This is a genomic window from Aureimonas sp. AU40, from assembly GCF_001463785.1.
Lineage (GTDB): Bacteria > Pseudomonadota > Alphaproteobacteria > Rhizobiales > Rhizobiaceae > Aureimonas.
Window position 1 is genome coordinate 1 of the sequence record NZ_BBWL01000011.1, and the last position, 42,533, is coordinate 42,533.

Annotated in this window: 35 protein-coding genes, 1 tRNA gene and 4 pseudogenes; 23 read left to right on the plus strand and 17 right to left on the minus strand. The window is 66.4% G+C overall.

The annotated features are described in order from the left end of the window. The first annotated feature begins 360 nt into the window (after positions 1–360). From AUL32_RS04565 to AUL32_RS25885, 6 genes and pseudogenes are all read left to right on the plus strand, one after another. On the plus strand, positions 361–1,122 hold the full coding sequence (locus AUL32_RS04565; RefSeq protein WP_062112136.1) for an amino acid ABC transporter substrate-binding protein: 762 nt from the start codon (positions 361–363) through the stop codon (positions 1,120–1,122). Positions 1,123–1,190: 68 nt separating this feature from the next. Then, on the plus strand, positions 1,191–1,871 hold the full coding sequence (locus tag AUL32_RS04570; RefSeq protein WP_061975329.1) for an ABC transporter permease subunit: 681 nt from the start codon (positions 1,191–1,193) through the stop codon (positions 1,869–1,871). Then, positions 1,868–2,611, plus strand: coding sequence for an amino acid ABC transporter ATP-binding protein (locus AUL32_RS04575; protein WP_062112138.1), 744 nt, complete (start codon positions 1,868–1,870; stop codon positions 2,609–2,611). Before AUL32_RS04570 ends, AUL32_RS04575 begins: the two co-directional genes overlap by 4 nt. 247 nt (positions 2,612–2,858) lie before the next feature. Next, entirely contained in the window at positions 2,859–4,034 is a 1,176-nt protein-coding gene (locus AUL32_RS04580) for a GGDEF domain-containing protein (RefSeq protein ID WP_062112140.1), read from the plus strand. A gap of 100 nt (positions 4,035–4,134) precedes the next feature. Further along, positions 4,135–4,246: pseudogene (locus tag AUL32_RS25880) on the plus strand (IS630 family transposase); the annotation flags it as partial. A gap of 220 nt (positions 4,247–4,466) precedes the next feature. Next, positions 4,467–4,839 (plus strand): annotated as a pseudogene (locus tag AUL32_RS25885) (transposase); the annotation flags it as partial. Here AUL32_RS25885 and AUL32_RS04590 read toward each other — a convergent pair. Beyond that, the gene (locus AUL32_RS04590; protein WP_062112144.1) at positions 4,785–5,027 is read right to left on the minus strand and encodes a hypothetical protein; all 243 of its coding nucleotides are present in this window, start codon (positions 5,025–5,027) and stop codon (positions 4,785–4,787) included. The pseudogene AUL32_RS25885 and the gene AUL32_RS04590 sit on opposite strands and share 55 nt — an antisense overlap. Positions 5,028–5,492: 465 nt before the next feature. Between AUL32_RS04590 and AUL32_RS25890 the strand changes: the two genes are divergently transcribed. Then, the gene (locus tag AUL32_RS25890; protein ID WP_062112146.1) at positions 5,493–8,711 is read left to right on the plus strand and encodes a PAS domain S-box protein; all 3,219 of its coding nucleotides are present in this window, start codon (positions 5,493–5,495) and stop codon (positions 8,709–8,711) included. Positions 8,712–8,726: 15 nt separating this feature from the next. Next, a complete protein-coding gene (locus AUL32_RS04600) occupies positions 8,727–9,116 on the plus strand; it encodes a response regulator (protein WP_061975339.1) in 390 nt (129 codons plus the stop codon). A 690-nt stretch (positions 9,117–9,806) separates the two neighbouring features. Here AUL32_RS04600 and AUL32_RS04610 read toward each other — a convergent pair. Further along, positions 9,807–9,882 (minus strand) — tRNA-Ile (locus tag AUL32_RS04610). A 126-nt stretch (positions 9,883–10,008) separates the two neighbouring features. Between AUL32_RS04610 and AUL32_RS04615 the strand changes: the two genes are divergently transcribed. Continuing rightward, positions 10,009–10,209, plus strand: coding sequence for a hypothetical protein (locus AUL32_RS04615; RefSeq protein WP_148640001.1), 201 nt, complete (start codon positions 10,009–10,011; stop codon positions 10,207–10,209). Positions 10,210–10,265: 56 nt separating this feature from the next. On the opposite strand, the gene AUL32_RS25020 is transcribed toward AUL32_RS04615, so the two are convergent. Continuing rightward, a complete protein-coding gene (locus tag AUL32_RS25020; RefSeq protein ID WP_156421323.1) occupies positions 10,266–10,436 on the minus strand; it encodes a hypothetical protein in 171 nt (56 codons plus the stop codon). A gap of 182 nt (positions 10,437–10,618) precedes the next feature. Between AUL32_RS25020 and greA the strand changes: the two genes are divergently transcribed. After that, positions 10,619–11,092 carry a transcription elongation factor GreA gene (gene greA, locus AUL32_RS04620; RefSeq protein WP_061975345.1) on the plus strand — a complete coding sequence of 158 codons (474 nt, stop codon included), beginning with the start codon at positions 10,619–10,621 and terminating at the stop codon, positions 11,090–11,092. A 175-nt stretch (positions 11,093–11,267) separates the two neighbouring features. On the opposite strand, the gene AUL32_RS04625 is transcribed toward greA, so the two are convergent. The 3 genes from AUL32_RS04625 to AUL32_RS04635 all read right to left on the minus strand — a co-directional run bounded on the left by AUL32_RS04625 (position 11,268) and on the right by AUL32_RS04635 (position 16,675). Beyond that, positions 11,268–12,011 (minus strand): pyridoxine 5'-phosphate synthase, encoded by a 744-nt coding sequence (locus AUL32_RS04625; RefSeq protein WP_062112150.1) that lies wholly within the window; start codon positions 12,009–12,011, stop codon positions 11,268–11,270. Positions 12,012–12,127: 116 nt separating this feature from the next. After that, positions 12,128–15,268 carry an efflux RND transporter permease subunit gene (locus AUL32_RS04630; RefSeq protein WP_061975349.1) on the minus strand — a complete coding sequence of 1,047 codons (3,141 nt, stop codon included), beginning with the start codon at positions 15,266–15,268 and terminating at the stop codon, positions 12,128–12,130. Positions 15,269–15,280: 12 nt separating this feature from the next. Next, positions 15,281–16,675, minus strand: a complete 1,395-nt coding sequence (locus tag AUL32_RS04635; RefSeq protein ID WP_062112152.1) for an efflux RND transporter periplasmic adaptor subunit — start codon at positions 16,673–16,675, stop codon at positions 15,281–15,283. A gap of 108 nt (positions 16,676–16,783) precedes the next feature. Here AUL32_RS04635 and AUL32_RS25550 point away from each other — a divergent pair, with 108 nt between their 5' ends. Next, positions 16,784–17,461, plus strand: a complete 678-nt coding sequence (locus tag AUL32_RS25550; protein WP_082659283.1) for a TetR family transcriptional regulator — start codon at positions 16,784–16,786, stop codon at positions 17,459–17,461. 82 nt (positions 17,462–17,543) lie between these two features. On the opposite strand, the gene AUL32_RS04645 is transcribed toward AUL32_RS25550, so the two are convergent. Together AUL32_RS04645 and AUL32_RS25555 are read right to left on the minus strand one after the other, a co-directional pair. Continuing rightward, positions 17,544–18,875, minus strand: a complete 1,332-nt coding sequence (locus AUL32_RS04645; RefSeq protein WP_061975355.1) for an MFS transporter — start codon at positions 18,873–18,875, stop codon at positions 17,544–17,546. Then, the gene (locus AUL32_RS25555; protein ID WP_192847427.1) at positions 18,872–19,012 is read right to left on the minus strand and encodes a hypothetical protein; all 141 of its coding nucleotides are present in this window, start codon (positions 19,010–19,012) and stop codon (positions 18,872–18,874) included. Before AUL32_RS25555 ends, AUL32_RS04645 begins: the two co-directional genes overlap by 4 nt. A gap of 35 nt (positions 19,013–19,047) precedes the next feature. Here AUL32_RS25555 and cyoA point away from each other — a divergent pair, with 35 nt between their 5' ends. The 6 genes from cyoA to AUL32_RS04675 all read left to right on the plus strand — a co-directional run bounded on the left by cyoA (position 19,048) and on the right by AUL32_RS04675 (position 25,529). Beyond that, positions 19,048–20,220 (plus strand): ubiquinol oxidase subunit II, encoded by a 1,173-nt coding sequence (cyoA, locus tag AUL32_RS04650; RefSeq protein ID WP_061975357.1) that lies wholly within the window; start codon positions 19,048–19,050, stop codon positions 20,218–20,220. A 64-nt stretch (positions 20,221–20,284) separates the two neighbouring features. Beyond that, a complete protein-coding gene (gene cyoB / locus AUL32_RS04655) occupies positions 20,285–22,294 on the plus strand; it encodes a cytochrome o ubiquinol oxidase subunit I (protein WP_062112155.1) in 2,010 nt (669 codons plus the stop codon). Continuing rightward, on the plus strand, positions 22,291–22,926 hold the full coding sequence (cyoC, locus tag AUL32_RS04660; RefSeq protein WP_061975361.1) for a cytochrome o ubiquinol oxidase subunit III: 636 nt from the start codon (positions 22,291–22,293) through the stop codon (positions 22,924–22,926). Before cyoB ends, cyoC begins: the two co-directional genes overlap by 4 nt. Next, entirely contained in the window at positions 22,923–23,345 is a 423-nt protein-coding gene (cyoD, locus tag AUL32_RS04665; RefSeq protein ID WP_062112158.1) for a cytochrome o ubiquinol oxidase subunit IV, read from the plus strand. Before cyoC ends, cyoD begins: the two co-directional genes overlap by 4 nt. A gap of 111 nt (positions 23,346–23,456) precedes the next feature. Continuing rightward, positions 23,457–24,170, plus strand: coding sequence for an SURF1 family protein (locus AUL32_RS04670; RefSeq protein WP_062112160.1), 714 nt, complete (start codon positions 23,457–23,459; stop codon positions 24,168–24,170). Positions 24,171–24,269: 99 nt separating this feature from the next. After that, entirely contained in the window at positions 24,270–25,529 is a 1,260-nt protein-coding gene (locus AUL32_RS04675; RefSeq protein WP_062112162.1) for an alpha/beta hydrolase, read from the plus strand. A gap of 52 nt (positions 25,530–25,581) precedes the next feature. Here AUL32_RS04675 and AUL32_RS04680 read toward each other — a convergent pair whose 3' ends face one another. The 3 genes from AUL32_RS04680 to oiaX all read right to left on the minus strand — a co-directional run bounded on the left by AUL32_RS04680 (position 25,582) and on the right by oiaX (position 29,649). Then, the gene (locus AUL32_RS04680; protein ID WP_062112164.1) at positions 25,582–26,928 is read right to left on the minus strand and encodes an MFS transporter; all 1,347 of its coding nucleotides are present in this window, start codon (positions 26,926–26,928) and stop codon (positions 25,582–25,584) included. A 100-nt stretch (positions 26,929–27,028) separates the two neighbouring features. After that, positions 27,029–28,357, minus strand: coding sequence for a four-carbon acid sugar kinase family protein (locus AUL32_RS04685; RefSeq protein ID WP_062112184.1), 1,329 nt, complete (start codon positions 28,355–28,357; stop codon positions 27,029–27,031). Between the two features lie 20 nt (positions 28,358–28,377). Next, positions 28,378–29,649: a 3-oxo-isoapionate-4-phosphate decarboxylase OiaX gene (gene oiaX, locus AUL32_RS04690; RefSeq protein WP_062112166.1), complete on the minus strand. Its 1,272-nt coding sequence runs from the start codon at positions 29,647–29,649 to the stop codon at positions 28,378–28,380. A 157-nt stretch (positions 29,650–29,806) separates the two neighbouring features. Here oiaX and AUL32_RS04695 point away from each other — a divergent pair, with 157 nt between their 5' ends. Beyond that, positions 29,807–30,520, plus strand: a complete 714-nt coding sequence (locus tag AUL32_RS04695) for a transcriptional regulator NanR (protein WP_062112168.1) — start codon at positions 29,807–29,809, stop codon at positions 30,518–30,520. On the opposite strand, the gene apnL is transcribed toward AUL32_RS04695, so the two are convergent. The 5 genes and pseudogenes from apnL to AUL32_RS04715 all read right to left on the minus strand — a co-directional run bounded on the left by apnL (position 30,508) and on the right by AUL32_RS04715 (position 35,551). Beyond that, the gene (apnL, locus tag AUL32_RS04700) at positions 30,508–32,433 is read right to left on the minus strand and encodes a D-apionate lactonase (RefSeq protein ID WP_062112170.1); all 1,926 of its coding nucleotides are present in this window, start codon (positions 32,431–32,433) and stop codon (positions 30,508–30,510) included. The two genes, AUL32_RS04695 and apnL, sit on opposite strands and share 13 nt — an antisense overlap. A gap of 5 nt (positions 32,434–32,438) precedes the next feature. Continuing rightward, on the minus strand, positions 32,439–33,467 hold the full coding sequence (locus AUL32_RS04705) for a Gfo/Idh/MocA family protein (RefSeq protein WP_062112172.1): 1,029 nt from the start codon (positions 33,465–33,467) through the stop codon (positions 32,439–32,441). 66 nt (positions 33,468–33,533) lie between these two features. Then, positions 33,534–34,361 carry a phosphogluconate dehydrogenase C-terminal domain-containing protein gene (locus tag AUL32_RS04710; RefSeq protein WP_062112174.1) on the minus strand — a complete coding sequence of 276 codons (828 nt, stop codon included), beginning with the start codon at positions 34,359–34,361 and terminating at the stop codon, positions 33,534–33,536. Positions 34,362–34,396: 35 nt separating this feature from the next. Continuing rightward, positions 34,397–34,586 (minus strand): annotated as a pseudogene (locus AUL32_RS26225) (ABC transporter permease); the annotation flags it as partial. Positions 34,587–34,786: 200 nt separating this feature from the next. Further along, positions 34,787–35,551: an SDR family NAD(P)-dependent oxidoreductase gene (locus AUL32_RS04715; RefSeq protein ID WP_062112176.1), complete on the minus strand. Its 765-nt coding sequence runs from the start codon at positions 35,549–35,551 to the stop codon at positions 34,787–34,789. A 212-nt stretch (positions 35,552–35,763) separates the two neighbouring features. Between AUL32_RS04715 and glpK the strand changes: the two are divergent. From glpK to AUL32_RS04740, 5 genes and pseudogenes are all read left to right on the plus strand, one after another. Further along, positions 35,764–37,269 (plus strand): annotated as a pseudogene (gene glpK, locus AUL32_RS04720) (glycerol kinase GlpK). Between the two features lie 121 nt (positions 37,270–37,390). Next, positions 37,391–38,905 carry an FAD-dependent oxidoreductase gene (locus AUL32_RS04725; RefSeq protein ID WP_062112178.1) on the plus strand — a complete coding sequence of 505 codons (1,515 nt, stop codon included), beginning with the start codon at positions 37,391–37,393 and terminating at the stop codon, positions 38,903–38,905. A gap of 10 nt (positions 38,906–38,915) precedes the next feature. Then, entirely contained in the window at positions 38,916–39,272 is a 357-nt protein-coding gene (locus AUL32_RS04730) for a hypothetical protein (protein WP_062112180.1), read from the plus strand. Positions 39,273–39,489: 217 nt separating this feature from the next. Continuing rightward, the gene (locus AUL32_RS04735; protein ID WP_244497648.1) at positions 39,490–40,203 is read left to right on the plus strand and encodes a FadR/GntR family transcriptional regulator; all 714 of its coding nucleotides are present in this window, start codon (positions 39,490–39,492) and stop codon (positions 40,201–40,203) included. A gap of 294 nt (positions 40,204–40,497) precedes the next feature. Next, on the plus strand, positions 40,498–41,760 hold the full coding sequence (locus AUL32_RS04740) for a porin (RefSeq protein WP_062112182.1): 1,263 nt from the start codon (positions 40,498–40,500) through the stop codon (positions 41,758–41,760). A 75-nt stretch (positions 41,761–41,835) separates the two neighbouring features. Here AUL32_RS04740 and AUL32_RS04745 read toward each other — a convergent pair. Beyond that, positions 41,836–42,533 (minus strand): methyl-accepting chemotaxis protein (locus AUL32_RS04745; protein WP_244497650.1); only part of this gene is annotated, 698 nt, incomplete at its 5' end.

Here is a 42,533-nt window from a genome sequence, read left to right on the forward strand (position 1 = left end):
GGGGCGGGGCGCCGGCCGGCTCCTGCGCGAGGGCCGGCGCGGAGGCCGAGACGGCAAGGGCCAGAGCGAGGGGAGCGAGCGAAAGACGGATCGGAACCAAGGCGACATCTCCATGCGAATCGGAGCCCAAACCCTTTCACGCGAATGCGGCGCAAAACCGTTGGATGGGGTTTAGCCTGCCGGAGGCGCCGCCGAGGAGAGGGGAGGCAAACCGGGCGACGCCGGAATTAAGGCGCGCGCATTCTCCAAAACCGCTTGGGATGGGGAGATTATTCCCTGAATTCCGGCGCTCGTCGGCCTATCTCGGGAACGAACGGTCGAGGCGCGGGCTTCGATGTGACGGATGATAGGAAGCTTCTCATGAAACGCATGCTCATTCTCGCGGCGCTCGCCGTCTCGCTCGCCAGCGGCGCCTCGGCCGGAAGCCTGAAGCAGATCGAGGCGGCGAAGACGCTGCGGATCGGCACCGAAGGCACCTACGCGCCCTTCACCTTCCACAACGCGTCCGGCGCGCTGGTCGGCTTCGATGTCGAGATCGGCCGCGAAGTCGCCAAGCGTCTCGGCGTCGAGCCGGTCTTCGTGGAAGGCAAGTGGGACGGGCTGATCGCGGGCCTTGCCGCCGACCGCTATGACGCGGTCATCAATCAGGTCGGCATCACGGAGGAGCGCAAGGCACGCTTCGATTTCTCCGACCCCTATATCGTTTCCAAGGCCGTGCTGATCGTCAAGCAGGATGACGACGCGATCAAGGGCTTCGCCGATCTCAAGGGCAAGCGGGCGGCGCAGTCCCTGACCTCGAACTACGGCAAGCTGGCGGAAGGCGCGGGCGCCACGCTGGTCGGCACGGACGGGTTCGACCAGTCCATCCAGCTCGTGCTGACCGGCCGTGCGGACGCCACGATCAACGACAATCTCTCCTTCCTCGACTTCAAGAAGCAGAAGCCCGACGCGCCGGTGAAGATCACTGCCACGCAGGACGAGGCCGCAGCGTCCGGCATCATCGTGCAGAAGAACAATCCCGAGCTCGTCGCGGCGGTGAACAAGGCGCTGGCCGGGATGAAGTCCGACGGCACCTATGAGAAGATCTCGCAGACCTATTTCGGCGCCGACGTTTCGCGCTGACCGGACGCGTCGGAACCAACGGGGAAGGCGGGTTCGTCCGGCTTCCCCCTCACGGGATTTGAGAGACCTTGCCCCCTTTCCTGCAGCTCATGCTCGACTCGCTCTGGCCGCTTCTCATCGGCGGGCTGCGGTTCACCCTGCCGCTGGCGATCCTGTCCTTCGCCTTCGGCCTTTCGCTCGGGTTCCTGACGGCGGTCGTACGTCTCTTCGCGCCGGCGCCGCTCGCGGCCCTCGCGCGCTTCTATGTCTGGTTCATCCGGGGCACGCCGCTTCTCGTCCAGCTTTTCGTCATCTTCTACGGCCTGCCGAGCGCCGGCATCCTGATCGACGCCTTTCCGGCGGCGCTGATCGGATTCTCCTTGAGCGTCGGTGCCTATACGTCGGAGATCATTCGCGCCGCCCTGTCCTCCATCCCTAAGGGGCAATGGGAGGCGGCCTATGCGATCGGCATGACGCGCGGCCAGGCTCTGCGGCGCACCGTGGTGCCTCAGGCGGTGCGCGTGGCGCTGCCGCCCTTGTCGAACTCCTTCATCTCGCTGGTGAAGGACACTTCGCTTGCCGCCGCGATCACGGTGCCCGAACTCTTCCAGCAGGCGCAGCGCATCGTCGCCGTCACCTACGAACCCCTGATCCTCTATATCGAGGCGGCCTTGATCTATCTCGCGTTCTCCTCGGTCCTCTCCGCCCTGCAAGGCCGCCTGGAGCAGCGCTACGGCCGGCATGGCGGCTTCGGGGAGGGACGGGCATGATACGCCTCAGCGAGATCGAGAAGAACTTTTCCGGCAATCCGGTGCTGAAGAAGGTCAGCCTCGATGTGGCGCCCGGCAAGGTCACGGCGTTGATCGGCCCCTCCGGCAGCGGCAAGAGCACGCTTCTGCGCTGCGTGAACCTTCTCGAAATTCCGGACGCCGGCCGGCTCGACCTAGACGGCCTGTCGTTGACCTTCGGCAAGGCCAAGCTCGGGCGAAAGGATGTGCTCGCCGTGCGCCGCCAAACCGGCATGGTGTTCCAGAGCTTCCAGCTCTTCCCGCACCGGACCGCGCTCGGCAATGTGATGGAAGGCCTGATCGTCGTTCTCAAATGGCCGGCGGAGCGGGCGCGCGCCCGAGCGTTGGAACTTCTCGAAAAGGTCGGTCTCGCCGATAAGGCCGACGCCTATCCCGCGACGCTTTCGGGCGGGCAACAGCAGCGCGTGGCGATCGCTCGCGCACTCGCCGCCTCGCCAAAGCTCCTGCTTTGCGACGAGCCGACCTCGGCGCTCGACCCGGAACTCGCCGCCGAAGTGGTGGATGCGCTGGGTGCCCTGGCACGCGAGGGTACGACCATGCTGATCGCCACGCATGATCTTCGCCTGGCAAACCGCATGGCGCATCACGTCGCCTTTCTGCAGGACGGCGTGGTGGTGGAGGAAGGAAATCCCGACCGCCTGTTCCGTCAGCCGACAGACCCCCGCACGATCCGCTTCGTGCGCACCTTGGCTGGCACCTGAAGCTCGGCGCTTCGCTTTGGCGACGAGATGGGTTAGGGGAGACTTCGCGTTGGGGTGGGTATCTGTTCGATCCCCGCCGACGCCCAGGCTTGAGAAGTTGGAAGACCTCAAGTTAGCTGGTCGGGTTTTCTTCTCGCCGAGCTGAAGGACGGACCCGATCGATTGGACCGTTCGACGTAACCCCAGCGTAATGGCCTTCTGATAGAGAGAGAACCGATGGGATAGCCCCGTCGGGATCTCACCCTTGATGAACTCGCCTCATACGCCCGCGCTGGAAGCCGAGTTCTCTCGGCTCAATCATCTGCGCTTTTCGCCGGCGATCGAGGCGCGCTTCGAGACCGACGAACAGGAACAGCGGTTGCGCTCGTCCAGGCTTACGGTCCTGGTGGCGGTGGCCGTTTACGACGCCTTTCTGGTCGCCGACTGGCAGATCATGTCGGACATGGTCGGATGGCTGGCCTTGATGCGCCTCGGCATCTTCACCCCGCTCGCCCTTCTCGTCTTCTGGATGCTGCCTCGCATGTCCAAAAGCTGGCAGATCGACGCGATGACGATCGGCTGCACCGTCCTCGCCGTTCTTTTTCCAACGACCGCGATGGTGTTCAGCCATTCCCCCTATGTGCTGATCTACCAGTTCGGGAGCATGGTCACGATCACCTACTTCACGCTCGTGCAGAGGGTGCGGTTCCGAATGGCCGTCATCGGCCTCGTTGCGTCGCTGACGGTCCAGTTCTGGTGCGTGGCACTCCGGCCGGAAATCGACGCAGCCTCCTATCAGTTCGTGGTCAGCTTCTACCTGTCCGGGGCGGCTCTCTTGCTGATGGGCTCCTTCGTTCTGGAGCGGACCGAGCGCCACGGGTTTCTGGAGCGCCTGCGCAGCGAATTGCTGATCGAGCATATCGAGCGAACGGCGCGGACGGACATGCTGACGGGCTTGTCGAATCGGCACCATCTCGCCGCCGTGGGGGAGGCGTTCGCGGACGGACACGAGAGCCAGCCCATTGCCGCGCTGATGATCGATATCGACCACTTCAAGCGGTTCAACGACACGCAGGGGCATCTCGCTGGCGACCGATGCATTCGCGCCGTTGCCGATCTGATCCGCCAGGAACTGGAGCGCGCGGGTGAGAGCGAGGCTGATCGGAGCTTCGCCTTCCGCTTCGGTGGCGAGGAGTTTCTAATTCTTCTTCCGGGATCGAATGAGCGACGCGCCGCCGTGCTCGGCGAGGCGATTCGCCGTCGCTTGGAGGCGGCTCGAATTCCCCATCCCGCCATGGGCGTCGGCGCGTGGGTCACGGCCTCGCTGGGCGTCGCCGCCTGCCAACAAGGCGACTTCTCGCTCGACGCCTTGGTCGGCGCGGCCGACGCCGCCCTCTATCACGCCAAGCGCGACGGACGAAACTGCCTCGCCATGACCGCCTGAGCCGATCTTCACGACTCCTGGGTGAGCTAGAGCATTTTCCGGCCGGGTAGAATCTTGGGGTCATTCTTGATTCCTTTCGTCGATCGGAAGGAAGGCAGCGATGGCGAAAGCTTTGTCGATCGATCTTCGGCACCGGGTTCTGAGGGCGATGCGCGAGGGCGCTTCGACCGATGAGGCGGCCGCGCGGTTCGGGATCGCGATCGCAACAGCGGTGCGCCGGCGCTCGAAGGATCGGGCGGGGCGCAGCGATCATCGCCGATGGGTGGGGATCGCTCAGGTCGCATCGAGGCTGAGGCTCAGCTCCTTCAAAGCCTGGTCGATGGAAAGGACGACATCACGCTGCACGAGATGCAGCGCCGCCTAGCCGGCGAGCGCGGGCTGAAGGTCGGAATGCGCACGCTCTGGCGCTTCTTCGACCGGCACGGGCTAATGTGGAAAGAAAGACCGCGCACGCGAGCGAGCAGGAGCGCCCGGACTTGCTGAAGCGTCGGCAGGCTTGGTTCGAAGCACAGCTCGATCTCCATCTCGCCAAGCTCGTCTTCATCGATGGTGAGAGAGACCCGTGGCTCTCGAACGGCTTGTCGACGAAAATGGCGCGACGCCACGGCCGAGCCCCACGAGGTGAGCGGTGCCGGTCCGGCGTGCCGTACGGTCATTGGACGACAACCACCTCCGTAGGCGCTCACGCCTGACGCGCATGACCGCGCCCATGGTGCTCGATGGTCCGATGAACGGCGTCGCGTTCCGGGCTTATGTCAGCCAAGTGCTGGTGCCCACACTCTCGCCCGGCGACATCGTCGCGATGGCCATCGCGTCGAGCCGGCGTTCCTTAGCGTCCAGCCGCGACAGCACCTCGGTGAGCATGGCCGACAGCGAGGGGCGCTCGAACTCCTCGATCGCGTCTGCCAGCCGCGCGGCGAAACCGGCCCGATCTCGCGGCACCCATGGCACTTCCAACAACGTGTCCGGCACCTCGCCGAACACTTTGACCATGATGCTTTCGAACGGAATGAGGGCCGCGGGCTTTCCGAGGTCGGCGCGTGCAAGCCTCGATGTTGCCGTCTCGGCGGCGCTGAACGGGGCGGCGGCGGGATCGGCGCACGACGACTACATGGACGAGCGAAGCGCTCCGATCGAGACCCCGGGATATCGACGTAACGGACTTGTCCACGACGAACTTGGGTGGAAAGCTTCCGGTCGCCTTTTGGGTCGATCGCGTAGGGAAACAGACGTTCGACGGACGATCTCTAGGGAGGTGGCAGACCCTGCGACGGACCAGCAAGCGCTGCGAGGATCGGTGGTCGACATGATGGGTCGCGCGCGATATTCATCCTGCAACCCGCGCGCGCCGGTTGATATCGGAGGCGTCAAGGCTCTACAGCACCTCAACGCCGGTTCCCCCAGCGAACCCAATGACCACGAACGAGACCGAATCCCATGGGCATCGGACCTGAGAGTATGTCCGCCTCGGATACCGATAGCACTGCCCCGCTGCCGATCCTCGTCGATCCGGCGCGACTTGCCGCGCTTGACGGACTGTCGATCCTCGACACGGCGCCCGAACAGGGCTTCGACGACGTGGTGCGCCTCGCCACCCGGCTCTGCGCGGCTCCCGTCGCGCTTGTCAGCCTCGTTGCCGTCGACAGGCAATGGTTCAAGGCACGTGTCGGCTTTCCCCATTGCGAGACCGACCTGAACTCCTCGGTCTGCCGGTTCGTGCTCGACGAGCCCGACGTGATCGTCATCGAGGACCTCGCCAATGATGCCCGCACCTCCGCCAACCCGCTGGTGACGGGCGAACCGCACATCCGCTTCTACGCGGGCGCGCCGCTGCGCCTGGCGAGCGGGGATGTCGTCGGCTCACTCTGCGTGATCGACACGGCACCGCGTCCCGGCGGGCTCGATGCGGACCAGGCCGACGACCTTCGCGCACTCGCACGCCAGGTATCCGGCCTCCTCGATATGAGACGGGCCGTAGCGCTGCGCGACGACGCCCTAGACAGCCAGCGCGTCGAGGTGCAGCAGGCACGACGCATCGACGTTCTTTCCAAGGCTTCGGAGGCCCTGCTCGTCGGCTTAAATCCGGCGGCGGTGCTCGACCCCATCCTGTCCGCCAATGCCGAGACGCTCGGCTTTGATCGCAGCTACATCTACGATGTCTGGCCCGAGGGCGGCCATCTGCGCCTGACGCATTCGTTGAACGCCTCGGCGCCGGTGAAGGAGTTCCTGCATAAACTACCCTTCGGAGCGCCTGTCTGCGGCATCGTCGCCGAGCGGCTCGAACCGCTGTTGTTGACCGGGATGCAGGCGGATGTCGATCCAGCCTTCGCTACTGCACGCAGCATTGGTCTCAACGCCTACGCCGGCTTCCCCGTGGTGAGCCGCGGCGCATTGCGCGGCGTCATTTCCTTTGGATCGACGCAAGTGACGGCCTTCGACCACGAAGCCCTCAACTTCTTCGAGACCCTGGCTCGGATGATGTCGGCCGTCTACGAGCGGGTCGATGGCGAACGCGCGCTGCGCGAGAGCCACGAGCGGTTCCGGCTCGCCCAGGACGCCGGATCGATTGGCACGTTTGAGATCGACATCGTGAACGACCGGGCTCGAGTGTCGACCGAAGGCTGCCGCATCTTCGGGCTACCGGAGATGGAAAGCCGCTCGCCGAAGGACTTCACTGATCTGGTCGTCCCGGACGATCGCTCGTTGCCCGCGAACGAGATGACCATGCGAGATGGCACGGCCGATACCGAAGCCGAGTACCGCATTCGGCGCGCCGACGACAACGCCCTGCGCTGGATCGCCCGCAACAGCCGCTTTATCCGAGACGAGGCCGGCAAGCCGGTGCGCATGATCGGCACGCTTCAGGACGTGACCGAGCGCCGGGCGACGCAGGAAGCGCTGCGCATCAGCGAGGAGCGCTTCCGCACCATCGTCGAAACCATCGAGGCGGCGTTCGCCATCGTCGAGGTCAAGTTCGACGCCGACGATCGCCCGGTGAACTATCGGTTCGTCGAGGCAAACCCCGCCTTCGAGCGGCAGGCCGGGGTGAACCTCCACGGCAAGTGGGTCACCGAGTTCGCTCCGGACCTCGAGCAGTTCTGGTTCGAGACCTATGGGCACGTGGCGAAAACGGGTGAGCCGGCGAGCTTCGAGAACTACGCCGAGGCATTCGAACGCTGGTTCGACGTCAAGGCCGTGCGCGTCGGGAACCCCAGTGAGCGGAGGATCGCGATCTTCTTCAGCGATGTCACGGCGCGCAAGAAGGCCGAAGCGGACCTGCGCGCCAGCGAGGCCGTGGCCCGCGATAACGTCGACCGCGTGCGGCTCGCCCTGGCGGCGGGTGCCATCATCGGCACATGGCACTGGGACATCGTTGCCGATCGCTTCAAGATCGACGAGGCCTTCGCCGCCGCCTTCGGCCTCGATCCCACCTTGGGCCGCTCAGGGATCCCGCTTGCTCAGATCGTCGCCACCGTCCATCCCGACGATCAGGAGGGGCTCGCGGACGCGATCAACGAAGCCGTCGTTCGCGGTGGTGCCTACGCCCACGAGTACCGAGTGCGGCGCGCCGACGGGAAGTACTACTGGCTGGAAGCGAACGGGCGCGTCGACCATGCGGCCGACGGCACGCCAACGAGCTTCCCGGGCGTCCTGATCGACATCGAAGAGCGGCGCGCCGTCGCCGCCGAGCGCGACCAGGTAACGGCCCGGCTGCGCGAGCGCGAGGCGTTCCTGAGCAGCGTGCTGGCCTCGTCCAGCGACTGCATCAAGGTTCTCGACCTCGATGCCAACCTCGTCTTCATGAGCGAGGGCGGGCAGAAGGTCATGGAGGTGTCGGACTTCAACGACATCGCCGGCTGTCCGTGGCCGGACTTCTGGCAGGACGAAGGCAACATCGCCGCCAAGGAGGCCATCGCCTCTGCGCAGGCCGGGGTGCCCGCGGGCTTCCAGGGGTACGCCGAAACAATGAAGGGCCGGCGGCGGTACTGGGACGTCCAAGTGTCGCCGATCCTTGGAGCCGACGGGAAGCCGGAGCGCATCCTGTCCGTATCCCGCGACATCACCCCGTTGAAGGCGTCCGAGGAGGCGCGGGCGGTCCTGAATCAGGAACTGTCGCACCGAATGAAGAACCTCCTGTCGATGGTCCAGGCAATCACGGCCCAGACCCTTCGGCAGGCTCGGAGCATGGACGAGGCGCAGGACGCGGTTTTCACCCGCATCGCGGCGCTGGCGAGGGCGCAGGATATCCTCGTGCGGACGAGCTTCGAGGAGGCGGACGTCGGCGAGATCGTCGAGGCGGCCGTCACGCCGCACCAGACCGCGGATCATCGGATCGAGGCGAGCGGTCCCGACCTTGGCCTGACCGCGCAACAAGCACTTGGCCTTTCGCTCGCCATCCACGAGCTCGCGACGAACGCCGCCAAGTACGGGGCGCTCTCGAACGAGACGGGCCGCGTGGCGATGAGGTGGGATCGCGTCGACGGCGCGTTCGTCTTCGAATGGATCGAAACGGGCGGTCCTTCCGTTAGCCCGCCTCAACGCCGTGGCTTTGGATCGAAGCTTATCGAGCGCATCGTCGCCTCCTACTTCGATGGCGAGGGGCGTCTCGACTTCGATCCGAGCGGTATCCGCTTCACTCTGACGGGCGCGAACCAGCGCGCCGAGACGACTTCGTAGAGAGCAGGCTGCATCATGGCACAATCGTTCGATCCCGCCCGCTATGCAGTCCTGGTCGTCGAGGACGACGCCCTTGTCCGCGCCGAGGCGGTCGACCTCTGCGAGGATGCCGGGTTCACCGCCTACGAAGCGCGCAACGCGGACGAGGCCATCCGCCTTCTGGAGCGCCATACGGACATCCGCGTGCTGTTCACCGACATCGAGATGCCCGGCACGATGGATGGGTTGAAGCTCGCTCGGGCGGTGCGCGACCGCTGGCCGCCGGTGGCGATCATAGTTACCTCCGGGCGCATCAAGATCAGCGAAGGCGATCTGCCGGAGAACGGCCTGTTCTTCGCCAAGCCCTACCCACCGAAGGGCGTCGTGAAAGCACTCAACGACATTGCCGCGCAAATCCAGGGCTGATCGAAGGGGAAGCAACCCCGAAGCATGAGCGTCCCGTTCTTCGACGATCCCAAGAACCTCTCCGCCATCTCGTTCCGCTGTCGGGAAGCGAGTTTTGATCGGCGCCCGCCGATGCTGCCCTCGGCTCAGGCTTGACGGAGACCGGCAGAGTTTCGTTCGCGGATCATAGCGCGCTCGAATTCGGCCAGGCGCCGATCATGTGCATGAGCATCCGCCCATGGGCGGTTGAGGTGGCGATGGCCTCGGTGAGCGAGCGGAAGGCCGCGCCTGCCTTCTGGACGCGCTCCATGATCGTGGGGGGGCGTGGGGCGCCTCATGCGAGGCGAACGAATCGGCGGACTAAGTCTCGAGGGCAGCCCACCGGCTTGCGCGGTCGAGAGCGCGGAGTTCCGCCGCGAGGCTCTTGTCTAGCGTCGGTAGGGTCATGTCTGGGTCCAGCATCAGGCCATGGCAGAGGTCCGCCAGGATAGCGGCTCTACGTTGCGCTTCTGTTGCCGCGACCGGGCTGAGGCGTGCACGCAGAGGGGGCACGCCAAAGGATTCGCGGCATCCAGAGGGCATTCGAAGCTGGAAGAGGAAGCCGCTTGGCCGCCGCCAGAGGTACATGCGCCGCAGTCCCTTGTGCACGCGGAGGTGTACGGAAGGCGAAGGGCCTTAAGAAGATCGGTGCGAAACAATGCGTTTGACGGCTGGTGGGCCCGGCAGGACTCGAACCTGCAACCAAGCGGTTATGAGCCGCCGGCTCTAACCATTGAGCTACAGGCCCCACCCGAGCGAGCCCTATCGCAATCTCGGCTCGTTCTCAAGCGGTGGTTGGGACAGGATGATGTGGACGCGGGGAAACATATTCGGCTGACGGCGTTTGACTCCCATGGACAGCATGGGAGTCGACATGTCGAATATCGAACCCAACATCATCGACCCGACCAAAGGGCCGCCCCCGCCGCCAGATTCCATTCCGGATCTGGACCCGACCCGGCCGGACGACGACCATGTCGGGTCGGACGAGATCCGCGAGCCGGGCCGGGATCGGCCGCCGATCGAGAAGGACCCGGAGGAGGGCGGGGGACCGGGGGATATCGAGCGCGCCTGATCCTTCACACCTGGAGAGAGAAGAGGCCGGGCGGCGCCGAACCGCCCGGCCTCTTTTCATTCCGGCTTGTCCTTGGCGCGTTCCGCCGCACCGTCGATCGTGGCGCGGTCGGTGCCCTGTTCCGCCACGATGCGCTTGGCCTCGTCGATCGGAATGTTGTGCTTGCCGGCCAATTCCTCGGCCGCGAGATCGGGCTCTGCGCCGGGTTCGATCGGGATATTGCTCATGGATGCCTCTCCTGTTTCCCTTCCAACGCTCAAGGAGGGGATATGGTGTCGCGACCGATCGAAGACAGCGTCACGTTCACGACAGCTCGCACTTTTGAAGACGTGGCAAACGTATGGCTCGCAGGGGCTTAACCCTGATCCTTGAGCCCCTACATAAAGACAAAAGACGAGAGGAGTTCGCCGTGAGCGTCGCGTTCGTGAAGGAACCCAACGAGAATCAAGTCGAGACCCTGCCGGACCGCGAGCTTGGGACGGACCCGAACTTCGTCACGGCGCAGGGGCTGAAGCAGATCGAGGGTCAGGTCTCCGATTTGGAAGCCGCGCTTCTCGCCGCGCGCGCGGCCGACGATAAGATCGCGTATGCCTCGATCCACCGGGACCTTCGCTACTGGCGTGCACGGAAGATGAGCGCCGAACTCGTGCCGACGCCGGAGGATGCGGAGACCGTGCATTTCGGCTCCGAAGTCACGATCGAGCGCGACGACGGGCGTGCCCAGGTGTTCCGCATCGTGGGCATCGACGAGGCGAACCCGGCCGACGGGCGCCTGTCCTATCTCTCCCCGCTCGCCAAGGCGATCGCCGGCAAGAGCGTCGGCGATGTCGTGAAGGTCGGGCCGTCCGAGGCGGAGATCGTCGAGATCAAGCCCATCGGCTGAGGGCTGACCTTAGAGACCGTTTAACAACCCGGCGGCGGAGGGCTGCCGAGTGATTTTGCGATGTTCGCGAGGCGCCTAACGCAGTCGATGCGAGGGCGCGTCGGCGAGAATTGGCAACGAAGTGACGACGGAAAAGCGCCGGCGGACCGACCCGACTGGGTTGTTAAACGGTCTCTTAAGCCGGCTGCAGCGCCCGGATGAAGCGCCGGGTCGTTTCGGCAAAACCATGCTCCAGCGCGTCGGCCGTCAGCGCATGGCCGATCGAAACCTCCTTGAGGCGCGGGATCGCGTGGCAGAGGGCCGGCAGATTGCCGATCGTCAGATCGTGCCCTGCATTCACGTCCAGCCCGACCTCAGCCGCTACCTGACCCGCCTCACGCAGCTTCCCCAACTCGCGCTCGGCCGCGGCGGAGTCGGAATGCGTGGCGCCATAGGGGCCGGTGTAGAATTCCACCCGTTCGGCCCCGAGCCGCTGGGCGATGTCGAGCCCTTGCGGCGAAGGGTCGGCGAAGAGCGAAACGCGAATGCCCCGGCTGCTTAGACGCTGGACGATGCCCGCGAGGCGCTCCGCCTCGGCGGTGAAATTCCAGCCATGGTCGGAGGTCGCCTGCGTCGGGTCGTCCGGCACGAGCGTGACCTGATCGGCACGCGCGGCCTCGCACAATTCAAGGAAATGATCGGTCGGATAGCCCTCGATGTTGAACTCCGCCGCAGGGAATTCCGCGTCGATGAGCTGACGAATCTCCGGCAGGTCGGAAAAGCGGACATGCCGCTCGTCGGGGCGGGGGTGAACCGTCAGGCCGCTGGCGCCGCTCGCCAGCGCGATGCGGCCGAAATGGATCACGTCGGGCCAGGGCAGATCGCGGCGGTTGCGCAGCATCGCGATGGCGTTGAGGTTCACGGACAAGGTGGCGGTCATGGCGGCGGGCCTCGTGCCTTGCGGGATGGCCATCCGCATGAACCCGGCCACTGAACAAGTCAACGCCCCGGCAGCAAGGCGGCCGGGGCGTTGACTTGTCGTCGGAGGGGCGTGCCTTACTCGGCGGGCGCGGGCTTCGCCGTGTTCGGCGTCGTGGCCGCCCGGCCTTGCTTCGTCAGACGCAGCACGAAGACGAAGAAGATCGGCACGAAGAAGATGGCGAGAACCGTCGCCGAGATCATGCCGCCGATGACGGTCGTGCCGATGGCGTTCTGGCTTGCGGCACTGGCGCCCGACGCGATCGCCATGGGCAGAACGCCCATGGTGAAGGCGAGCGAAGTCATCAGGATCGGGCGGAAGCGAAGATGCGCCGCCTCGATCGTCGCCTCGCGCAGACCCATGCCCTCAGCCATCAGGTCCTTGGCCACTTCCACGATCAGGATCGCGTTCTTGGACGAAAGACCGACGATGGTGATGATGCCGACCGTGAAATAGACGTCGTTGGACAGGTTGCGCAGCAGCACCGCCGCGACACAGCCGATGACGCCAAGCGGCACCACGAGCATGACCGAGAAGGGGATTGACCAGCTCTCGTAGAGCGCCGCGAGGCACAGGAACACGAAGAGCACCGCGAGCCCGATCAGGAAGGGCGCCTGGTTGCCCGACTGGATTTCCTGCAGCGACTGGCCCGTCCATTCGAACGAGAAGCCGGCGGGCAGTTGTCCGGCGAGACGCTCCATCTCCGCGATCGCCTCGCCCGATGAATAACCGGGATTGGCGTCGCCGGACAGGCGAACGGAGGGATAGCCGTTGTAGCCGACGAGCTGCGATGAGCCGAGCGTCCAGTCCGCCGTCGCGAAGGCGGAAAGGGGCACCATGCCGCCCTGCGTGTTGCGCACGTTGAGGTTCATGACCTCCTCGATGCGCATGCGCGAGCGCTCCTCGGCCTGCAGCGTGACGCGCTGCATGCGGCCGCCATTGGGGAAGTCGTTGACATAGGACGAGCCCAGCGCCGCCGAGATCGTCTGGTTGATGTCGGCGAAGGTGACGCCGAACGCGTTGGCCTTCTCGCGGTCGATATTGAGCTGGATCTGCGGGCCGGGAGGCAGGCCCTCGAAGTTGATCCGCCCGAGGATCGGGCTCTTGCCCGCTTCCGCGACGAGCTGGTCGCGCGCGGCCAGAAGCGCCGGCGTGCCCTGGTTGGCGCGGTCCTGCAGGCGGAAGGCGAAGCCGCCGGTGTTGCCGAGACCTTGGATGGGAGGCGGCGACAGGGCGAAGGCGATCGCATCCCGGAACTGGATGAGACGGCCGGAAATGATGCCGGCCAGGGTTCCCGCGTCCTCCCCGGGGCCGCGCTCGCTCCAGTCCTTCAGCGTCACGAAGGCGAGGCCCGCATTGGCGCCCTGGCCCGAGAAGGAGAAGCCCTGGATCGTGATCATGCTCTCCACGGCCTTCTGGCCGAGGATGAACTTTTCGGACTCGGACGTGACCTCGCGCAGGCGGTTGCTGGTCGCGCCCGCCGGGCCCTGGAAGTTGGCGATCAGGAAGCCCTGGTCTTCCTGCGGCAGGAAGGCGGAGGGGATCTGCACGTAGAACCAGCCGAGGCCCGCCAGAAGTGCGACATAGATGATCATGAAGCGCTTGGTGCGGCCGATGAGATAGCCGACGCCCTTGGAATAGGAATGGGACGTCTTGTCGAAGCCCCGATTGAAGAGGCCGAACAGGCCGCGCTTGCCATGGTGGTGGCCGGCCTTGACGGGCTTCAGGAAGCTGCCGCACAGCGCCGGGGTCAGCGACAGGGCGAGGAAGGCCGAGAACAGGATGGAGGTCACCATCGTCAGCGAGAACTGGCGGTAGATGACGCCGACCGAGCCGGGGAAGAAGGCGAGCGGCACGAACACGGCGCAGAGCGCTAGCGTGATGCCGATGATGGCGCCGGTGATCTGGCGCATGGCCTTCTTGGCCGCTTCCTTCGGGGGCAGGCCCTCGCTCGCCATGATGCGCTCGACATTCTCGACCACGACGATGGCGTCGTCGACCAGAATGCCGATGGCCAGAACCATGGCGAACATGGTGAGGACGTTGATCGAGAAGCCCGCCGCCAGCATCACCGCCAGCGTGCCGGCCAGCGCGATCGGTACCACCAGCGTCGGGATGACGGTGTAGCGGATGTTCTGGAGGAAGACGAACATCACGACGAACACCAGCGCCACCGCTTCGAGCAGCGTGTGGATGACCTTCTCGATCGAGGCCGAGACGAAGGGCGTCGTGTCGTAGGGGATCTGGTAGCTCACCCCTTGCGGGAAGAGCGGGGCCAGACGCTCCATGACCTGCCGCACGCCTTGCGCGGCGTCGAGCGCGTTGCCTGTCGGCGAAAGCTGGATGCCGATGGCCGCGCTCGGGCGACCGTTCAGGAATGTGTTGAAATTGTAGCTTTCGGCGTCGACCTCGACACGCGCCACGTCGGACATGCGCACCAGCGAGCCGTCGGCATTGGCGCGCAGCACGATGGCGCCGAACTCCTCCGGCGTCTGAAGCTGTCCCTTGACCAGGATCGTCGCCTGCGTCTGCTGGCTCACCGGGTTGGGATTGGCGCCGATCGAGCCGGCCGCGACCTGCGCGTTCTGCTGCTGGATGGCGGTGACGACGTCGGACACGGCCAGATTCAGGCCGACCAGACGATCCGGGTCGATCCAGACGCGCATCGATCGCTCGGAGGCGAAAAGCTGCGCGCGGCCGACGCCGGGCACGCGGCGGATCTCGTTGATGACGTTGCGGGTAATGTAGTCGCCGAGACCCACGGCATCGAGCGTCGACTTTTCGTCGCCCACCAGGGCCACGACCATAAGGAAGCTCGATCCGGCTTCCTCGACGAGGACGCCCTGCTGCGTCACCTGCTGGGGCAGCTTGGACTCGACGCGGCGCAGGCGGTTCTGCGTGTCCACCACGGCCTGGGCGATCTCGGTGCCGGCGCTGAAAGTCACGGTGATCTGCACCGAGCCGGTCGCGTCGCTCGTGCTTTCGAAGTAGATCAGGCCGTCGATGCCGTTTAGCTCCTCCTCGATCGGTCTCGTGACCTGCTGGTAGAGGTCCTCCGGCGAGGCGCCGGGGAAGGCGGTAGAGATGGTGAGCTGCGGCGGTGCGACGTCGGGATACTGGGCGATCGGCAGCGAGGGCAGCGAGATGACGCCCGCCAGGACGATGAAGATCGCGATCACCCAGGCGAAGACCGGGCGATCGATAAAGAACTGAGGCATGTCGATCGGTCCTTAGCGCGCGGTGGTGGATGCGTCGGCCGCCGGCGCCGTCGCCCGCTGCCCGTCCGCATCCTGCGAGGCCGAATTGGCCGTCCCGGCGGCTGCGGCGTCGGAGCCCGGCGCCGGGGTGGCGCGCTGGGCCTCGGGCGAAGCGGCTTGGCCGGCCGGTGTGGAGGCGGGGGCCTGCGCGCCCGCGCCGGTCGCATCCGTCTTGCCCGCGTCCTTGGACAGGCCTTCGGCCGCCGCGCCAACCGGAGTCCAGGGCGTCGGGGCCACCGGCGCGCCGGGGCCGATCTTCTGGAAGCCGTCGGCAATCACCTTGTCGCCGGCCGCCAGCCCCTGCGAGATCACCGAGCGGTTGCCGACGACGCGAACCACCGTGACGGTGCGCTGCTCCACGGTGTTGTTGGCGTTCACGAGATACAGGAAGGCCTGGCCCGACGTGTCGCGCTGCACGGCCTGATTGGGCACGGCCAGCGCCTTGGCGTCGATGCCCTGGTCCACTGCGACGCGGACATAAAGCCCTGGCAGGAGCGTGTCGTCCGGGTTCGGGAACTCGGCGCGCAGCGTTACCTGACCGCTGGTCTCCTCCACCGTGGATTCGGAGAAGAGAAGGCGGCCGGGATAGGGATACTCGCTGCCGTCGTCGAGCTTCAGGCGCACCTGCGCGACGTTTTCCTCCAGCTGCGTCAGCTGGCCGGTGCGCAGCGCCTCGCGCAGACGCAGGAGCTGCGAGACCGGCTGCTGGATGTCGGCATAGACGGGATCGAGCTGCTGGATCGTGGCCAGCGCCTCGGTGCCTGTGGTGCTGACCAGCGCGCCTTCGGTGATCAGGGCGCGGCCGATGCGGCCGGAGATCGGCGCGCGGACCGTCGCATAGTCGAGGTTGATCTGCGCGGCGCGCAGCTGCGCGCGGGCGGAGGCGAGATCGGCCTCGGCCTGGCGCTGCGTGGCGACGGCAGTTTCCAGATTGGCGGTGCCGACCGTGTTGCGGGCGACGAGGGCTTGGGTGCGCTCGGCATCCTGGCGCGCCTGCGTCAGCACGGCGTCGGCCTTGGCGACGCCGGCCTGCGCCGATTCCACCGCGACTTGGAAGGTCGCCGGATCGATCTGGAACAGGGGATCGCCCTCGTCCACGTCGGAGCCTTGCTCGAAGACGCGCTGCACAATGATGCCGCCGACGCGCGGGCGCACCTCGGCGATGCGCGTCGGCGCGATGCGGCCGGGAAGCTCGGACGTGACGGCGATCGGCTCGGGACGCACCTCGACGATGCCGACCGGCGAGGGTGGGGGCGCGCCGCCGGCGCCTTGCTGCGCGTTGGCGGTCTTCGTCTCGCCCTGGCAGCCCGACAAGGCCAAAAGCCCGAGCGCTGTCGCCATGAACAGGGTGGGTGCAGAAACTCTCATAAGACCGCCTTGTTTGCCGGCTGCGCAGAGGCCGGCCGAGACTCATATTGCCGTGCAACATACATGCATGTATGAAACTAAACAAGCGGATTGGAAGGCAGGCGAACGATGAGACGCACCAAGGCGGAGGCAATGGAAACCCGTTGCGCGATCCTCGATGCGGCGGAGGCGATGTTCTTCGAGAAGGGCGTGTCGCGCACCACCCTGGCGATGATCGCCGAGGCCGCGAACGTGACGCGCGGTGCCATCTACTTCCATTTCGCCAACAAGAACGCCCTGTTCGAGGCCATGCTGGAGCGCGGTCGCCTGCCTCAGGAATGCTTCGTCCAGCTGGACGACCTGCTCCGATCCGAGGACGATCCGCTGGAGCGGATCCGATCCAACGCGGTGGACGCGCTCGACTTCATCAGCACGAACGCCCGCGCGCAGAAGGTTCTCACGATCATGCTGCTGCGCTGCGAATACGTGGCGGAGATGGAGGAGATGCTGGTGCGCATGCGCGAGGCGGACGAGGAGATGCTGAGCGTCATCCGCCTGGCGTTCCAGGAGGCCTCGCGGCGCGGGCTGATGCGGGCGGACTGGACCCCCGAGGCCGCAACGACGACGGTTCAGTGCGCCATGAGCGGGCTCATCACCCAATGGCTGCGCTCGGGCTTCGGCTTCGACCTCGTTTCGGTCGGTCGGCGCACGCTGGAGTGCCTGTTCGATTCGTTTCGCAGCGCCCCGGCGGGGGAGGGGAGGCCGGACGGCCAGCCAACTTTGGAGCAGCGGCCGCTTCAAGCCTGAACTCGCCGCGAGTGGCACTTACGAAAAAAGCCGGGGGTGGAGCCCCCGGCTTTGGCTTTGTCCGCGTCTGGCTGCGGCCCGATCAGATCGCGCTGGAAGCCAGGCGACGATTGATGAAGAGTGCCAGAAGCGTGAACACCGCGCCGGACAGGAGATAGGCGCCCGAGAAGACGAGGCCGAGATTGTCGGCGATGGCGAGCGCGGCCAGCGGCGCGAAGCCGGCGCCGAAGAGCCAAGCCAGGTCCGAGGTAAGGGCCGAGCCGGTGTAGCGATAGGCGCGCGGGAAGTTCGCCGCGAGAGCGCCCGAGCACTGGCCGAAGGACACGCCCAGGATCACCGAGCCGATCACCATGTAGATGGTCTCACCCACCGCGCCGCCGTTCAGCAGCAAGGGCGCGAGGCCGCTGTAGAAGGCGATGGCGCCGGCGCAGACGCCGAGAACGCGGCGGCGGCCGAAGCGATCGGCCAGCGGGCCGGACGCGATATGCGCGATGGTGCCGAACACGGTCGCGACCAGCTCGATCAGGAGGAAGCGCGCGACGCTTTCACCGGCGAAAAGCGTGACCCAGGACAGCGGAAACACCGTGACCATGTGGAACAGCGCGAAGCTCGCGAGCGGCACGAAGGCGCCGATCACGATGTTGCGACCGTTCTGCGAGATGGTCCTGCGAACCGACGAGGGCTGCAACTCGCCGCGCTCGAACAGCTCGCGATAGTTCTCGGTCAGAACGATACGCAGCCGCGCGAAGAGCGCCACGACGTTGATCGCGAAGGCGACGAAGAACGGATAGCGCCAGCCCCAGCCGAGGAAGTCTTCCTGCGTCAGGTTGGTGATCAGGAAGTAGTAGAGCGCGCTGGCGACGATGAGGCCGAACGGCGCGCCCAGCTGCGGCAGCATGGCGTACCAGCCGCGCTTGTTCTCCGGCACGCTGACCGCGAGCAGCGGGGCGAGACCATCCCAGGTGCCGCCGAGCGCCAGACCCTGACCGAAACGAAGCACGGCGAGCGTGACGACGGAGGCGAAACCGACGCTGGCGTAGCTCGGCAGGAAGCCCATGACGATGGTCGAGCAGCCGAGGAGGAAGAGCGCCGTGGTGAGCTTGGCGGCGTCGCCATAGCGACGGTGCATCCAGGTGAAGAAGATCGTGCCCAGCGGCCGGACTGCGAAGGCCAGTGCCAAGAGCGCGAAGGAGTAGTAGGTTCCCGTCACCGGATCGACGAAGGAAAAGACCACCGCCGGGAACACCAGCACGGAGGCCAGCGCGTAGACGAAAAAGTCGAAGAACTCGGCCGTGCGGCCAATCAGCACTCCGATTGCGATCTCGCTCGGTCTGACTTCTCCGTGATGCGCGTTCGCGACGCGCGCATCCCTCTCAAAAGCGGACGGAGCGGCCGCCGCGGTGTTCGAACTCATTTTTGATCTCGCTCCTCATCTTTAGACATGGTGGAAACATTCGCGTTTCCGTCATCGATGCCACCTTGAATATAGGCCTCGGCGGGCTTAACGAACGCCTCATAAACGATTTGCTGCGATGCAGCTAAGAAAAGCATGCAAGCGACCCCATTTCGCTGATTGGACCGCGACCTTGAGCCGATATCGCTTCCTAGCCCTCGCACCGCTTCTCCTCCTGATCGGCGGCTGCAATGCCGTGCTGCTGAACCCGGCAGGCGACGTCGCCGTCCAGAAGCGCGACCTTCTCTATATCTCAACCGGGCTGATGCTCCTCATCATCATTCCGGTCATCGCTGCGACGGTGATCTTCGCCTGGCGCTACCGCCGCGGCAACAAGGATGCGACCTACGATCCCGAATGGAACCATTCGACGCACCTGGAACTGGCGATCTGGTCGGCGCCGCTGCTCATCATCATCTGTCTGGGAGCGCTGACCTGGACGGCGACCCATCTTCTCGACCCATACCGGCCCCTGACGCGAATCGCCGAAGGCCAGCCGGTGACGCCCGAGATGAAGCCGCTTGAAGTGCGCGTCGTTTCGCTCGACTGGAAATGGCTCTTCATCTACCCCGACCTCGGCATCGCGACCGTCAACGAGCTGGCCGCGCCGGTGAACACGCCCATCAACTTCAAGCTGACCTCGGCCAGCGTGATGAACGCGTTCTTCGTCCCTTCCATGGCCGGCATGATCTACACGATGGCCGGCATGGAAACGCAGCTGCACGCGGTGATGAACAAGGAAGGCGTCTACGAGGGCATGTCCTCGCATTACAGCGGCGCCGGGTTCTCGAACATGAAGTTCAAGTTTCACGGCCTTGCCCAAGGCGATTTCGACGCCTGGGTCGCCAAGGTCCGTTCCGAGGGCCAGCCGCTGAGCCGCGAGCTGTTCCTCGAGCTGGAGAAGCCCAGCGAGAAGGAGCCGATCCACTACTATTCGAGCTTCGCGGACGGGCTCTACAACGCCATCCTCAACAAGTGCGTCGCCCCCGGCAAGATGTGCGCCGACGAGATGATGCATATCGACGCGATGGGCGGGGCAGGGGTCGACAGCCACGAAAATCGCGAGCGTCTTCTCTATGACAACCGGCGCGCGGTGGCGGGCGACGAGCCTTCGGGCGCGACCTTCCCGGCCAGCGGTCGCCTGCCGCACAGCGACGACCAGCCCCAGGGAATGCAGCCCGACCAGCTGAACCCGCAGGTCAACCAGGACGGAACGAGCACGCCGCCAGTGCAGGGGCATTCCGGCCACACGATGCCCAACAGCGGCACCGGCGCTGCGCCGGCGCAGCTGAACCAGACGAACTAACAGAGCACCGTGTCGCGCCGTCCCGGGTGCGACGCCAGACGATGCCATCGCACGAGTGCCAGAGATGCAAGACAACTCCGATCTCATACGAATGATCTTCGGGCGGCTGACGTTCGAAGCCTTCCCGTACCACGAGCCGATCGTGGTCGTGACCTTTGCGGTCGTCGCGCTCGGCGGGCTCGCGCTGCTCGCCGCGCTGACCTATTTCAAGCTCTGGGGCTATCTCTGGAAGGAGTGGTTCACCAGCGTGGACCACAAGAAGATCGGCATCATGTACATGGTGCTCGGCATCGTCATGCTGCTGCGCGGCTTCGCCGACGCCATCATGATGCGCCTCCAGCAGGCCATCGCCTTCGGCGGGTCGGAGGGCTATCTCAACGCCCACCACTACGACCAGGTCTTCACGGCGCACGGCGTCATCATGATCTTCTTCGTCGCCATGCCCTTGGTGACGGGTCTCATGAACTTCGTGGTGCCGCTGCAGATCGGCGCGCGTGACGTCTCCTTCCCCTTCCTGAACAATTTCAGCTTCTGGATGACGGTCGGCGGCGCGGTGCTGGTGATGCTGTCGCTGTTCGTGGGCGAATTCGCGCGCACCGGCTGGCTGGCCTTTCCGCCGCTGTCGGACGCCAACTACAGTCCGGGCGTCGGCGTCGACTATTATATCTGGGGCCTTCAGGTGGCCGGTGTCGGCACGCTTCTGTCGGGCGTCAACCTGCTCGTGACCATCATCAAGATGCGCGCGCCGGGCATGACCCTCATGAAGATGCCGATCTTCTGCTGGACCTCGCTCTGCACGAACGTCCTGATCGTGGCCTCCTTCCCGGTCCTGACGGCGGTGCTGGCCCTCCTTTCGCTCGACCGCTACGCCGGCACCAACTTCTTCACGAACGATCTCGGCGGCAATCCGATGATGTACGTGAACCTCATCTGGATCTGGGGCCATCCCGAGGTCTACATCCTCATTCTGCCGGCCTTCGGCATCTTCTCCGAAATCACCTCGACCTTCTCGGGCAAGCGCATCTTCGGCTACACGTCGATGGTCTACGCTTCGGTGGTCATCACGATCCTGGCCTACCTCGTCTGGCTCCATCACTTCTTCACGATGGGCTCGGGGGCGAGCGTGAACTCGTTCTTCGGCATCACGACGATGATCATCTCGATCCCGACGGGCGCCAAGATCTTCAACTGGCTGTTCACGATGTATCGCGGCCGCATCCGGTTCGACGTGCCGATGATGTGGACGATCGCCTTCATGATCACCTTCGTGATCGGCGGCATGACGGGTGTGCTCCTGGCCGTTCCGCCGGTCGATTTCGTCGTGCACAACTCGCTGTTCCTGGTCGCGCACTTCCACAACGTGATCATCGGCGGCGTGCTGTTCGGCCTCTTCGCCGGCATCAACTACTGGTTCCCGAAGGCCTTCGGCTTCAAGCTGAATGCCTTCTGGGGCAAGATGAGCTTCTGGTTCTGGGTGGTCGGCTTCTACTTCGCCTTCATGCCGCTCTACGTGCTCGGCCTGATGGGCGTCACGCGTCGTCTGCGCGTGTTCGACGATCCCTCGCTCCAGATCTGGTTCGTGATCGCGGCCTTCGGCGCTGCGCTGATCGCGCTGGGCATCGCCGCCTTCCTCATGCAGATCTTCGTCAGCATCCGCGACCGGCACAAGCTGGTGGATGTCGACGGCGATCCCTGGGGCGGGCGCACGCTGGAATGGGCGACCTCCTCGCCGCCGCCGGGCTACAACTTCGCCTTCTCGCCGATGATCCACGAGAACGATGCCTGGTGGCAGATGAAGCAGCGCGGCTACGAGCGCCCGCTGGAAGGCTTCAAGCCGATCCACATGCCGCGCAACACCGAGGCGGGCGTCGTGATCGCCGGGCTGAGCGTGGTCTTCGGCTTCGCCATGATCTGGTACATCTGGTGGCTCGCCGCGCTCAGCCTCGTCGCGATCGTCGGCTACGCGATCTACCACACGTTCAACTATGACCGGAGCTACCACATCCCGGTCAGCGAAGTGATCGCGACGGAAGCCGAGCGGACCCGTCTCCTCTCGAAGGTGAAGCACGCATGAGCACGAGCACCTTGCACGCGGCGCAGGGCGAAGAGAACCTGAGCTTCTACGTCGCCGACGAACATGAGCATGCCGAGGGCTCCAGCACGATGCTGGGGTTCTGGATCTACCTGATGAGCGACTGTCTCATCTTCGCCTGCCTGTTCGCCGTCTATGCCGTTCTCGGGAATGCCTATGCGGCGGGCCCGAGCCCGCGCGACCTGTTCGACCTGCCGCTGGTGGCGCTGAACACGTCGATGCTGCTCCTGTCGTCGATCACCTACGGCTTCGCCATGCTCTCCATGGCGAAGCGGGACGTGCGCTCGGTCCAAGTCTGGCTGGCCATCACCGGCCTGTTCGGCCTCGCCTTCCTCTCGATCGAGCTCTACGAGTTCTGGCACCTCATCCACGAGGGCGCGACGCCGCAGCGCAGTGCCTTCCTCTCGGCCTTCTTCACGCTGGTCGCCACCCACGGCCTGCACGTGACCTTCGGCCTGATCTGGCTGGTCACGCTCATGGTCCAGATCCGTCAGCGCGGCCTCGTGCCGGCCAACCAGCTTCGCCTATCGTGCCTCAGCCTGTTCTGGCACTTCCTGGACGTCATCTGGATCGGCGTCTTCACCTTCGTCTACCTCATGGGAGTGCTTCGATGAGCGCCAACGCCCCCTCGACCAAACACGCCGCCCTGGCGGACGGCGCGGGGAAGGGGCCGACGGACGATCACGGCCATCTCGACGGCCATGGCCACGACCATGGCACGATGGGCGGCTATGTCACCGGCTTCCTCCTGTCGGTCATCCTGACGGCCATTCCGTTCTGGCTCGTCATGTCCGACGTGCTTCAGGACCGGGCGCTCACCGGCATCATCATCATGGGTTTGGCGGCGGTGCAGATCGTCGTCCACATGATCTTCTTCCTGCATATGAACGGGAAGTCGGAAGGCGGCTGGACCATGACCGCGCTGGTCTTCACGGTCGTGGTCGTGGTGATCGTCCTCGCCGGTTCGCTCTGGGTCATGTACCACATGAACACGAGCATGATGCCGATGATGGACATGGGCATGACGCCCTGACCGAACGGATCGCTGCCGCCTGACCGAGTTCGGCGGCAGCAATCTCTTCCATCGTTTCGCGCGGCGACCCGCCGCGCGAAACCGCCTGAGGTGGCCCGTGAAAGGACCACGATGCCCCGCCGTTCCCGGATCGTCCTTCTCGCTCTCTCCCTGCCGCTGATCGTGGGCCTTCTCGGCCTCGGCATCTGGCAGGTCGAACGCCGCGCCTGGAAGCTCGATCTGATCGAGCATGTCGACCAGAGGGTCCATGCCCCGGCCGTTCCCGCGCCTGGGCCTTCTGAATGGTCATTGCTCGATCCCACCGACGACGAGTATCGCCACGTTCGGCTGACCGGCACTTTCCTCCATGATCGCGAAACGCTGGTGCAGGCCCTCACGACGCTGGGGGGCGGCTTCTGGGTGCTGACGCCGCTCCAGGCGCCGGACGGCTCCGTCACCCTCGTGAATCGCGGCTTCGTCCCAACCGAGCGGCGCGATCCCGCCTCACGGCCAGACGGCCAGGTGCAGGGCACCCAGACGATCGAAGGGCTCCTGCGCCTCAGCGAGCCGGGCGGGCGCGTCCTGCGCGCCAACGAACCCGAGGCCGACCGCTGGTTCTCCCGCGACATCGGTGCCATCGCCGCGCGGCGCGGGCTCGAACGCGTCGCGCCCTTTTTCGTGGACGCCGATGCCGCGTCCAATCCGGGCGGCGCCCCCGTCGGCGGTTTGACGGTCGTTCAATTCAACAACAACCATCTCGTCTACGCCCTGACCTGGTTCGCGCTGGCGCTCATGCTCACGGCGGCGGTCGTCTACGCTTGGCGGCACGATCGCAAACCTGCGTGAAGGCCTGATGCGGCATGGGCCCAGCATACGCCGCAGGGCTCGCTCGCCCGCCGTTTCGTTGCTACATCGGGGCGGGGACAGCCAGCGATCGGGGGACGCATGACACTCGGCTCGAAGCGGAGCGGGCGCGCGGCGGGGCGAATGGCTCTTGCGCTGGTGGCCTCCGGCGTGGCGCTCTCGGCCTGCGCGAGCCGGCCCTATGCCACGCTCGTTCCCGTAGAGCGCAGCGTTCCCGGCGCGCATAAGGTGGACATGCTGGTGGCCACCACACGCGCGCCGTCGACCGTGCCGGGCGTCGTCTTCTCCGGTGATCGCGGACCGGAACTCTCCTTGGAAAACATCATCGTCTCGATCCCGCCCGATGGTGCGCGCAAGGCGGGCGAGGTCGTGTACCCCAGGCCGAGCGCGCCCGACCCGGCGCGGGAGTTCGTCGCGCTGCGCATCGATCCGATGAGTCAGAAGGACAGCGATCGCTGGTTCCAGCAGCGCAAGTCCCCGAGCGGGCGGCTCCTGATCTTCGTTCACGGGTTCAATTCGAGCTACGAGGAAGCGGTCTTCCGCTTCGCTCAGATCAGCTACGATTCGGGCGCGGACGCCGCGCCGATCCTGTTCACCTGGCCCTCGCAGGGCTCGATCTTCGGCTATCTCTACGACCGCGAGAGCGCCAACTACTCGCGCTCCAGCCTGGAAAAGGTGATCGAGGCGGCGGCGGCGCGCAAGGACGTGACCGAAATCACCATCATGGCGCATTCCATGGGAAGCTGGCTGACCATGGAGGCGCTACGGCAGATCGCGATCCGAAAAGGGAGCCTTCCGAGGAAGCTCGGCCATGTCGTCCTGGCCTCGCCCGATCTCGACGTCGACGTGTTCCACGAGCAGCTGGACGAGATCGGGCCGGACCAGTCGCGCATCACGATCTTCACCTCGCAGGACGATCGCGCGCTTCTGGTTTCCCGCCGTCTGGCCGGCGGCGTCCAGCGCCTCGGAGCGGTGGACCTGACCAAGCCCGATGTGCAGGCCGCGTTCGCCCAGCGCGGCATCACGGTGGTGGACCTCACCAGCATCCGCACCGGCGACAGTCTCAATCACACGAAGTTCGCGCAAAGCGCCGAGGTCGTGCAGGCGATCGGACGGCGTCTGATCGCGGGGCAGAAAGTCTCGGAAGGCAGCCCGGGTCTGGGCGAGACGCTGGGCGCGGCCGCGATCGGCACGGCGCAGGGCGTCGGCTCGGCCGTGAATGCTGCGGTGAACGCGCCGGCGGCGATCGTCGATCCCGGCGCACGCCAGAGGTTTGGGCGCAGCATCGAGGATGTCGGCCGCAATATTGGCGGATCGCTTCAGACCGTGACAGGCAATTGACGCGATCAAAAAAAGGCCCGCCCTTTGGGGGCGGGCCGTCTTGGGTGGACCGTCAGGCCGCTCGGCTCACCGGGCGGCTCGGCTGAGCCGTCGTCTCGCCGGGGCCAGGCAGGCGCGACAGGAAGGTGAAGGCGAGTACGGCCGACAAGGCCATGAAGCCGCCGACGATCGTCATGGGAACGCCGTAGCCGCCGGTCCAGTCCTTCACCGCGCCGGTGATGTAGGGAGCGGCAAAGCCCGCCATATTGCCCATCGTGTTGATAAGCGCGATGCCGGCCGCCGCGCCCGCGCCGGTGAGGAAGCGGGCCGGGAAGCTCCAGAAGTTCGGCAGCGCCGAGAAGATGGCGCAGGCCGTGAGCGTGATGACGGCGATCGTCGCGGTCGGGCTCTGCATGGAAAGCGCGAGCGGAATCGTCACCGCGCCGAGCACGGCGGGAATGCCGATGTGCCAGGGTCGCACGCCGCGGCGTGAGGCATCCCGGCTCCAGAGAATGAGCGCGACGGCCGCCGGGAGATAGGGGATCGCGGTGATCAGCCCGCGCTGCATCACGGTGAATTTGGTGCCGAACTGCGCTTCGAAGCCGCCGATGATGGTCGGCAGGAAGAAGCCGAGCGCATAAAGCCCGTAGATGAAGCCGAAATAGATGAGCGCGAGGGTCCAGACGCGGCCGTCCCGCAGCGCCTTGCCGGAGATGTGGCCGCCCGAGGACTTCGTCTTGTCCTCGCGGGCCAGCTCTTCGTTCAGCCAGGCGCGCTCGGCCGGGGTCAGCCATTTGGCGTCGTTCGGCGTGTCCGGCAGGTAGAAATAGGTGACGATGCCGATGATGATGGCCGGAATCGAGACGCCCGCGAACATGACGCGCCAGCCTTCGAGGCCGAAGAGCCCGTGCATGTCGATCAGGAGCGAGGCGAGCGGCGCGCCGATCACCGTGGTCAGCGGCTGCGCGACATAGAACACGGCCAGGACCTTGGCGCGGTGGCGCGCCGGAACCCAAAGGCTGAGGAACAGGATCGCGCCGGGAAAGAAGCCGGCCTCGGCGATGCCGAGCAGGAAGCGAAGCCAATAGAGCTGCGTGCCGGTCTGCACGAATGTGAAGAGCAGCGAGACGATGCCCCAGCTCACCATGATGCGCGCCAGCCAGCGCCGCGCGCCGAACTTGTGAAGCGCGAGGTTGCTGGGAATTTCCAAAAGGATGTAGCCCAAGAAGAAGATGCCGGCGGCGAAGCCGAACTGCGCGGCCGTGAGGCGGAGATCCTGGGTCATGCCGTTCGGCCCGGCGAAGCCGATGGCGGTCCGGTCCAGGAAGTTGATGAAGAACATCAGTCCGAGAAACGGCACCAGCCGCCAGACGATCTTGGAAATTGCCGATGTTTCGACATCGGATTGCACTGCTGCCATGTCTGCCTCCTCCTTCAGGGCAAACGCGGTCGTTCCGCCCGAGCATGTCGGGCAGCCGCGTTTCGTCGGGTCTTCGGTCTCGGTGCGGACGGGAGAGGGGTCAGACCCCGTCGCGAATCCGCACGAAATAGTCGTCGTTGCCGACCTGGCCGCCCTTCAGCGCGATCTCCAGCCCGTGGAAGGCGGGGTTCTCGCTATGGGCGGTGGACACGGGCGAGCCGGGTGTCTCGGCCAGCGGCATGCGCGGCGTGAGGGCATGGACGCCGAGCTGGCGCAGCGCGTGGCTCGACGTGTCGCCGCCGGCGATCACGGCGCGGGACAGGCCGGCCCCGCGCACGAGATCGGCCTGCAACCGCCCCAGGCCGCGCCCGATCGCATGGCGCGCGCCCTCGTTTCCGGCGATCTCGGCACCGAGATCGCTCTCCGGCCCAAGCGCGGTGTAGACGATGACGCTCTGGCCCGCCGCCAGATACCCGAGCGCCTCCGTGCGACCGGCTTCGATCCCCGCGCTGTCGCCGGCTACGAAAAGCCGGGGGTCGAGGGCGATGGCGGTGAACCCTTGCGTTTCGGCAAATCGGATCTGGCGCTCGGTGGTGGGGGAGCAGCTTCCCGAAACCACGGCGAGGCGCTCAACGGGCTCCAGCGGGTCGAAACCGCCGGCTTCCGTGATCGTCCCATCCTCGCGCCAGCTTTCCGCCAGCGCATACTCGACGCCGGACGAGCCGACCACAAAGCGCGAGCCCTTGGCCGCGAGGCGGCGAAGCTGCCGCCCGGCGGCGCGCTGCGTGGCGGGGTCGAGCACGTCGATCAGGAGGGCGCCCGGGCCCGCCTCCAGGGCCGCGTCCACCCGCCCGTCGGCCTCGCCGTCCGTGAGCGCGAGATGGTCGAGGAGCGCGATGGAGACGGCGGTCTGTTCGGCGAGATGCCGGCGGAGGTTCGCCTCTCGCATGGGGGTGACGGGATGGCGGCTCATGACCGGATGCCGGTCGATGCGGAAAACCTCGCCGCGATAGGCGGCGAAGAGCTCGCCGAAGGCGGTGTAGCGCTTGAGCTGCGGCGCGCCGACGAGGATCGGCACGGGCAGCCCGCCGAAGGCGGCATGGCCGATCTCCAGCGCGCGGCCGATGGAGCCGATCGCGGGCGAGGAATCGAAGGTCGAGCAGACCTTGTAATGGGCGATTTCCGCGCCTTCCGAAGCCATCCAGAGGAAGACCGGCGTCAGGTTCTCGTCCATCCAGCGCGGCGTTTCGCTGCGGCTCGTGCCCGCGACGCCGATCGCTCGGGCATGGGGAAAGCGGGCGCGCTGGGCTTCGGTCGGCACGTCGAGGAAGAGAACGGTCTCGACGCCGCGTAGCGCCAAGGCCTCCATCACATCGGTCGAGCCGGTGAGATCGTCGCCGTAGAAGGTGAGAAGAAGGGGGCTCGTCATGGCAGGCTCCATTCGGGTCGTCACGCGCCGGCGCCGGAGCTGAAGGTTTCCAGCGAGGCCTTCAGTTCGGGATGGGTTCGGGCGTGGGTTTCCAGCGGAATGCCGGCCGTGGCCGCATCCCAGGCCTGGCGGACGGCGCGCACGCCGGCTCCGGGGCCGCCGGGATGGCTGACGACGCCGCCGCCGCAGAGATACATGATGTCCGTGGTGCGCAGGGCCGCGAAGGTCGCCGGCGCCTGCCCGCCCCACTGGCCGGAACAGACCACGGGCAGCGGCTTGTCGGCCTCCGAGAAGATCGGCCGGCCCAGCGCCTGGAACGAGCGCACGAAGGATTCGTCCGGCTCCCAGTATTTGGCCGCGATGCCGTTGATCTGAAACTGGTCCACCCCGAGCAGGCGCCAGAACTTCTCGTAGACGGCGAAATCCATCCCCAGCGAGGGGTGCCGGGTGAGGATATCCCAGCCGTTGCGATGGGCGTGCAGCACCAGCCGGGAGCGCCTGCGCAAAAAGCTCATGGCGCCCATGCCGATCGAATTGATGTTGACGACGGCCGCGTTGCCGCCGGCCTCGGCGACGAGATCGTGGTTTCGCATCATTTCGTCGGGGTCGGTGGCCGAGATGCCGAAGGCATACATCACCTTCTTGCCGGTGCGCTGCTCGTGGTCGAGAATGACGGGCATGATCGCCTTCACCCGCTCCGCGAGCGGAGAGTAGGCGGGGCTCATCAGCTTCTCGTCGTCCTTGATGAAATCGACGCCGGCTTCCACCAGCTCCTTCACCATGGTGGCGCTCTCGCTGGGGCTGAGGCCCAGCGCGGGCTTCACGATCGTGCCGATGATCGGGCGACCCTCGACGCCCGTCAGCCGCTTGGAGCCGGGAATGCCGAATTGCGGGCCGGGATAGGCGTCGGCGAAGGGAGCGGGGAGTTGCAGCCCGGTGACGCGGATGCCGCTGAAGCCCTTGATCGAATAGGTGCCGCCGATCGCGATCGTCATCAGCGCGGCGAGATCGGTGCCGATCGCCTCGAGGGGAAAGGCGATGTCGGCCTCGCCGCAGTTGAACGTCTGGACGGATTTCAGGTCTTCATGCGTGCGGCCGAAGGCGGGCTCAGACACGGGATCGAGCGGGCGCACCGCCAGCACACGGGCGGCGACACGCGCCTTGAGTTCGGGCGTTTCGCCGGGCAAGGGAACAAACGTGCCGGTGGACTGGTCGCTGGCGATCTTGGTCGCCATCTTCTCGACGCTGCCCGGCGTTTCGATACGATAGGTGAGAACGATTCTATCGGACATGTCGGGTCTTCCCGCTGAGGGCTTGGCGGCGCACTCTCTCGCGCGCGAAACTTAGTCTCTGTTCACGACACGCCATGCTGGTATAATCATCATACCAGACGGTTTCGCTTCGCACGGAGCGATGACCGAGATGTGATCTCCGTCCGAAGGGTCTTCCATGGTGACGCCGTCCGAGCCGATCGTCCGCCGCAAGCTGTCGAGCCAGATTTTCGACCGCCTGAAGACCATGGTGACGGACGGGACGCTGAAGCCCGGCGACGTCATGCCCTCCGAGCGGGAGCTGATGGAGCGCTTCGGCGTGGGGCGGCCGGCGATCCGCGAGGCCATGCAGAGCCTCAGCAATATCGGCCTCATCGCCATCTCGCACGGCGAGCGGGCGCGCGTCCTGCCGCTGACGCCGCGCTCGGTCATCTCGCAGGTGGACATGGCGGCCGAGATCATGCTCTCGACCTCGCCCTCCGCGCTCGGCCACCTGAAGGAGGCGCGCATTTTCTTCGAGCGCGGCATCGTGCGCCAAGCCGCCGAGAAGGCGACGCCGGGGGATGTCGCAGCCCTGCGCGCGCTGCTCGACACGCAGGCCGAGGCGTTGGGCATGCCGGAAATCTTCATCGCCGCCGACATGCGCTTCCACACGCGCATCGCCGCGATCTGCGGCAATCCGATCTTCGAGGCGGTGTCGGCCTCCATGCTCGGCTGGTTGAAGGAATATCACACCGAAATGCTGATCTGGACCGGCAAGGAAAACCTCACGCTGGTGGAGCACGAGGAAATCCTGGACGCCATTTCGCGCAACGACTCGGAGCGCGCCGAGGCCGCCCTGATCCGCCATCTCGAACGATCCCGCGCGCTCTACGTGCATCAGGCGTCCTGACCCTCCAGCGAGGCGTCGAGCGCGACGAGCCGCGCCACGGCATAGGGCGCCAGATGGATGGCGTCGCCTGCGGGAAGGCTCGCGGGCATTTCGCCCGTGGCGCTTTCCGCAAAACTCGCTTCGTCCAGAATCGACAGGCTCCAGCGCCCGGCGAGACGCGCCGCCTGTGGATCGCCCGTCAGATTGGCGAGCCAGACGACCGCGCGACCGTCCTCGTCGCGATAAGCGAATCCGTCCACGCGCCCGCGCGCGGCGGAGGTGAGCGTGAGACGCGGAGCGCCCGCGGCCCGGCCCAAGCCGCTCGCGACATGGAAGGGCGGCGCAACCTTGCCGTCTTCCACAAGCAGCCCGCGCGGACCCGCGAAGGAGGCGCCGCACCAGGCTTCCAGCCCGCTGCCGGCCAGCCGCGCGGCGTAGCCGGCGAGCCAGGCGGCGCCGAACAGGGCGCGGCCACGCGGGTCGTTCGCGGCCATGGGCACGCGCTGGTTCTCCGGGTTCGGCATGGTGCGCGAGCCATAGGGGTTCTGCCGCATGCCGATCGTGGTCGGGCCGAGCCGGAAGGGCATGTCGCCGATGAAGGCCCGCGTCGATCGGGTGATGAAGGGGATCGCCTCCAGCGTTTCCATGACGCTGCGATCGTCCGCCGCGTGGACGATGGGGCAGGTGGCGTGGGTTACGAAGTCGAGCCTTTCGACCGGAACGCGCTTGCGGTTCAACTCGGTGAAATAGCTGAACATGCCGCCGCCGAGACGAAGGCCGGGAAAGGCCTGCCGCGCCGCCTCGTAGATCGCTTCCAGCGGCGGGCAGTCCGGCCATCGGCTGCCGGGCGGCGTGGATTGCCGATCGACGTCGGGACCGACGATCACGGTGTCGAGCCGAAGCCCGGCGGCGCGGATCGCCGCCGCGCCCAGCTCCAGCGCTTTCGCGAAATCGCCGCCGGTGGGCACCACGAATTCGAGCGCGCTCTCGGTGCCGGGCAGGGCCTCCGCCAGCGCGGCGAAGCGTTGGAGGCTTTCCGCCCCGTGGCCGGCGCCGGGATCGAAATGGAACAGGAGGAACTGCGGCGCCAGCGCGCGCAGCCGGCCGATCGCCGCCAAGGCTGCCTCGGCCTCGTCCGGCGCGATCGCCACGCCGAAGCCCAGCATCGTCTCGGCGGTGGCTTCGCCGCAGAGGATTTCGATTGGGCCTTCCGGGATGGACACCGGCACCGCATTCTCGCCTGAAACTGTCAGCATCACCGCCTGACGGTCGGGGGTGCCGCTCTCCATCCGGTAGGGCCAGGGCAGCGCGAGCGGGCGCACATAGGTCTTGTAGGAGGCGTCGGACCAGGCCCGCTGGTCCTCCATCTCGAACGTGTCGCCCTCCATTCGGCAGGTGGCCCGCAGACCGGGAGCGACCTCGTGCGTGATCGCGCGAATGTCCTTGAAGGGCTGCCAGGGCTCGATCAGGTCGGGAAAGCGGCTCCCTTCCACCGACCCGTCGACATGCGTGACCTCGGCCGGCGTGCCGGCGACGCCTTCGATCGGATGCAGCACGCAGAAGCCGCAGCGATTGGTCTCGAACGCGCCCTCCGGCACCGCCTCCGCCTCGAAGGAGAGATGGCCGGTCGCCTCGCCGGTGATCGCCGCGCGGATGCGCAGACGCGCGCCGTCAGGCGCCTCGCATTCAGCGGTGAAGCGGACGGTGAAGCGCTCTGCCGTTTCCTCGGTGGCGAGATCGGCGATCGGCGGATCGTAGGTGCCCCAGTCGCGGTCCCGCACGACATAGGCGATGGAGCGCAAAACTTCGTGCCCGGCGAAGCGAATGGCGCGAAGCTGGCCCGACACGAGTTCGACGGACAGCGGTCCGGCGCTGAGGCGGCACGAGGCGGCGGGCGGCTCGGCGGTGCCGTAGAGCTTGAGGCGGTCGCTCATAGGTCTCAGACCGTTGCCGGATCGATGGTCTGGCGGGACGCCGCGCCTTGGTAGGCCGCCTCCACCAGCGCCAGCGTCTTTAGATTGTCGCGGCCTGACGTGTCGGGCTCGCGCCCGGCTGCAAGCGCTTCCACCCAGTGTTTCTGGATTAGGAAGACGCTTTCCTGGATATTGTGCCAAGGGCGCTCGGCCCAGCTCAAAAGGGGCGGGGAGACATCCTCGTGGCGTGTGCCGTCCGCATCCGTCACGCTGAGGCGATAGCCGGCGTCGAGGCGGATCGTGCCCTCGGTTCCATCAATTTCCACCAGCGTCTGAGGAAAGCGTTCCTCCTCCAGCCGCGTCGCATAGGAGCAGTCCACGACGGAATGCATCCCGCTCTCGTGGTCGAGCAGCATGGTGGCGACATCCTCGCCGCGAATGCGCGGGTTGACGCGGGTGGTGCGCGTCGTGATGGCCGCGACGTCGCCGAACAGGAAGCGGGCGATGTCGAGCGCGTGGATGCCGAGATCCTCGATGATGAAGCGCTCGCCTTCGGCGAGATAAGGCTGGCCGGAATAGACGTCATAGGCCGAGCGGAACGAGACGCGGCCGAAGAAGGGCGCGCCGATCGTGCCGGCATCGAGAGCCGCGCGCACCGCGAGGATAGGCGACTGCCAGCGGAAATTCTCGTGCACCATCAACGGCACGCCCGCACGCTCGCAGGCCGCGACCATGGCGCGCGCATCATTCATCGTCGGCGCAAAGGGCTTCTGGCAGATCACGGGAATGGCGAGCGAGGCGGCGAGCTCCGCCAGCGCGCGGTGGCTCGGTGCGGTGGTGGCGATGTCCACGAAGTCGGGCTTCTCGGCGCGCAGCATCTCGGCCGCGTCGCGGTAGCGCGCCGCGATGCCGAACCGCTCGCCCATGGCCGCGAGGCGCGCCTCGTCCCGGTCGCAGATCGCGACCATCCGCACGCCGGGAAGGTCGGCCCAGGCGTTCATCTGATTGACGGCGAAGAAGCCGCAGCCGATCAGGGCGCCACGCAGTTCGCTCATTGACTAGATCTCCCAATTCTCAGCGGGGCCCGCCCGAGCCGGAACTCGGGCGGGGTGTCGTAGCGGTCAGGTGATGCGGCGGATCGAGGCGGCGAGCTCTTCGGGCTCGAAGACCTTTTTCCAGTCGTCGCGCATCAGCATCGGCTTGCCGAACTCGATCGCCTTGTTGCAGGCGTCGGAGAAGACGCCCGGCGTTTCCTCGAAGATCACGGCACCGAGGACGTTCATGTGGCCGAGCAGGAAGTCGCGCGCGGCCTCCTTCGGCACGCCGCGCCGAACCACCTCGTCCATCGCTTCGCGCATCGCCACCAGAAGGCTGGCGCAGACCGTCTCCGACAGGCCGGGCTCCAGAAGCGCCATCTGCTCGACGGTGACGCGATGCGAGCGCATGACCGGCGCCCAGATCACCTTGGCCACTTCCTCGCCCAGCGCGTAATGCTCCTCCGGCCCCTGCATCAGGGCTGAGGTGATGTGCTGCTTGGCCGCGATGCCGCCGAAGAAGTCGCGCTTGGCCGCCGGGTCGGTCTCGTCGTTGAAGATCGGCGGATGGCAGGGATGGGTCACGAAATAGGTCAGGTCGGCGCGCTCCGGCAGATGGCCCGCGAAGGGGGCGGCGGCGTCGAGCACCACGACCATCGTGCCGGGCTTCAGCTGCGCGTTAATACCGCTCGCCACCTTGCCGATCGCCGTATCGGGCACGGCGAGGATCACCACCTCGGCGCCCTCGAGCGCCTTCTCCTGCGGCACGCAGTCGAAGCCGAGGCCTGACTTCAGGCGCTCGCGGCCGGCTTCGCTCAGCTCGACATGCCGCACGTCGAAGCGCGAGCCCTTCAGATTGCTGGCGAGGCGGTAGCCCATCTTTCCGCCGGCTCCGAACAGAGCGATACTTGTCATGCCTTTTCCTTTCACTGCGAAGAGAGAACCTGCCGTCAGCGGCCGAGGGCCGCTTGACGCCGAAGCGCGATGCGCTGCTGCAGGCGTTGCTGGAACTGGTCGACCACGACGGCCGCGATGGACGAAGGCGCCGCCGATCTTGCCACGCCCACCCGAAATGGTCGTGCCGCCGAGCACCGTCGCCGCGATGGCATCAAGCTTGAAGGTCTCGCCCTTGGCGGGGTGTGGCCGCGGCCGCGCCGGACTGAAGAACCTGCTTGAACATGGATCGTCCTCCCGAGACTCTCGACGGCGAGCGATCGGCCGTCTTCGGCTTCGCGATCCTCGACTCGAGCGCTGCCTCCCCGCAGCGGTGACGGGACAATGACAATCCTCGGTTTTCTCGTCAACTGGTATAATGAGTTTGCCAGTTGGGTGATTGGGGATCAAGCGTCCTGCGGCCAGTTGGCTTGGGTGAAGACGCCGCCATCCACCCAGAGCGTCTGCCCGGTGACGAAGCTGGCGGCCTCGCTGGCGAAGAACAGGACCGGGCCGGCGATATCCTCGGCCGTGCCGGCTCGGCGCAGCGGCGTGATGCGGCCCCAGCTGGCGGCATAATCTGGGGCTTCCTGAAGCGTGCGCTCGTTGAGGATGGCGCCGGGCGCCACGCAGTTGACACGGATGCCGTAGGGCCCAAGCTCGGCGGCCGAGACCTTGGTCAATTGCTCGATGCCGCCCTTGGAGGCCGTGTAGTCCACCAGCTTGGGGAAGGCGAGCTTGTTGCAGCCCGAGCCGATATTGACGAAGGCGCCGCCTTTCCCGGCTGCCACCATCCGCCGAGCGGCGGCCTGCGTGTTGAGGAACGTGCCTTTGAGATTGGTCGCGATCACCCGGTCCCAGTCCTCCTCCGCGAGATCGAGAAGCGAGCTCCAGGTCTGGATGCCGGCATTGTTGACGAGGACGTCGGGTGCCGAGCCGTGCCAGCGCTCCGCCGCGTCGAAGAAGGCGTTGACCTCGGCCGATCGCCCGGCGTCGCATTCGAGCCCCAGCGCCCGGCCGCCAGCCGCCTTGATCTCGCTGACGAGCGACGCCGACGCCGTTTCGTCCAGCTTGTAGCTGAAGGCGACGGCGTGCCCTGCCTTGGCGAAGGCGAGGGCGAGATGCCGCCCGATGCCCGTGTTGCCGCCCGTCACCACCGCCAGCTTGGTCATATCCGCTTCTCCGTCTGCTTCTGCGCGGCGCTCTACGCTGCGCCGGGCGAAGAGGAAAGACACCGACGGGTCTGTTCCTCGGCCGCCGTCCTGGCTCTGGATTGCCCTCGGTGACAACGGGTCGGGAAGGGACAAGCCTTGTGGAGATCAGCGGACGGTTGCGGGCGGCGCGCCTTGGCAGGTACTTAGCGCGGCCGAGCGGGGGCGCGGGCATGAGCGGCTATATCCTCGCCATCGACCAGGGTACGACCTCGTCGCGGGCCATCGTCTTCGACGCGGATTTCCGCGTGGTCGGCGTCAGGCAGGAGGAGTTCGAGCAGATCCTGCCGCGTTCCGGCTGGGTGGAGCACGATCCCGAAGCCATCTGGCGCAGCGTCGTCTCCACCGTGAAGACCGCGCTGGCCGACGCCTCGCTCTCGGCCGGCGATCTTTCCGCTCTCGGCATCACCAACCAGCGCGAGACGACAGTCCTGTGGAACCGCGACACGGGCGAGGCGAACCACAACGCCATCGTCTGGCAGGACCGGCGCACCGCCGAAACCTGCCGCCGCCTCGTGTCCGACGGCGCGGAGGAGATGATCCAGGCGCGAACCGGCCTCGTGATTGATCCCTATTTCGCCGGAACCAAGCTCGCGTGGCTGCTGGATCATGTGGACAGGGCGCGGGCGCTGGCCGAGCGCGGCAAGTTGGCGTTCGGAACCGTGAACAGTTTCCGTCTCTGGCGGCTGATTGGCGGCCGCGTCCACGCCACCGACACGACCAATGCCGCGCGCACCATGCTGTTCGACATCGACCGCAACGCCTGGGACGAGGAGCTTTGCCGGCTTCTGCGCGTGCCGCTGTCGCTTCTGCCTGAGGTGAGGGACTGCGCGGCCGATTTCGGTGCGACGAAGGCCCAGCTCTTCGGCGCGCCGATCACGATCTGCGGCATGGCGGGAGACCAGCACGCTGCGACGCTCGGCAATGCCCGTTTCCAGCCCGGCATGATGAAGTCGACCTACGGCACCGGCTGCTTCGCCGTTCTCAACACGGGCCCTGAGCGCGCGCCCTGGCGCAATCGCCTACTGTCCACGGTCGCCTATCGGCTGAACGGCCGGACGACCTATGCGCTGGAAGGCTCGATCTTCATCGCCGGGGCGGCGGTGCAACGGCTGCGCGACGGGCTGCGCATAGTGGAGAGAGCAAGCGACACCGGCGCCATGGCGGCGCGTGCGAGCGAGGAGCAGGACTTGTTCGTCGTGCCGGCGTTCACAAGCCTTGGCGCGCCTTGGTGGAACGCGGAGGCGCGGGGCGTTATCTACGGCCTTACCCGTAAACACGGGGCCGGACGAGTTCGCCCGTGCGGCGCTGGAGGCGGTGTGCTTCCAGACCGCCGACCTGCTTCAGGTCATGCAAGCGGACTGGCCGGGGGCAAGCGAGACGAAACTGCGCGTCGATGGCGGCATGGTGGTGAGCGACTGGACCATGCAGCGCCTCGCTGACATTCTGGACGCGCCGGTGGACCGGCCCGTGGTGCTGGAGACCACGGCGCTGGGCGCCGCTTGGCTCGCCGGCCAGCATTGCGGCGCCTGGCCGGACCAGGCGCGTTTTGCGGAACGCTGGCGCCTCGACCGGACCTTCGAGCTCGGCATGGATGCCGCCCTGCGCGGGCGAAAGCCCGCCGGCTGGGTCAGGCCGTGCGCCGGACCCTCAGCGACCTGCCGGCACTCGCGACATAGGCATAGGACGTGTCAGGCGAGGCGGTAGCCATGCCGCTTCGACGAAGCACGCCGGGCCACAGGGGAACCACACGGCCGGCGGCCGATTTGCCTGGAAGGATTCCAGACAAGGGCGCGACGCATGGCTGAAAAGAGCAAGGGACCGGACTTCACCCAGGGGATCGCCTCGTCCGATCTCGCCCCCGGCGCGACGCTGCGCGGCACGGTGGGCGAGGTGGCGGTGATCCTGGTGCGCAGCGAAGCGGGCCTGCGCGCCTTTTCGGCCAAATGCACCCATCTCGGCGCCATGCTCGACACGGGGCTCCTGGCCGGCGGCGAAATCCGTTGCCCCTGGCACCATGCCCGTTTTTCCGCCGACACGGGCGAGGCGGTGGCCGCGCCCGCTCTCGCCCCGCTCTCCTGCTACCTCGTGGAGGAGCGAGAGGGGCGCATTACCGTAGGGCCGCAAACCGACGCGGCGCGGCCTAGGCCGGTGCCCAGCGCGCCCGACCGCATCCTTATTTTGGGCACCGGCGCGGCCGGCTTCGCCTGCGCCCACGAACTCGCCAAGCGCGGCGCCGGGCGTCATGTCACGTTGATCGGCGAAGAAGACGACGCGCCCTACGATCGGACCTTCTGCTCCAAGCAGTATCTTGCTGGCAAGAAGGAGCGCACCGGCGTCGCCTTCAAGGAAATGGCCTTCCTGACCGAAAGCGGCGTCACCTTGCGCAGCGGCGCGCGCGTGGAAGTGATCGATCCCTTGGACCGGACGATCCGGTTGAACGGGCGCGAGGCGCTGGCCTTCGACGCCTTGGTGATCGCGACCGGCGCGGCGCCGCAGCGGCCGGACACGCCGGGCTTCGATCGAGCGAATGTCCATGTCCTGCGCAGTCTGGCGGATGCCGACGCGATCATCGCAGAGGCCCGCGAGGGCAAGCGGGCACTGGTGGTCGGCGCCAGCTTCATCGGGCTGGAGGCGGCGGCTTCGCTGCGGGGGCGCGGCGTCGAGGTGGACGTGGTCGCGCCCGGCGAGATTCCGATGCGCAAGGTGCTGGGCAAAGAGGTCGGCCGGATGGTTCGCGGCCTGCATGAGGAAAACGGCGTGCGCTTTCACCAGGGCAAGGTCCGCTCCTTCGATGGATCGGCGGCCGTGCTGGAGGATGGGACGAGACTCCCTGCCGACTTCCTCGTTCTCGGCCTCGGTGTCTCGCCCCGGGTGGATCTCGCGAGCGAGGCCGGGCTCGAACTCGCGACGCGCGAGCAGGGCGGCGGCATTCTCGTTGATGCCCGGTTGGAAACTTCCTATCCCGGCATCTTCGCGGCCGGCGATGTCGCGAACCTTCGTCGCCCGACGGGCGAGGGACGCCAGCGGATCGAACACTGGGTCCATGCCGAGCGGCAGGGCCAGCATGTCGCCCGCGTCCTCTTGGGAGAGGGTGAACGTTTCGAGGACGTGCCGTTCTTCTGGAGCGCCCATTACGGCACGAGCCTTCGCTATGTCGGCCATGCCGATGGAATCGCTCATGCCGAGATGGACGGTTCGGCAGAGCAGCGTGATTTCGCGCTTCGAATCCGCGACGAGACGGGTGGGGAGGCGCTGGTCACCTGCAAGCGCGACAAGGCGGCGCTGGAGACCGAAGCGGAGTGGGAGCGATAGGGCGAAGGGCATGCGCTATCCCGTGACGCCGGACGGGCGCTATTTCGTGGTGCGCGGACGGCTCTGGCGCATGTCGAACCCCAGCCTTTCGGAGGCCGAGCGGGAAGACGGGGTGAAGCGCCTCATGGCGGCCCGGCGCGCGGTGGGAGCCGCCAAGCGCACGGGGGACGACGCGGCCCTGCGCGCGGCGCGCGGCGCCGTGGATGAAGCCAAGCGCGATCTCGGCGAACGCGGCCTCGTCTGGTGGACGGACGGGGCTGCGGATTTCAACCAGCGGATGGTGCGCTCGACACCCTATGCCGATTGGTTCGCGGCACTTGCCGATGCGCAGCGCGAGGCCGGCGACAGGCTGCCCGCCAGCTCATGACGGCGCTCTCGCTCGCTCGCCGCGCGATCAGCATGGACATTTCCCCGAATTACTCCGACAAAACATCTCTTGGGATGGGGTAAAACAGAATCGCGCTTCGCCCGAGCCCCTAGAGCAATGCGCCGGATTGTGCTGCACTTGCCTTCGGAGGCATTGCGTCGGGGAAGGGCGTGGTGGGAACAGGGGAGACGCGACGCTGGTCATCGACATCGTACCCGTGAGGCGCACGCCCGCACGGCAATCCCTGCGTCTGCACGGCTCGATCGCGCAGGAGATCGGCACGGCCATCCTGACTGGGCGCTACGAGCCGAACGAACTCCTGCCGAACGAGGTGACCTTCTCCGAGCAGTTGCAGGTGTCGCGCACCGCCTACCGGGAAGCCGTTCGCATTCTCGCCGCCAAAGGCTTGGTACACAGCCGCCCCAAGGCGGGAACTCGCATCAGCCCGCGCAACACATGGCACTTCCTGGACCCCGATGTCCTGCGCTGGATCTTCGAGAGCGGCGCGCCGGACCCGACGTTCCTGCGCGAGCTCTTCGAGCTGCGTCAGATCGTTGAGCCCGCGGCGGCGGCGCTCGCCGCAGAGCGCCGCACGCCCGAGCAGATCGCGGAACTGCGCCGTGCGCTGGAGGGTATGGAACGGCACGGCTTGGCGGTGGAGGAGGGGCGCAACGCCGACCGGCTGTTCCACGAGTTGATTCTCGGAGCGACCGGTAACGAAGCCTTGGGCACGCTGGCCAGCGGCATCGCCTCGGCGGTTCGGTGGACCACGATGTTCAAGGCGCGCGACGGGCAGATGCCGCGCGATCCTCTGCCCGAGCATCTCGCCGTGTTTCTGGCCATCGAGAAGGGCGATCCCGAACTGGCCCGTAGCACCATGGCCGAGCTCGTCGGCCTCGCGCTCAACGATATCAGCGCCCTCGGCGACTGACGCCGCGAATCAGACATTCGAGCGCTGAAAGCCCGGCTAGGTTTTCCTGGCGCGCGATCGAACGGAACGTCGAGAGAACAGGCGTCCGGGCGCGCTCGAGCGGGGCTGGATTGCGTGAGCTTCCTGCAACACCCCACATTCAAATCCCGGTCGACCCGCCGCCCGACCACGGCCGGAGGTTGAGCATGTCAGCGCTTTGCGTTTCGATAGTAAGGCATGAAATCCAATCGGGCGGATGGGGACGCTTCAGGCGATCCGCCGGATGGAGACCAAAGGAATGCCGGGGGCTTTCGAATGACGATCCGTAGTCTTGTTTTCGCGGCCGGCGTGAGTCTGCCGGCTTTGTCCGCCGCGCATGCGGCCGATGCCGTGGTCGTGCCGCAGGCCGAGCCCGCCGATTACGTTCGGGTCTGCGACGTCTATGGGGCCGGCTTCCATTACATTCCCGGAACGGAAACCTGCTTCAATCTCGGCGGCTATCTCCGCTTCGACACGATCGTTGCCGGCTCTCCCGCGACGAATCTCGAAGGCGACGACTACCAGGTCAACACGGCCCTGCGCACGCGCCTGAACTTCGACATTCGCGAAGAAACCGAACTCGGCACTCTGCGCGCCTTCGTGCGGCTTCAAAACACCAATCGCTCAGGCTCGGCCAACGACGTCGCCATGGACCAGGGCTTCGTCCAGCTTGGCGGCTTGCTCGCGGGTTACCGCGATTCGATGTGGTCCTCCGACATCGGCGGCATCGAAGACGGTCTTTTGACCGACACCGATCTCGTGGTCGGCGATTTCAACACCAACCAGATCTCCTACACCTACGCGATGGGCAACTTCTCGGCCACCGTCGGCCTGGAAGACGACGCGACGGGCGACGCGGTGCCGGACATCCATGCCAAGCTGGTCTATTCCGGCAGCTGGGGCGGGGCCTTCCTGTCGGCGGTCTATGACGAGACCTTCAACGAGGAAGACGCGATTTCCGCGATCGGCGCCGAACCCTTCGACTATCAGGGATCGCAGTTTTACCCGATCTTCCTTCCCCGCCTGCCGACGCGTCTGCAGGACGGCAACAACGACGCTTTCGCCCTGAAGGGCGGCGTGCTCCTGAAGAACCTGATCGCGCCGGACTCCTCGCTCAAGATCGAGGGTCACTACGCCTTCGACCCGACCGTCTATGCCTCGATCGCCGGTCTCGCCACGACGCGCACCTTCTCGGAAAACAACCCGACCGTCCTGAACCCAGAGCCGGGTTCCGTTCCGATCTTCTTGGAATATGCCGTGGGCGCCGGCTACGCGCAGAAGTTCGGCAATCTGGGTCTGGCAGTCGCCGGCCAGTTCGGCCGCACCTTCGACACCGGCTTCTTCGGGCAGCTTCCCAATGGGCAGTTCGGCACGTTCGAGAGCCGGGGCGACTACTACGCGCTGGTCGGCAATCTCGGCTACCAGATCACCCCGAAATTCGCGACGCTGGCCGAAGTCTCCTACCGCAATGTCGACTTCGACCGCGTCGGTGACGTCGATCAGACCAGCGGCTTCCTTCGCTTCCAGCGCGATTTCTGATCGCTCCGACGATCCGTTTCCGAACGAAAACGGGCGCCTCCTTTCGGGGCGCCCGTTCTTGTGTTGGGGATCGGCTCAGGCTTGACGCTTCAGACCAAGCGAGGTGATGCGACGGGCCGAGGCCTCGCCGGGCAGGCGCACCAGCGTCGAGCGCTGGAAGCCATCCGCCTCGAAGGCCGCCTCCGCGCGATCGACACGCGCCGGCTTCGAAGCTGATGTCTGCGTGGCACGCGGGGCGGACGCGTCGTCCGACAGCTTGAAGCGCCCGGCCTCGTCCGCCAACCGGCCGGCTTCCGCCGAAAGCTGGTCGGCGGTGGCCGCCATCTCGTTGGCCGCCCCGGCGTTCGACTGCGTCACCTGATCGAGCTGCCCGATCGCCTGGTTGATCTGCTCGATGCCGATCGACTGCTCCCGGCACGCCGCCGAAATCTCCGACACCAGCTCCGCCGTCTTGCGAATGTCCGGCACCAGCCGCTCCAGCCGCGCCCCGGCATCCTCCGCCACGACAAGCGTGCGGGACGAGAGGTCGCCGATCTCGGCGGCTGCGGCCTGGCTGCGCTCAGCAAGCTTGCGCACCTCCGAGGCGACCACCGCAAAGCCCTTGCCGTGCTGGCCGGCGCGGGCGGCTTCGATCGCGGCGTTGAGGGCCAGGAGGTCGGTCTGGCGGGCGATCTCCTGCACCACGGCAATCTTCTCGGCGATGGCGCGCATCGCCTCGGTGGACTGCGCCACCGCCGCGCCCGTGGTGCCGGCATGCTCGGCGGCCTGGGCGG

Bases quoted from the DNA above. Each gene is read 5' to 3' on its own strand.
- AUL32_RS04565 (WP_062112136.1), top strand. From the start codon at position 361: ATGAAACGCATGCTCATTCTCGCGGCGCTCGCCGTCTCGCTCGCCAGC.
- AUL32_RS04685 (WP_062112184.1), bottom strand. From the start codon at position 28,357: ATGACGAGCCCCCTTCTTCTCACCTTCTACGGCGACGATCTCACCGGC.
- AUL32_RS04730 (WP_062112180.1), top strand. From the start codon at position 38,916: ATGCGCTATCCCGTGACGCCGGACGGGCGCTATTTCGTGGTGCGCGGA.
- AUL32_RS04600 (WP_061975339.1), top strand. From the start codon at position 8,727: ATGGCACAATCGTTCGATCCCGCCCGCTATGCAGTCCTGGTCGTCGAG.
- AUL32_RS04740 (WP_062112182.1), top strand. From the start codon at position 40,498: ATGACGATCCGTAGTCTTGTTTTCGCGGCCGGCGTGAGTCTGCCGGCT.
- AUL32_RS25890 (WP_062112146.1), top strand. From the start codon at position 5,493: ATGTCCGCCTCGGATACCGATAGCACTGCCCCGCTGCCGATCCTCGTC.
- AUL32_RS04715 (WP_062112176.1), bottom strand. From the start codon at position 35,551: ATGACCAAGCTGGCGGTGGTGACGGGCGGCAACACGGGCATCGGGCGG.
- oiaX (WP_062112166.1), bottom strand. From the start codon at position 29,649: ATGTCCGATAGAATCGTTCTCACCTATCGTATCGAAACGCCGGGCAGC.
- AUL32_RS04705 (WP_062112172.1), bottom strand. From the start codon at position 33,467: ATGAGCGAACTGCGTGGCGCCCTGATCGGCTGCGGCTTCTTCGCCGTC.
- AUL32_RS04580 (WP_062112140.1), top strand. From the start codon at position 2,859: ATGAACTCGCCTCATACGCCCGCGCTGGAAGCCGAGTTCTCTCGGCTC.
- AUL32_RS04675 (WP_062112162.1), top strand. From the start codon at position 24,270: ATGACACTCGGCTCGAAGCGGAGCGGGCGCGCGGCGGGGCGAATGGCT.
- AUL32_RS04625 (WP_062112150.1), bottom strand. From the start codon at position 12,011: ATGACCGCCACCTTGTCCGTGAACCTCAACGCCATCGCGATGCTGCGC.
- AUL32_RS04680 (WP_062112164.1), bottom strand. From the start codon at position 26,928: ATGGCAGCAGTGCAATCCGATGTCGAAACATCGGCAATTTCCAAGATC.
- AUL32_RS25555 (WP_192847427.1), bottom strand. From the start codon at position 19,012: ATGCTTTTCTTAGCTGCATCGCAGCAAATCGTTTATGAGGCGTTCGTT.
- AUL32_RS04725 (WP_062112178.1), top strand. From the start codon at position 37,391: ATGGCTGAAAAGAGCAAGGGACCGGACTTCACCCAGGGGATCGCCTCG.
- AUL32_RS04710 (WP_062112174.1), bottom strand. From the start codon at position 34,361: ATGACAAGTATCGCTCTGTTCGGAGCCGGCGGAAAGATGGGCTACCGC.
- AUL32_RS04590 (WP_062112144.1), bottom strand. From the start codon at position 5,027: ATGGTCAAAGTGTTCGGCGAGGTGCCGGACACGTTGTTGGAAGTGCCA.
- AUL32_RS04575 (WP_062112138.1), top strand. From the start codon at position 1,868: ATGATACGCCTCAGCGAGATCGAGAAGAACTTTTCCGGCAATCCGGTG.
- AUL32_RS04645 (WP_061975355.1), bottom strand. From the start codon at position 18,875: ATGAGTTCGAACACCGCGGCGGCCGCTCCGTCCGCTTTTGAGAGGGAT.
- AUL32_RS04695 (WP_062112168.1), top strand. From the start codon at position 29,807: ATGGTGACGCCGTCCGAGCCGATCGTCCGCCGCAAGCTGTCGAGCCAG.
- cyoB (WP_062112155.1), top strand. From the start codon at position 20,285: ATGCAAGACAACTCCGATCTCATACGAATGATCTTCGGGCGGCTGACG.
- cyoC (WP_061975361.1), top strand. From the start codon at position 22,291: ATGAGCACGAGCACCTTGCACGCGGCGCAGGGCGAAGAGAACCTGAGC.
- AUL32_RS04630 (WP_061975349.1), bottom strand. From the start codon at position 15,268: ATGCCTCAGTTCTTTATCGATCGCCCGGTCTTCGCCTGGGTGATCGCG.
- AUL32_RS04635 (WP_062112152.1), bottom strand. From the start codon at position 16,675: ATGAGAGTTTCTGCACCCACCCTGTTCATGGCGACAGCGCTCGGGCTT.
- cyoD (WP_062112158.1), top strand. From the start codon at position 22,923: ATGAGCGCCAACGCCCCCTCGACCAAACACGCCGCCCTGGCGGACGGC.
- AUL32_RS25550 (WP_082659283.1), top strand. From the start codon at position 16,784: ATGAGACGCACCAAGGCGGAGGCAATGGAAACCCGTTGCGCGATCCTC.
- apnL (WP_062112170.1), bottom strand. From the start codon at position 32,433: ATGAGCGACCGCCTCAAGCTCTACGGCACCGCCGAGCCGCCCGCCGCC.
- AUL32_RS04615 (WP_148640001.1), top strand. From the start codon at position 10,009: ATGTCGAATATCGAACCCAACATCATCGACCCGACCAAAGGGCCGCCC.
- AUL32_RS25020 (WP_156421323.1), bottom strand. From the start codon at position 10,436: ATGAGCAATATCCCGATCGAACCCGGCGCAGAGCCCGATCTCGCGGCC.
- AUL32_RS04670 (WP_062112160.1), top strand. From the start codon at position 23,457: ATGCCCCGCCGTTCCCGGATCGTCCTTCTCGCTCTCTCCCTGCCGCTG.